The organism is Candidatus Clostridium helianthi (assembly GCF_045310795.1).
Taxonomy (GTDB): Bacteria; Bacillota; Clostridia; order Clostridiales; family Clostridiaceae; genus Clostridium; species Clostridium helianthi.
The window spans coordinates 1-44638 of sequence record NZ_JBJIAB010000044.1; the positions used below are offsets into that span (position 1 = coordinate 1).

General features: G+C 30.7%; 44 protein-coding genes and 2 pseudogenes. 38 read left to right on the top strand and 8 right to left on the bottom strand.

What is annotated here, in order from left to right; all coding sequences use genetic code 11:
* Positions 1-105: 105 nt before the first annotated feature.
* The 4 genes from ACJDTP_RS23250 (at position 106) to ACJDTP_RS23265 (ending at position 2312) form a co-directional block, all read left to right on the top strand.
* Positions 106-732, top strand: a complete 627-nt coding sequence (locus ACJDTP_RS23250; protein WP_406762615.1) for an ATP-binding protein — start codon at positions 106-108, stop codon at positions 730-732.
* 113 nt (positions 733-845) lie between these two features.
* Positions 846-1088: an AbrB/MazE/SpoVT family DNA-binding domain-containing protein gene (locus ACJDTP_RS23255; protein ID WP_406762597.1), complete on the top strand. Its 243-nt coding sequence runs from the start codon at positions 846-848 to the stop codon at positions 1086-1088.
* Between the two features lies 1 nt (position 1089).
* Positions 1090-1482, top strand: a complete 393-nt coding sequence (locus tag ACJDTP_RS23260) for a hypothetical protein (RefSeq protein ID WP_406762598.1) — start codon at positions 1090-1092, stop codon at positions 1480-1482.
* A gap of 74 nt (positions 1483-1556) precedes the next feature.
* The gene (locus tag ACJDTP_RS23265; RefSeq protein ID WP_406762599.1) at positions 1557-2312 is read left to right on the top strand and encodes a phage antirepressor KilAC domain-containing protein; all 756 of its coding nucleotides are present in this window, start codon (positions 1557-1559) and stop codon (positions 2310-2312) included.
* A gap of 81 nt (positions 2313-2393) precedes the next feature.
* Here the strand turns inward: ACJDTP_RS23265 and ACJDTP_RS23270 are convergent, their stop codons facing one another.
* The 3 genes from ACJDTP_RS23270 to ACJDTP_RS23280 form a co-directional block, all read right to left on the bottom strand.
* On the bottom strand, positions 2394-2612 hold the full coding sequence (locus tag ACJDTP_RS23270; RefSeq protein ID WP_009168791.1) for a DUF2922 domain-containing protein: 219 nt from the start codon (positions 2610-2612) through the stop codon (positions 2394-2396).
* 115 nt (positions 2613-2727) lie between these two features.
* A complete protein-coding gene (locus tag ACJDTP_RS23275; protein WP_009168792.1) occupies positions 2728-2952 on the bottom strand; it encodes a DUF1659 domain-containing protein in 225 nt (74 codons plus the stop codon).
* Positions 2953-3115: 163 nt separating this feature from the next.
* Complete coding sequence (locus tag ACJDTP_RS23280) at positions 3116-4453, bottom strand: aminotransferase-like domain-containing protein (RefSeq protein ID WP_077840203.1); 1338 nt, start codon at positions 4451-4453, stop codon at positions 3116-3118.
* Positions 4454-4987: 534 nt separating this feature from the next.
* On the opposite strand from ACJDTP_RS23280, the gene ACJDTP_RS23285 reads away from it, so the two are divergent.
* The 9 genes and pseudogenes from ACJDTP_RS23285 (at position 4988) to ACJDTP_RS23325 (ending at position 15080) form a co-directional block, all read left to right on the top strand.
* Positions 4988-5635: a bifunctional 2-keto-4-hydroxyglutarate aldolase/2-keto-3-deoxy-6-phosphogluconate aldolase gene (locus ACJDTP_RS23285; RefSeq protein ID WP_077840202.1), complete on the top strand. Its 648-nt coding sequence runs from the start codon at positions 4988-4990 to the stop codon at positions 5633-5635.
* Between the two features lie 88 nt (positions 5636-5723).
* On the top strand, positions 5724-6917 hold the full coding sequence (locus tag ACJDTP_RS23290; RefSeq protein WP_406762600.1) for a pyridoxal phosphate-dependent aminotransferase: 1194 nt from the start codon (positions 5724-5726) through the stop codon (positions 6915-6917).
* Positions 6918-7209: 292 nt separating this feature from the next.
* Positions 7210-8943 (top strand): ferredoxin hydrogenase, encoded by a 1734-nt coding sequence (locus tag ACJDTP_RS23295; protein WP_077840200.1) that lies wholly within the window; start codon positions 7210-7212, stop codon positions 8941-8943.
* Positions 8944-9073: 130 nt separating this feature from the next.
* Positions 9074-9232 (top strand): annotated as a pseudogene (locus ACJDTP_RS23300) (dihydrodipicolinate synthase family protein); the annotation flags it as partial.
* Between the two features lie 364 nt (positions 9233-9596).
* A complete protein-coding gene (gene tnpB / locus ACJDTP_RS23305) occupies positions 9597-9755 on the top strand; it encodes an IS66 family insertion sequence element accessory protein TnpB (protein ID WP_173715135.1) in 159 nt (52 codons plus the stop codon).
* 329 nt (positions 9756-10084) lie between these two features.
* Complete coding sequence (gene hpdB / locus ACJDTP_RS23310; protein WP_077840198.1) at positions 10085-12778, top strand: 4-hydroxyphenylacetate decarboxylase large subunit; 2694 nt, start codon at positions 10085-10087, stop codon at positions 12776-12778.
* 131 nt (positions 12779-12909) lie between these two features.
* On the top strand, positions 12910-13170 hold the full coding sequence (hpdC, locus tag ACJDTP_RS23315) for a 4-hydroxyphenylacetate decarboxylase small subunit (protein ID WP_039773513.1): 261 nt from the start codon (positions 12910-12912) through the stop codon (positions 13168-13170).
* Positions 13171-13179: 9 nt separating this feature from the next.
* Positions 13180-14118 carry a 4-hydroxyphenylacetate decarboxylase activase gene (gene hpdA / locus ACJDTP_RS23320; RefSeq protein ID WP_077840197.1) on the top strand — a complete coding sequence of 313 codons (939 nt, stop codon included), beginning with the start codon at positions 13180-13182 and terminating at the stop codon, positions 14116-14118.
* Between the two features lie 278 nt (positions 14119-14396).
* On the top strand, positions 14397-15080 hold the full coding sequence (locus tag ACJDTP_RS23325; protein WP_051144908.1) for a Crp/Fnr family transcriptional regulator: 684 nt from the start codon (positions 14397-14399) through the stop codon (positions 15078-15080).
* A 768-nt stretch (positions 15081-15848) separates the two neighbouring features.
* Here ACJDTP_RS23325 and ACJDTP_RS23330 read toward each other — a convergent pair.
* The gene (locus ACJDTP_RS23330) at positions 15849-16736 is read right to left on the bottom strand and encodes a LysR family transcriptional regulator (protein WP_039773517.1); all 888 of its coding nucleotides are present in this window, start codon (positions 16734-16736) and stop codon (positions 15849-15851) included.
* A gap of 123 nt (positions 16737-16859) precedes the next feature.
* Here ACJDTP_RS23330 and ACJDTP_RS23335 point away from each other — a divergent pair, with 123 nt between their 5' ends.
* The 11 genes from ACJDTP_RS23335 to ACJDTP_RS23385 all read left to right on the top strand — a co-directional run bounded on the left by ACJDTP_RS23335 (position 16860) and on the right by ACJDTP_RS23385 (position 25917).
* Positions 16860-17429 carry a non-oxidative hydroxyarylic acid decarboxylases subunit B gene (locus tag ACJDTP_RS23335; RefSeq protein ID WP_406762601.1) on the top strand — a complete coding sequence of 190 codons (570 nt, stop codon included), beginning with the start codon at positions 16860-16862 and terminating at the stop codon, positions 17427-17429.
* A gap of 98 nt (positions 17430-17527) precedes the next feature.
* A complete protein-coding gene (locus tag ACJDTP_RS23340; RefSeq protein ID WP_077840195.1) occupies positions 17528-18955 on the top strand; it encodes a non-oxidative hydroxyarylic acid decarboxylases subunit C in 1428 nt (475 codons plus the stop codon).
* Positions 18955-19182: a non-oxidative hydroxyarylic acid decarboxylases subunit D gene (locus ACJDTP_RS23345; RefSeq protein WP_039773722.1), complete on the top strand. Its 228-nt coding sequence runs from the start codon at positions 18955-18957 to the stop codon at positions 19180-19182. The genes ACJDTP_RS23340 and ACJDTP_RS23345 overlap by 1 nt, the downstream gene beginning before the upstream one ends.
* 248 nt (positions 19183-19430) lie before the next feature.
* A complete protein-coding gene (gene lpdD / locus ACJDTP_RS23350; protein ID WP_051144946.1) occupies positions 19431-19823 on the top strand; it encodes a prenylated flavin chaperone LpdD in 393 nt (130 codons plus the stop codon).
* 86 nt (positions 19824-19909) lie between these two features.
* Entirely contained in the window at positions 19910-20044 is a 135-nt protein-coding gene (locus ACJDTP_RS23355) for a 4Fe-4S binding protein (RefSeq protein WP_347401491.1), read from the top strand.
* A 28-nt stretch (positions 20045-20072) separates the two neighbouring features.
* A complete protein-coding gene (locus ACJDTP_RS23360; protein ID WP_084670604.1) occupies positions 20073-20612 on the top strand; it encodes a peptidase U32 family protein in 540 nt (179 codons plus the stop codon).
* A 224-nt stretch (positions 20613-20836) separates the two neighbouring features.
* Positions 20837-21934, top strand: a complete 1098-nt coding sequence (locus ACJDTP_RS23365; RefSeq protein WP_406762602.1) for an NAD(P)-dependent alcohol dehydrogenase — start codon at positions 20837-20839, stop codon at positions 21932-21934.
* Between the two features lie 64 nt (positions 21935-21998).
* A complete protein-coding gene (locus ACJDTP_RS23370; RefSeq protein WP_406762603.1) occupies positions 21999-22889 on the top strand; it encodes a sulfide/dihydroorotate dehydrogenase-like FAD/NAD-binding protein in 891 nt (296 codons plus the stop codon).
* Position 22890: 1 nt separating this feature from the next.
* Positions 22891-24291, top strand: a complete 1401-nt coding sequence (gene gltA, locus ACJDTP_RS23375; protein WP_406762604.1) for an NADPH-dependent glutamate synthase — start codon at positions 22891-22893, stop codon at positions 24289-24291.
* A complete protein-coding gene (locus ACJDTP_RS23380; RefSeq protein WP_241407590.1) occupies positions 24263-24484 on the top strand; it encodes a hypothetical protein in 222 nt (73 codons plus the stop codon). Before gltA ends, ACJDTP_RS23380 begins: the two co-directional genes overlap by 29 nt.
* Positions 24485-24990: 506 nt before the next feature.
* On the top strand, positions 24991-25917 hold the full coding sequence (locus ACJDTP_RS23385) for an AEC family transporter (RefSeq protein WP_406762605.1): 927 nt from the start codon (positions 24991-24993) through the stop codon (positions 25915-25917).
* Here the strand turns inward: ACJDTP_RS23385 and ACJDTP_RS23390 are convergent.
* Complete coding sequence (locus tag ACJDTP_RS23390) at positions 25898-26179, bottom strand: hypothetical protein (protein ID WP_039773710.1); 282 nt, start codon at positions 26177-26179, stop codon at positions 25898-25900. The genes ACJDTP_RS23385 and ACJDTP_RS23390 overlap by 20 nt on opposite strands.
* A gap of 175 nt (positions 26180-26354) precedes the next feature.
* Here ACJDTP_RS23390 and ACJDTP_RS23395 point away from each other — a divergent pair, with 175 nt between their 5' ends.
* The 3 genes from ACJDTP_RS23395 (at position 26355) to ACJDTP_RS23405 (ending at position 29170) form a co-directional block, all read left to right on the top strand.
* Complete coding sequence (locus ACJDTP_RS23395) at positions 26355-26765, top strand: MarR family winged helix-turn-helix transcriptional regulator (RefSeq protein WP_039773709.1); 411 nt, start codon at positions 26355-26357, stop codon at positions 26763-26765.
* Between the two features lie 51 nt (positions 26766-26816).
* Positions 26817-28718 (top strand): FUSC family protein, encoded by a 1902-nt coding sequence (locus tag ACJDTP_RS23400; RefSeq protein ID WP_039773708.1) that lies wholly within the window; start codon positions 26817-26819, stop codon positions 28716-28718.
* A gap of 155 nt (positions 28719-28873) precedes the next feature.
* The gene (locus ACJDTP_RS23405) at positions 28874-29170 is read left to right on the top strand and encodes a PRD domain-containing protein (protein ID WP_406762606.1); all 297 of its coding nucleotides are present in this window, start codon (positions 28874-28876) and stop codon (positions 29168-29170) included.
* On the opposite strand, the gene ACJDTP_RS23410 is transcribed toward ACJDTP_RS23405, so the two are convergent.
* Entirely contained in the window at positions 29088-29942 is an 855-nt protein-coding gene (locus ACJDTP_RS23410) for a LysR family transcriptional regulator (RefSeq protein WP_406762607.1), read from the bottom strand. The two genes, ACJDTP_RS23405 and ACJDTP_RS23410, sit on opposite strands and share 83 nt — an antisense overlap.
* 216 nt (positions 29943-30158) lie before the next feature.
* Between ACJDTP_RS23410 and ACJDTP_RS23415 the strand changes: the two genes are divergently transcribed.
* From ACJDTP_RS23415 to ACJDTP_RS23430, 4 genes are all read left to right on the top strand, one after another.
* The gene (locus ACJDTP_RS23415; RefSeq protein WP_406762608.1) at positions 30159-32105 is read left to right on the top strand and encodes an oxidoreductase; all 1947 of its coding nucleotides are present in this window, start codon (positions 30159-30161) and stop codon (positions 32103-32105) included.
* A gap of 229 nt (positions 32106-32334) precedes the next feature.
* Entirely contained in the window at positions 32335-33417 is a 1083-nt protein-coding gene (gene serC / locus ACJDTP_RS23420; RefSeq protein WP_077840691.1) for a 3-phosphoserine/phosphohydroxythreonine transaminase, read from the top strand.
* A 124-nt stretch (positions 33418-33541) separates the two neighbouring features.
* On the top strand, positions 33542-34342 hold the full coding sequence (locus ACJDTP_RS23425) for a multinuclear nonheme iron-dependent oxidase (protein WP_077840692.1): 801 nt from the start codon (positions 33542-33544) through the stop codon (positions 34340-34342).
* Positions 34343-34427: 85 nt separating this feature from the next.
* Entirely contained in the window at positions 34428-34589 is a 162-nt protein-coding gene (locus ACJDTP_RS23430; RefSeq protein ID WP_173715139.1) for an aminoacyl-tRNA hydrolase, read from the top strand.
* Between the two features lie 102 nt (positions 34590-34691).
* Here the strand turns inward: ACJDTP_RS23430 and ACJDTP_RS23435 are convergent, their stop codons facing one another.
* The gene (locus ACJDTP_RS23435; RefSeq protein ID WP_077840693.1) at positions 34692-35501 is read right to left on the bottom strand and encodes an ABC transporter permease; all 810 of its coding nucleotides are present in this window, start codon (positions 35499-35501) and stop codon (positions 34692-34694) included.
* A complete protein-coding gene (locus ACJDTP_RS23440) occupies positions 35488-36459 on the bottom strand; it encodes an ABC transporter ATP-binding protein (RefSeq protein WP_406762609.1) in 972 nt (323 codons plus the stop codon). The genes ACJDTP_RS23435 and ACJDTP_RS23440 overlap by 14 nt, the downstream gene beginning before the upstream one ends.
* Before the next feature lie 381 nt (positions 36460-36840).
* Between ACJDTP_RS23440 and hydE the strand changes: the two genes are divergently transcribed.
* The 7 genes and pseudogenes from hydE (at position 36841) to ACJDTP_RS23475 (ending at position 44238) form a co-directional block, all read left to right on the top strand.
* On the top strand, positions 36841-37872 hold the full coding sequence (hydE, locus tag ACJDTP_RS23445; protein ID WP_406762610.1) for a [FeFe] hydrogenase H-cluster radical SAM maturase HydE: 1032 nt from the start codon (positions 36841-36843) through the stop codon (positions 37870-37872).
* A gap of 62 nt (positions 37873-37934) precedes the next feature.
* Positions 37935-38822, top strand: coding sequence for a phosphatidylserine decarboxylase (locus ACJDTP_RS23450; RefSeq protein WP_406762611.1), 888 nt, complete (start codon positions 37935-37937; stop codon positions 38820-38822).
* Between the two features lie 142 nt (positions 38823-38964).
* Positions 38965-40635 (top strand): nitrite/sulfite reductase, encoded by a 1671-nt coding sequence (locus ACJDTP_RS23455; protein ID WP_406762612.1) that lies wholly within the window; start codon positions 38965-38967, stop codon positions 40633-40635.
* A gap of 39 nt (positions 40636-40674) precedes the next feature.
* Positions 40675-41325: a deoxyribose-phosphate aldolase gene (gene deoC, locus ACJDTP_RS23460; protein WP_406762613.1), complete on the top strand. Its 651-nt coding sequence runs from the start codon at positions 40675-40677 to the stop codon at positions 41323-41325.
* Positions 41326-41436: 111 nt separating this feature from the next.
* Positions 41437-42249: a carbon-nitrogen hydrolase family protein gene (locus tag ACJDTP_RS23465; RefSeq protein WP_406762614.1), complete on the top strand. Its 813-nt coding sequence runs from the start codon at positions 41437-41439 to the stop codon at positions 42247-42249.
* Between the two features lie 72 nt (positions 42250-42321).
* A pseudogene (locus tag ACJDTP_RS23470) lies at positions 42322-42963 on the top strand (YoaK family protein).
* 51 nt (positions 42964-43014) lie between these two features.
* Complete coding sequence (locus ACJDTP_RS23475; protein ID WP_039773724.1) at positions 43015-44238, top strand: peptidase U32 family protein; 1224 nt, start codon at positions 43015-43017, stop codon at positions 44236-44238.
* Positions 44239-44638: the final 400 nt, after the last annotated feature.

Here is a 44638-nt window from a genome sequence, read left to right on the forward strand (position 1 = left end):
AACCACGAAAGCTTACAGAAGCTGAAAGAAAGAGGATTGAAGCAAACCTCATATAGGTGTGACAAATGCTGCGATACTGGATGGATACTTATCAAGCAGGAACACATGCAGCCTCTTGCTGTAGCTTGTGAATGCAGGAAAATAGAAAAACTAAAGAATGAGTGGAAGTATTCAGGAATAAATGTTGAACAAAGTAAACTTACTTTTTCTAGCTTTGAGGTTTGGAATGAAGCGTCAAGTAGAATTAAGGATACTGCTGCAGCTTATTGTACTGCTTTTGATGAAATTAGAAACAATAGGCGAAATAGTATTTTATTATGTGGACAGGTTGGCAGCGGTAAAACGCACTGCAGCATTGCCGTTGCATTAAACTTTTTAAAACAAAGGATTAAAGTGGTGTACATGCCTTATCGTGATGTTATTACAAAGATAAAACAAAATATGATTGATGAAGAATATTATACTAGGACCATTTCAAAGTATCAATTATGCGAGGTCCTACTTATTGATGACCTCTTCAAGGGGAAAGTAACTGAGAGTGATGTAAATATTATTTTTGAAATCATTAATTATAGGTACCTTAACTTTCTGCCTATTATAGTCAGCAGCGAATTCTCTATTGATAGACTATTAGCTTTTGATGAGGGGGTTTCTTCAAGAATATATGAAATGTCAAAAGATTATGTAGTAGAAATTGAGAAGGATATTAGGAATAATTATAGGCTTAAGTAAATTTACAATGCACACTGCACAATTCACAATAAACAATTACAGAGTGAAAATTCGCATGAAAATGAATTTTTTGAGAATTAAACAAAGCTAAATTATGAAGGGAAGTTGTTTAAATGAAATCATCAGGGATAGTAAGAAATCTTGATAATTTGGGAAGGGTTGTAATACCAAAGGAAATAAGAAAAGTGTTAGGTATTAATGAAGGAGATCCCATGGAAATAGTTAAGGTTAATAATGATATAGTTTTAAGGAAATATAGTAAGGGGTGTATATTTTGTGGAAGTGATAAAGATGTAAGTGAATTTAATAATGTGCTTGTTTGTAGTGACTGCAGAAAGACTTTAGGCCAGAATTAGAATGAACAGAGCGAAAGATTTACCTAACCGCCTGGAATGCGCATACTGCAAGAGGAATTATAAGCATGGTGGAGAATGTCAGGGGAAAAGCACGAACAGAAATGAAGATGGATGTCTTTATTTTAGCATGGATGAAAAAGGTTGTATAAGAAATACGGATCAAAATATACCTTTCAATTTATATAGTGATATTCCACCAGTTGGTATGTGGAGGGATGGATGGACAATATATAATAAAGATACAAAAATCAGAATAAATAAGATATATGCTTTAAGCTGGAATGAAAGAAAAGGTTTGCTGTATGTTAAATGTAATTTTGATTATTTTATTAATGAGTTTAGTGAAGATTATAAAAAAGAAGCTAATAAGCCAAATCTAAAGATTATAAAATAAGTTAATATGGAATGAATATTTTATATTATTGAAGTATTAAAAAGATAAAATTCTTAGGAAAGGGGATAAGCAAAATGGGAGGTTTACTAATTTTCAAAAATGAAAGATTTGGAGAAATAAGATGGGTAAAAATTAATAATAAGGATTATGCAGTTGGAATTGATATAGCAAAAGCTTTAGGGTATAAAAATCCAAGAGATGCACTTTTAAGACATTGTAGGGGTGTCGTGAAACACGACATAGGGGTAGTTACTGGAAAGAGAAAAGATGGAACAGATGCTATCCAAAATTTAGAAATGAGTGTAATTCCTGAAGGAGATATATATCGCTTAGCCGCTAAATCTGAATTACCTGGAGCAGAAAGGTTTGAAGCATGGATTTTTGATGAGGTATTGCCTAGCATACGAAAAACTGGAATGTATGCTACAGATGAATTATTAGATAATCCAGATTTACTTATTGCTGCAGCTACTAAGTTAAAAGAAGAGAGAAAAGCAAGGTTGGAAGCCGAAAATAAAGTAAAGTTATTAGAGCCTAAAGGAGAATTTTATGATGGTGTTGCAGGCTCTAAAGATTCTATTGAAATGGGCCATGTTGCAAAGGTTCTTGGTATAAGAAAAATGGGAAGAAATAGGCTGTTCTCATTATTAAGAGAAAAGAAAGTCTTGGATAAAAATAATATTCCTTATCAACAGTTTGTAGACATGAAGTATTTTCGAGTATTAGAGCAAAAATATACAGTACCAAATGGAGAGACAAAGATAAATATCAAAACGATGGTATTTCAAAAAGTAATAGAGTTTATAAGGAAGAAAATTAATGAGTCATGAGTCAAATTTCTTAATGAGGAAAGTACAAAAAAATAGAAGCTTATCTATTATAAAGACAAGCTTCTATAATGTTACTTAAAACTAAGCTACATCAAATTTAGTAACTTGTCGTTGAGTAACTTGAGCACCAGATTTCTTAACTAAATCACCAGAATTAGTTTTGAAAACATTCTTAGCAATCACAGTATCCATAAGTGCGTTAACCTCATCTTTTGTAAGAGTAGGTTTAACTCCAGAAACACTTAAAGTACTTTTTTCGCCAGCCACAGTTAAAAAAGTCATAGATAAAGAATATTCCATTTAATTTACCTCCAATCTTAAGTAGAGAACTCGAATCTATGATTCGTTGTGAATCACTTAATCAGCGAACGAATGTGAGTCGAGTTTCCTACAATATTTTTTTAAGAATAAGATCCTAAGCATTTGCTAAGCTAGAAGATTCATTAATAAAGTAATCTCTAGTATTAGCTTCCATAACACCTTTAATTGCATCTGCAACAGCATATACATTATCAGGTGTAGCATCTGTTTTTATACCTGAGAAAGTTTTCTTTGTATAAATTGGGTCGCCTGCTTTGTCTAGAGCTTTTTGAACTTCAATGCTAAGGGAAACTGAGTCGATAGTTTTAGTTACAGCCATAGTTTTAACCTCCTTCATTTTGTTTTCATAAAGGATATATGGATAAATCTTAGTTATTACATAAATAGACGAAAATTATTTATGTAATAACAAGAATTTAACAAATAGTATTTATAATTAATGGTTTTTTACACAAACTTTTATTATTATTATTTCAGTAAGGTTAGTCCAGATATTTATTTAGAACTTCAAGAAGTATAGGAATATTTTTTACTATTTGTTTTTCGTTTACTTCACTAATGGTAAGTCTAAAATAATTATTACACTTATATTCTTTAAGGAAACATTCACTCGTATCAAATATTTTTATATTTTTATGTTGTAGTTCTGTTATCACTTTATCATATTTTAATGAACCATTTATGTAAAGGCATCCGAAATACCCGGAGTCTGGAATATTGTAGTTTATTCTTGGATGTCTATTTTCTAATAAAGTGCTTTTTAATGAATGTACACGATTAGCATATAAACTGACTAAGTGTTTCATATGGGCATCAAACATACCATTCTTTATGTATATTTCCAGTGCCCCTTGAGAGAGTATTGGACTGCTCATATCAGTCCACCTTTTATATTCTAAAAATTTATTAATCAATAATTCTGGCAAAATAAGGGCTGCAACTCTTAAGCCTGGCATAAGTACTTTTGAATAACTTTTCAGATATATAACTTTTGAAGAAGTGTCATATGAAAACATAGGGTCATTTTTTTTATTCATATCTAAATCTGCAGCAATATCATCTTCAACTATATATACATCATATTTAGCTGCTAATTTAATAATTTCCTGCTTTTCCTGTTTGCTATATGAAGTTCCAGTTGGGTTATGGAACCTTGGTATAGTATAAAAGAATTTTATATTACCGTATTTAAATAATTTCTCTAATTCATCTAAGTCTATTCCGTTAAAATCTCTATTAATACCGAGAACAGGTATGTTATTAAGCTCTAGATATTTTATCATTCCATAATATGTAGGCTGTTCAACAAGAATATTAGATTTACCATTTGGAAATGGCATAGTTGATAATATGTTCAATGCCTGTTGAGAGCTAGAAGTAATAATTATGTTATCTGACTTTGTGAATATTTGATAGCTTTGAATATGTTTTGATAATACTGTTATTAAAGATTTCAATCCTCTAGGATCAGAATAGGTAAAAAGTTTTTCTTTATATAAGTCGATCGATTTATTTAGACAATGCTGAAAATTTTTATAAGGAAAAGATTCCGCGTTTAAATTTACAGCTGAAAAATCAATAATAGGATGTTTGGATGAACTTTTATCATGAAAATCATTAATTATATAGTACCCACTTTTAGGAACAGAATAAATTATATGATCTTGTTCAAGTTTTGTATAAGCTTTCAAAACTGTGCCTGCACTACAATGAAACAGATTTTGAATAAATCTTATAGAAGGCAATTTCTTAGGATGATCTAATTTCTCAGTTTTTATACTGTTTTTAATATAGTCTATAATCTCTTCATATTTAAGCAAAATGAACCACTCCTTAAGAACTGTACTAGCACAGATTTGAATTTTATTTGTTGATATATAGATTACACTATAATACCATAATTGTATAGTAAATCTTAATTCAGCGTATTAAAAAAATAGCAAGTCAGTATATATTTTATTAAGAGAGAATCTTAGCTAAAAATTAGTTGAAATAATTAAGCTCAAATGCATAGTCTTAATCAGTGTCGTATTATACCCAAATGTCCACTCAGATTATTCTAGGTAATAAACAAGCTTTTTTGTTTAAATAAATATGTAGCATTGACTTGTTATTTTTTTTAGATGTTATGAAGGAGGGAGTAGTTATGGAAAGAAATAATAACAACTTAAAGCTAAATGAAATTTTAGTACGACTATTTCTAAAAAAGCTTGGATATGAGAAAGAAATTATTAATAAAGTATGTGAAGTTATTAGATTAAGTTAAGGTTTTAATTAAACAAACCATAAAGAACTCACTAAAAAGATTGAACTATAAAAATTTATAATAAGAAATAAAACACGAGGTGTAGAAAATGAAAAGAGAAGAAGTATTAAATAGAATAAAAGAGGCTGGAGTTATTGCTGTAATTAGAGGAGATTCAAAAGAGCAGGCAATTAAATGTATAGATGCTGCAGCAAAAGGTGGAATAAAAATAATGGAACTTACAATGACAGTTCCAAATCCAATGGAAATGCTTAAAGAGGCAGTAGAAAAATATAAAGGCACTGATGTAGTTGTTGGTTGCGGGACAGTTTTAGATACTGAAACAGCTAGAATCTGCATACTTGCTGGAGCTCAATTTATCGTTAGTCCAAGCCTTGATGTTGAGACATTAAAGCTATGTAATAAATATAAAGTTTTAGTTACTCCGGGAGTAATGACTGTTAGAGATGCAATCACTGCTTTAGAATATGGCGTTGATATAATTAAAGTATTCCCAGCTAATTTATATGGACCATCAGTAATTAAATCATTTAGAGGACCACTTCCACAAGGAGAATTTATGCCAACAGGTGGAGTTGCCGTTGAAAATATACATGAATGGGTAAATGCAGGAGCAGTTGTAGTTGGGACTGGAAGTAATTTAACAAAGGGTGCAGCAACTGGGGATTATGCAGCAGTTGAAAATGAAGCTAGAAGATTTGTTGAAGCATATAAAAAAGCAAAAGAAAACAGATAGAAAAAGTTTATAGATATAAAAGTTGGTAATTTTGATTATTCTTTCTTTATTAATGTAACTGTAAACTGATTAAGGGGGCGCTTACAAAATGATATTCTCAAAAAAAGCAGAACAAATTGAGCCATCGATTACCTTAGCTATTACATCAAAGGCAAAACAAATGAAAAAAGATGGTGAAGATATTATAATTTTAGGTGCAGGGGAACCAGATTTTAATACACCTGAAAATATTAGAAATGCAGCAATAGAAGCAATAAATGAAGGATTTACAAAATATACATCAGCTTCTGGTATAAATGAATTGAAAAGTGCAATAGCTAATAAATTCAAAAGAGATAACAATTTAAAGTACTCTAACTCTCAAATTATGATATCAACTGGGGCGAAGCAATGCATATGGAATGTTTTTGCAACTATTTTAAATTCAGGGGATGAGGTCATTGTACCTAAGGCGTATTGGGTTAGTTATCCTGAATTAATTAAACTTGCAGATGGGGTACCTGTATTTGCATTTGGAGATGAGGATAACAATTTCAAATATACTAAATCTGTATTAGAAAGCGTAGTAACTTCAAATACAAAAGCAATTCTTATAAATAATCCTAATAATCCAACAGGGGCAGTTTATACAAAAGATGAACTGACTATGATAGCTGATTTTGCAAATAAACATAATTTATTAATAATATCTGATGAGATATATGAAAAATTTAATTATGAAAGTGATAATTATACAAGCATAGCAAGCTTAAGCAATGATTCATATGATAGAACTATAATAATACATGGCATTTCAAAGACGTATGCTATGACTGGATGGAGAATCGGCTATGTTCTTGGAAATGAAAAATTAATTAAAATAATGTCAAGTATACAAAGTCATACTACATCTAATCCTAATTCAATAGCGCAGTATGCAGCAGTTGAAGCATTAAATGGTGATCAAGCTTCTGTAAAGGAAATGGTTAATGAATTTAAGAAAAGAAGAGATTACATAGTTGAAAAGATAAATAATACTGAGATGCTTTCCTGCAAAAAACCAGATGGAGCATTTTACATTATGATTAACATATCAAAAATGCTTGGAAAGGTAATAGATGGTAATAAAATTAATAATTCTATAGATTTTTCTAATGCACTTTTAAATAGAGAAAAGGTAGCAGTTATCCCAGGAGATGGATTTGGTGTAAGTAATTATGTAAGAATTTCTTATGCTACATCTATGAATAATGTTGAAGAAGGTATTAGAAGAATAATTAAATTCGTAGAAGATTATAAATGAAGCGCAATTAAATGAATAACAAGTCAATTTGCTAGGTTGTTTTCTAGCATGCTATGTCATAAATTACTATAATAGCCTAGCTATGATAAGATTCTCTGTCCTTGTATTACGAAAAAATCTATGCAATTTTGGACTTGTTGTTTATTTAATTGTGCCTAAATAGTATGAAATAGCGCAAAATATTTTAAAAACTTTACTAAGAACGCTTGAAATGAGGAACTTTCAATTTACAAATTATATTTGTAGTTTTATTGATAAATTGGAAGATAGAACATATGGAGGGCTTATTATAATGATAAACGTAACAATTAATGGGAAAAGCATTGATGTAAAGGATGAAAATACAACTGTATTAAAAGCAGCATTAGATAATGATATAGATATCCCCACTCTCTGCTATTTAAATGATTGTGGAAATGTAGGAAAATGTGGTGTATGTGCAGTAGAAATTGAAGGGAAAAAAGCTTTGTCACTTGCGTGCATTACAAAAGTTTCTGATGGAATGGTAATAAGAACAGATTCAGAAAAGGTACAAGAAAGAGTTAAGACAAGAGTAGCAACGCTACTTGATAAACATGAATTCAAATGTGGACCATGTAATAGAAGAGAAAATTGTGAATTCTTAAAATTAGTTATAAAAACTAAGGCAAAAGCTAATAGACCTTTTGTAATTAAAGATAAAAGAGAATATATTGATGATAGGAGCAAATCAATAGTTATTGATAGAAGTAAATGTGTATTATGTGGAAGATGTGTGTCCGCCTGTAAGAAAAAAACAGGTACTGGAATGATTCAAATTATAGGTAAAGGCTCAGATAGGAAAGTTTCTTCATTAGATGGTAAATGTTTTGATGATACTAATTGCTTATTATGTGGACAATGTGTAGCGGCATGTCCAGTAGCAGTTTTATCTGAAAAAACACATATGGATAGAGTTAAAGATGCATTAGGAGATCCTAATAAACATGTAATAGTTGCAATAGCACCATCAATTAGAGCCTCAATTGGAGAAATGTTTAAATTAGGCTATGGTGTAGATGTAACAGGAAAGTTATATACAGTATTAAGAATGCTTGGCTTTAAAAAAATATTTGATATTAATTTTGGAGCTGATATGACAATAATGGAGGAAGCAACTGAATTTGTTCAGAGAGTCAAAAGCAATGGACCATTTCCGATGTTTACATCATGCTGTCCATCTTGGGTTAGATTAGTTGAAAACTATTATCCTGAATTCTTGGATAATCTATCTACTGCAAAATCTCCTCAGCAAATTTTTGGGACTGCAAGCAAAACTTATTATCCACAAATCGAAGGATTAGATCCAAAAGATGTATTTACAGTAACAGTAATGCCATGTACCTCAAAAAAATATGAGGCAGATAGAAGCGAGATGATTATTAATGGGATTAAAAATATAGATGCTGTAATTACTACACGAGAATTAGCTAAAATGATTAAAGAGGCAAAGATTAATTTTATTGATTTAGAGGATAGCAAAGCAGATCCAGCAATGGGAGAGTATACTGGAGCAGGAGTTATATTTGGTACTACAGGTGGTGTTATGGAAGCAGCACTCAGAAGTGCTAAGGATTTTTTAGAGAATAAAGATTTGAATGATATAGATTATACCCAGGTTAGAGGATTTGACGGAATAAAAGAGGCCATAGTAGAAATTGATAAAGAGCAATATAATATTGCCGTAATTAATGGATCTTCAAATTTATTTAAATTTATGGAAAGTGGAAAAATAAATGAAAAACAATATCACTTTATAGAAGTTATGGCTTGTTCTGGCGGATGCATAAATGGAGGAGGACAACCATATATAAGTGCAAAGGAAAGAGAAAAAGTAGATATTAAAGCATTAAGAGCTTCTGTCTTATATAATCAGGACAAAAATTTGAAAAAAAGAAAATCTCATGAAAATACAGCATTATTAAAGATGTATGAAAATTATGAGGAAGCTCCAGGAGAAGGATGGGCACACAAATTATTACATATAAGATATAATAAGCAAAAATAATTATATAAGCTGCATTAAATATTTTATGTGGCTGACTTAATATGTGAATTTATAAATGTAATAGAAGTGTCGCTTTATTAAAGGATAATTTAGAGTTATATAAGTATTAACAATTTGGAGGCATGTTTTTATGAAGGAAATAATATTTACTGGTGCAGCAGTTGCAATAGTCACACCGTTTAATGAGAATTGAATTAATTTTGAAGAATTAGAAAGACTTATAGATTTCAACATAGATAATGGTACAGATGCAATTGTAATTGCTGGAACTACAGGTGAATCAGCAACTAATTTGTCAGTAGGCAGTTAAGAATAAAAAACACTTATATATGAAAAACAAAAGGCGCAGATTAGCGCCTTTTATATTAAAAATTATAATAGTTATTTGTAATCTAATCCATACAGACCACCAATCTTCTTTTTTAATAAAATCAGATAAATTATTTTTGGATAATAAAATTTTTTTAGTCATAAAATTATCTATATTTTTATTGTTGAAGGTGATATCGAATGCTAAATAATGCATCTGGCTTTGAAAAAATCTGCATTGCCTGCGGCTACAGCGATTTGAGAAGAGGCATTGACGGCTTTGCCAGTATATTGCAGTAAGAATTTAAACTCGATCCCTTCAATAGTGGAATTCTATTTTTATTTTGCGGCAGAAAACAGATTGTATTAAAGGTCTTTTATATAAGTGCCTTGAAACTGGAAAATTTCAATGGCCGCGTAATGAAGATGACGTTAAAGCCATTTCATTTCAGCAATATAAATGGTTAATGGAAGGACTTTCTATTAATCTGTGGATAACATAAACGTAAAAGAAATTAACGGATAAATAAATGTAAATCTCAATTGATAAAATTACTATGATGATTTTAACAATATGAAGAAGCGTTTATCTATACGCTAATTTTTTATGTTTACGTAATGTTATATGTATTATTTTATATAATCAGTTTTAGATAGTGTAATTTACACTATTTGATTGATAGCAACAAAGAATATAATATATGTAGATTTGAATGCAAATTAAGACTAAATAGGAAATAATAGATAGATAAGCATTCTGAATCTGATATTTGATAGATGATAAATACAATGTTTAACAAACAACATATTATGGAAGGAAGCGGAGATTTAAATGAATTCAAATGAAACCAAACTTGAAGAAGTATTAAAAATGCGTGGTATTAATATGAATGATGTTGTTGATACCAAGGAATATAAAATTCCAGAAGCAAAAGATAGTACCAAAAGACTTATGGAGATTTATTATAATTTGAAAGTTACAGCTGATATGGAGGCACCATACTGGTATAACAGAGCGTGGTCTGAAAATGAAGGGGATGTAACTATAGTAAGAAGAGCTAAAGCTATGGCAGCATGTCTTTCTCATATAACCCCAACAATTTTGCCATATGAAAAACTCGTAATGAATAAGACAAAAAATGTTAGAGGTGCTTTTCCATTTCCATGGGTTTGCGCTAGTTTTTTTAATGCTCAGGCAGAAGCTTTAATGAATGAGGTTGATGCACCCTCAGAAAGCGAAGCTGACTCAGTAAGTGTAGTTGGTTCAGGAGGTGGAAATGTTACAGAAAGCTATGGAGAAGTCATAAGTCTTGCTAAAAAATTTGGGATGAGAAAAGAAGAAATTCCTGTTTTAGTTAAGACATCTAAGCCTTGGGATGGAAAATCAATAGAAGACTTAAGTGCAAAATATGCAAAATATACTCCAGGTTATGATCAAGAACAACTTATTATGGATTCTGTAATCTGTATGTTTGATTCATGGGCGATTCCACAAGGCCGTGAGGTAATGAATTATTATATGCCTTTAGAATATGGTTTTGATAAAATCATAGAATTGTGTGATGAAAAGATAGAAGAACTTATGGGTGAAGCAGGTGATGACGGAATACTTGGAATGAGTAGAGGCTATTACTATATAGCTATGAAGGAAATCACTAAAGGATTAAGCGCATGGTGTGAAAATTACTCAAAGCAGGCTGAATATCTCTCATCAATTGAAACAGATTCAGCTTTAAAAGCTAATTATGATAAAATTGCAGAAGTTATGAGTAACATTGCTCATAAAAAGCCAGCAAATTTCTGGGAAGCAATTCAAATGACACTTTGTTGTCATTATGGTGTAGTTAATGAAGATCCACAATCAGGTACTTCAATGGGGAGATTAGGACAAATATTACAACCATATTATGAAAAAGATATTGAAGATGGAAGTATGACAGACGAAGATGTAATTGAGCTTTTAGAATTATATAGAATCAAGATTACATGTATTGAATGTTTTGCATCTGCAGGAGTGTCAGGAGGAGTTCTTTCTGGAAATACCTTTAACAATCTTTCTTTAGGTGGACAAAATTATAATGGGCTTTCTGCAGTTACTAAACTAGAATATTTAATAATTGAAGCTGGTATGAGAAATCAAACTCCACAACCAACTTTAAGCATATTATATGACGAAAAAACACCAGAAGATTTTCTTATGAAAGCAGCCTCATGTACAAAACTTGGACTTGGATACCCCGCATGGATGAATAATCAAGCAGGTATGAATTTCATGTTAAGAAATTATGGATCAGAAGGTATGGACATTGTTGATGCAAGAGCATGGTGCCTTGGAGGATGTCTTGAATCTGCACCTGGATGTTTTATGCCGCTTCATTATAATGGAAAAGTAACAATGATTCCAGGAGGAGCATCACCTTCATGTGCTACAGGTATTCACTTTGTAGCTTTACCAAAGATTTTAGAACTTGTATTAACTAATGGATTAGATAATAGAACAGATAAACAAGTGTACCCAGCTCATAATAGAAAAATAGATTCATATGAAACAATGATGGACCAATGGCAAAAGTATGTAGAACTTTCTACAGATGTTCTTAATAGAGTTAATAATATTCAAATGGATATTTGGAGAACAAAAAATATGCCAGTAGTAAATTCACTTCTTAAACCAGATTGCTTCACAAAAGGAATTGATATTGGTATGATGGGCTCAAGATATAATGCTAGTATAAACTTTGAATCTTGCGGAACAATAACTTTAATTAATTCATTAGCATCAATTAAAAAGAATATTTTTGATGGCAAAAAGTTTACAATTGAAGAAATGACTGATGCAATGGTGAATAACTTTGGATTTGAGACTGCATATGAAACAGGTGTATTTTCACCAGATACAAGAATAAGTACAGAAAATAGCACCAAGTATGATAAGATTTTTGCAGCATGTTTAAATGCACCTAAATATGGAAATGCAGATATGTATGTAGATAGTATTTTAAGAGATTATGAGTATTATATGTATGATATGACAAGAAAATTTAAATCATACTATGGAAAACCTGAATATTTATGTCAAATTTCAGTATCTACACATGGTCCTCAAGGTTTTATAACATTAGCTACTGCAGATGGAAGACTTGCGGGTACTACATATTCAGATGGATCTTTATCAGCAGCATCAGGAACAGATAAAAATGGTATTTATGCTATATTTGAATCAGCAACAGTTTATGATCATTCAATGCAGCAAAATTCACAAATGAATTTAAAACTTCATCCAACAGCAGTTAAAGGTCTAAATGGAACAAGAAAGTTACTTGAAATTGTACGAGCATACATGAGAAAAGGTGGTTTCCACGTTCAATTTAATGTAGTTGATTCTAAAACTTTAAGGAACGCACAGGCAAAACCTGATAATTATAGAGATTTAATGGTTCGTGTAGCTGGATTTACACAATATTGGTGTGAGATTGGTAAGCCAATTCAAGATGAAGTTATATATAGAACTGAATACGAAGTGTAGTATAGGCTAAAAACAAAGCACTTAGTATATAAACTAATATTTAAGTGTAGTATTTAGTAAATGATATGCTTATATAGTACAACATAGATGAATTTAATAAAATCAATATATAGACATGGAGGAAATATTTTATGCGACATTACGATTGTAAAAATTATATAAATCTAGATTGTGAAAAAGGAATGTGTGCACTGTGTAAAGCAATTGTCCCTATAGATGGAGAAAACAGCAATGCATGTCCTAAGTTTAAACCAGCTGATAAATGCAGTAATTGCAAAAACTTTTCAAAACCTGATAAGTATGGAATCGGAATATGTACTGGTCTAGAAAAAGAAAACTGGACATATTCATCAATGAATGCCTGTACATGTTCAGGCTATGAAGCAAGATAGGATGAGGTTATGGATAAAAAAGGTTTAATATTTGATATACAAAGTTTTTCAGTTCATGATGGACCAGGATGTAGAACAAATGTATTTTTTACTGGATGTCCACTAAAATGTAGATGGTGTGCTAATCCAGAAAGCTGGATTAAAGGAAAACATATTATGTTTGCTGGAAATATGTGCAAATGGGATAAAGGATGCAGAGCATGTGAACATGTATGCTCTAAGGAAGTTATTATGTTTAAGGAACATGAAAAGCCAAGTATTGAACTAAATGTATGTAAGGAATGTGAAAGTTTTGATTGCGTAAATATATGTCCTAATAATGTTTTTAAGCAATGTGTTAAAGACTATACAGTGGATGATATTGTTAAAATTTTAAGACGTGATTTTAATAACTGGGGACCTGATGGTGGTGTGACATTTACTGGTGGAGAGCCACTTTTGCATGATGAATTTCTAATAGAAGTTTTAAAAAAATGCAGAGAGTTGCAGATTCATACAGCAATTGAAACTAGTGCATATGCAAAAGAGGAAGTTTTTTTAAAAGTATTTGAATATATTGAATTTGCATTTATTGATGTAAAAAATATGAATAGAGAAAAACATAAAGAAGGAACAGGAGTTTATAACGATTTAATTCTATCAAATATTGCAACACTTAAGAAATCTAAATGGGGTGGAAGGGTGGTATTAAGGCAACCGACTATAGCAGGGTATAACGACAGTGATGAAAATGCATATGAATTAATTGAGTTCATGAATAAAAATTCACTATATGAAATTAATCTTTTAAAATTTCATAGATTAGGTGAAACTAAGTGGAATCAATTAGGAAAAGAATATGAATATCATGAAAATGGAGATGTAACACAGGAAAAACTAGAGTATTTGCAACAAATATACTTAAATAACAACATAGCCTGTTATGTAGGAGATAATACACCTTTTTAAAATATAAGAGAATTATGACTTCATTTCTGTAGAAAAATAGTGGAGAACTGAAAGAAAGGCTGGCAATTATTTATATGGAATTGCTATGCCTTTATAATTATAATAAGAAGAGTTATTAAAAATTGATGATTGATGATTAAATTAATATTGAAATTTATTATAATATAAAGTTGATATGCTCTTTATCCAATGTAAAGTCATTGGTATAATTTATATGAATTATTGATTGCATTTTAATTAAAGAAAAATATTTATATGTTAAAAGGGATGTTGTATATATGGAGTTAAATAATATTGAAAAAATTTATATATATGATTATATAAAAGAATATTTAAGCGAAATATCAATTATCAAAGTTAAAAAAGGAGAATACATAACTCATTCTAGTGCAAACATTGAAGAGATTTTTTTTATTTTAGATGGAAGGGTTAAAGTAGAATGTATAACGAGGTCTGGAAGAAGCATTTTGGTAGATGAAGTATCCAAAAATGATTTTGTCGGAAAAATCAGTTATATGTATGAGGAGAACTTGTTTTGTGATATAACTGCAAGAACAAATGTGACATTGTTAAAAATAGCAAAGGGAACATTCAAAAAATTAGAAAATAATCCAGATTTCTTAAAAATATTTTTATTTAAAACAAGTAAAAGGATATATTATATGTATAAGAAATTAATGATTAAAGATTTATTTAAATTTGAAGAAATCTTTGCATATCATATTCTCAAAAACTCTGAGAACGATGTATTTAAATTTAAAAGTATGTATAATCTTTGTGAAATTTTATCAGTAAGTAGAAAAAATTTATACAATGTAGTAAATTGTTTAATTCAAAAGAAATATATACAAAAAGAGAGTGATTCAATAATAATTATAAATAGATGCGCTATGGATAAATTAGCTGCGGGTGTAAAAGAAGTAAGTGAAATAAATGAGTCTGATTTTAAAATTAATATATAATTACAATAGATAAATTCGAAACTCATTGATAAAACTGAATAAAAATTGATTTAAAGTTGCAAGAACATTATTAATTGGCTTATGGGTTCATGTTATACAAATATAATAGTTGGATTAAAAAAAGGGCGCGCGAAATGAAGGAAAGGTAAGCATTTCAAACCAAATATACTAAATACTTTTCTACTGATAAGCCATTGGCCTTAGCCGTTTCAACAATATTGTAAATTACTGTGCTTGAGCTTATACCTTTTATAGTCTTTGAAGATATCCAGTTTTTTCTGCCAATTATAAAATAGAGTAGTTAAATAATAGTATTGAAGCTGGTTACGATTCGCATCCACTATAAAACCCACGAAAATTGGGATTTTTCGTGGGTATTTTTATGTTGAAAAGATTAACAGTTGACTTTTATGCTAGCTGTATTTTTTGAGAAAATACAGTGTGACAAATAATATATTTTACAGATAATTAGGTAAATAAAGATTTGTAAAGGTAAAAAATTAACAGATAGATAAATGTTAATTCCATTATTATTTTTATTGAATAAAAAGTAATCTATTAATTAATGGATATATGTTAATAGTTTCATTTAAGAAACTATACCACTTAAAAGTGCTTACTTGTGGAGTTAATAAATCATATTTATTATTATAGATAGAATATCCAATTGTGTCCCCAATAAGGAGGAAAGAAAATATTTTAGTCAAGATATCGAAAGAAGAGTGCTAGATGTAATATAACTTTCAAGAGAAATCAGATAAGTATAATTTATTTAGAAGATTGTGATTCAAAAGTTTTAATAAATTCTCTCAATGTTGAGGAAATATATCCTTCTCTTCTCCAAATTAAATTTGGAGTTGTAGTCCAAGGATCATCCTCAATGGTAATGATACGCATAAATTTACCTAACATATTATCAACCATTGATTTTGGTAAAATTGTTGCACCAAAATTGTTTAAGATCATCTTTAACAGTAAACCAGAGTCATGACATACGCATGAAACATTTAATTTTAGTTCTTTTCTCTCGAATTCGCTTGTGATTTTTTTATATAAACTGTTTGAATCTGGTGCATTGAGAAGAAGTAGAGGAACTCTAGAAATTTCTTCAAGAGAAATACATTCTTTTATCCATTCGAAAGCTTTAGAAGCAACAAAGACACACTTATCAGGTTGCAGTTCTTTGGTTATGTACCCCTCTGTATGAATAGGGAGTGCAGAAACTACTATGTCAATCGTATGATTTTTTAATAAGTCCATTAAATGAGATATATTTCCTTCATGAATTTCTGGAATAATAAAAGGATATTTTTCTCGGAACTTCTTCAAAACAGGAAGCATAATTTCTGAACAATAAATGGTTGTACCAATTGATAATTTTTTTGACATTTGTAAGTTGTATTCTTGTACTTCCGTAATAGCTTCATCCATAGTGTAAAGTATTCTCTTAGCATTCTTTAAAAAAATCCTGCCTTGTGGAGTAAGTGACATATTTTTTTTGTTTGTACGATTAAAAAGAGTAACTCCAAGTTCATTTTCCATTGCTTGCAGCTGTCTAGATAGTGGTGGTTGAGCCATAAATAAGCGCTCTGCAGCTTTTGTAATACTACCTTCTTCTGCAATTACAACAAAATATTTTAATTGACGAATATCCATAGTTAGTTAACTCCTTTCTATTATACCTTAAAGGTATTGAAACATACTTTATAGATATTTTCAATAGTTTTTTTAATAGCATATAATTAAGTATATGAAAATAAGAAAAAGAGGGTGATACTATTGAAAGTTATAGTAGCAATTACAGGAGCAACTGGAGCGATTTTTGGAATTCGAATTCTAGAAATATTAAAAGATATTAAGGAAGTAGAAACGCATCTTATATTATCAAGTTGGGGAAGAAAAACTTTGGAATCAGAAACAAATTATACAGTAGAAGAAGTAGAAGCGCTTGCCGATTTTACATATGAAACAATAGATCTGGGGGCAAGAATTTCAAGTGGATCGTTTCAGGTAGATGCTATGATTATTTCACCATGCAGTATGAAAACCCTTGCATCTATTCGTATGGGACTTGCAGATAATCTCATATCCCGGGCAGCGGATGTTATTCTAAAGGAAGGTCGAAAATTAATTCTTTTAACAAGAGAAACACCTTTGAGTAGTATTCATTTAGAAAATATGCTTGCATTATCTCGGATGGGAACAGTTATCTTGCCACCAATGCCCGCATTTTATAATCATCCCAAGACAATATATGACATAGTAGATCACATAGCATATAGAACAGTAGATCAGCTTGGAATTATCTTACCTAATTTAAAACGTTGGGATGGACTAAAGGAAAAATAGATTTAAATGTGACTTGAAGATATAAAAAGTAGTAAAACAGATATCGTTCTGTTTTAAATAAATACATATAATTTTATGGAAAATCAGGAGGTTTAAAAATGGCTTATAAAGATTTAAGAGGATTTCTAGAATTATTAGAAAAAGAAAAGCAATTAGTAAGAATAAAAGATGAGGTTATGCCTGAACCAGACCTTAGTGCAATTGGTCGCTGTGCACCAAATATGGAAAGTGCACCTGCAGTTCTTGTAGAAAACATTAAAGGATACAAAAATCCAGTTGTACTTAATGTACATGGATCATGGCAAAATCATGCATTAATGCTTAATATGCCTAAAGCTACTCCAGTTAAAGATCAATTCTTTAGATTAAAAGAACTTTGGGACAAGTATCCAATTAAACCAGTTTGGGTTGATAAAAAGGATGCTCCAGTAAAGGAAGTAGTGATAGAAGAAGATATTAACCTTTTTGATGTACTTCCATTATTCAGAATAAATGAATTTGATGCAGGATTTTATCTTTCAAAAGCATTAATAGTTAGTAGAGATCCTAACAAACCAGAAAATTATGAAGAGCAAAATTGTGGAACATACCGTATCCAAATAAAAGGTAAAGATAAAGTGGCTATTCAGCCATTACCATTCCATGATATAGCAGTTCACTTAAAAAATGCAGAAGAAAAAAATGAAAGACTTCCAATAGCAATTTGTCTTGGTAATGATCCAGTTTTAAGCTTCATGGCAAGTACACCAATAGCATATGTACAATCAGAATATGATTTTGCAGGAGCACTTAAAGGAGAACCTATAGAACTTACAAAAGCAGAAGAAAGTAATCTTGATATTCCAGCTCGTTCGGAAATTATATTGGAAGGATATATAGAACCAAGAGTTAGAGAAATTGAAGGACCATTTGGAGAATTTCCAGGAAGTTATTCGGGTTCACGTCTTCAACCAATTGTTAAAATAACAAAGATAACTCATAGAAAAAATCCTATATTCGAAAACTTATATCTTGGAATGCCTTGGACAGAAATTGACTACTTAATGGCACTTAATACAAGCATTCCTCTTTATGATCAAATTAAGAGAGATTTCCCAGAAGTAGAAGCGGTAAATGCTATGTATACACATGGAATGGCTGCAATTGTATCTACAAAATCTCGTTTTGGAGGTTATGGAAAGGCTGTTGCAATGAGACTTCTTTCAACACCTCATGGAATGTCATATACAAAGATTGTTATTATTGTAGATGAATTTGTAGATCCATTCAATCTTGAACAAGTTATGTGGGCTCTTACAACTAGAGTACGTCCAGATAAAGATGTATTTAAAATTCCATATGCTCCAGGTATGCCGTTAGATCCATCTTCAGAACCTGTAGGAATGCATACTAAATTAGTTATTGATGCAACAACACCAGTAGCACCTGATTTTGGAAGAGATACAGAACTTTTAGGAACTCCAATTGGTGTAGAAAAATGGTCAGAAATTCTTAGAGATTTAGTTAAAGAAGGAGGTAATAAATAATGAAATGTCCTAGATGTGATTCGGAATTAGTAAACGTAATGGTAAAATCACCAGTTGGTGATGCATGGAAAGTATATCTATGTGATACATGTAAATTTTCATGGAGAAGCACAGAAGGTGAAAATATAACTAACCCAGAACAATATGATAAAAGGTTCAAATTAAAGCCTGAAGAATTTGATGAATTAGATCAGATTCCACCTGTTCCAAAACTATTAAAAAAATAAAGAATGAATTATAAATTCAGCACTATTAAGTTATATGATAGTTATTTTTAATAAATATTTCTCATATAACTTCTATTTGGTTAAAATTCTATAGCGACTTTTTTTCAATAACCATGTGTAACATTATATCTATTAATTATACTCATTGGATTTCAATAAAGTGAAAAATATACTTTTGTGTATTTTATTGATTAATAAAACTGAAAAAGCGATGAGTTTTAACATAAATTAGAAGGGAGAATATTCAAGTGAAAGAAATTTCTTTGAATGTAGGAGAAGGAAAGTATCAAGTTTTTCTTCATGCATTATTTTGTGGTAAAGATGTTTCCATATGTATTTTTGGAGGTGATGTGCCTCATATTGGTGCAGTTGCAGTTGCAGTTCCAAGAAAAAGTCTAACAGGAGACGGTAGCAATTCAGCAAGTGCGAGTGTAATTTGCATAACAGGTCATAAAGAGGATGAAATGGCTAGAAATATTGCATTGAAATTTAGTTCTAAATTTATGTGTAATATTACAGTTTCTGCTGGAGTTCATATTGATGATGCGAAAAAGAAAGATATTGAAGTACTAGGTAGAAATATTAAAAAAATCATAAAGAGTTTTGAAGATAAAATAAGTGAATCATTAAATGAGCATTAGTATGCTTTTAGAAACTATTTACTTTACTAGAGAAAAATGATCAATTACATTTACTCAACAGTGTTTGTGACAGTAGATTCTGTAGAATATGCTATTCAAAATGTCCACAAAAATGTATAGATATATCTATAAAGCTAGTTGTGATTAAGCAAGAAAATTGCTTACACTGTGGAAATTGTATAGAAGTGTGTCAATTTGGTGCAGTTGAAAGAAGAAACTAAATGTAATAAGTTAAGATGTTGTTTATATATGAAACTTTTTCATAAGGAATATAAGTATTCTGATGAACAAATAGTTGCTTGTATGTTATATGGTGTTAAAAATAGTATCTTTAAAGAATATATTACTGAATTATATGAAATAGGTGTCGATGCTGTACTGATTGCTGATCCTGGAATTTTTAGCATAGCGCATCAAGTGGCACCAGACCTTGAAATACATTTAAGTACTCAAGCTAGTAATTTAAACTACAAAACTGCATCGTTTTGGCATAAAGCTGGAATTAAAAGAGTAGTAGCAGCTAGAGAAATGAGCCTTGAAGAGTTGAAGACAATGAGAAAAGAACTACCAGAGACTTGTGATATAGAAGCTTTTGTTCATGGGGCAATGTGCATGGGGATTTCAGGTAAGTGTTTATTATCAAATTATATGACTGGCAGGGATTCTAATAGAGGAACATGTACGCAGCCTTGTAGATATAAATATCATTTATATGAAGAAAAAGAACAAGGAGATTTTCATAAGGTTAACGATGGTGATGATTGTATTATATATAAGAATTCTTCATAAAGTAAAACAATATAAAGTGTATTGGTATAAACAAAAAGTTGGAACTTCTATAAATATCGCAAGGAATATTATTAGAAGTTGCTAAAATATTAAGTAGTAATTATATAAATTAGTCAGTAAAAACAAAAAGCTTAATAGCATAAACATTTTGTTGATTGTGTTGAAAATTGAAGAAATGATAAAATTTAAGTGAATAAATCTATATATGAAAAGAGGAGATAATTATGTTAATTAAAGCGGCAGTTATAAATGAAAAGGGAAACGAATTCATAATAGAAGATGTAGAATTAGCAGAACCTAAATATAATGAAGTGCTTGTAAAAATTGTTGCTACAGGAGTATGTCATACAGATTCAGTAGTAAGAGATCAATTAATTCCAACACCACTTCCAATAGTATTAGGCCATGAAGGTGCAGGAATTGTAGAAAAAGTAGGACCAGGAGTAAGTAATTTTGAAGTTGGTGACCATGTAGGAATATCATTTAGCTCATGTGGGTGTTGCACTAATTGTTTAGAAGGTCACGCATATATGTGTGAAGATTTTAACAAGTTAAATTTTGGTGGAATAATGAACGATGGAACTACACGTCTATCAAAAGATGGAAAAGAAATTGCTATGCTTTTTGGACAATCAACATTTGCAACTCATTCTGTTGTACATACTAGAAATATAACAAAAGTAGATAAAGATGTAGACTTAAGATTAATAGGGCCTTTAGGCTGTGGAATACAAACAGGAGCCGGAACAGTTCTTAATAGATTAAAGCCGGAATTTGGTTCATCAATTGTAGTATTTGGGTGTGGAGCAGTTGGATTTAGTGCTATTATGGCAGCTAAATTGACTGGTTGCAGCAAAATTATAGCTGTAGGTAGAAGTGTAGAAAAATTAGAATTAGCTAAAGAATTAGGTGCAACAGATGTGGTTAATAGTAAAGAAATTGCTGATGTTGTAGCGGAAATAAAGAAAATAACAAATGGTGGAGCTAATTATACTGTTGAGACAACTGCAGTTCCTGAAATTGTTAATCAAGCGCTTTATGCATTAAGAACATTAGGTACATGTGCTATAGTTGGAGCAACTGGAGATGTTACTATAAATGTACAAAATGCATTAATGGGTGAAGGAAAATCTATGATTGGAGTAATAGAAGGAGATTCAATACCACAAGTATTTATTCCTAAAATCATTCAATACTTTAAAGAAGGAAAATTTCCATTTGATAAGTTGATTAAGTTTTATAAATTTGAAGAAATTAATAAGGCATTTGAAGATTCTAAAAAGGGATTAGTAATCAAGCCGATTTTAGTTATGAATGACTAATAAATAAACAAAGAATTATGATATCTGATGTACTAATAAACATATGAGAAGAGGTAGCAAAAATATGTACAAAATAGTTAACAAAAAGGAGCTTACAAATAATATATTCTTAATGGATATAGAAGCTCCAAGAGTAGCAAAATCTGCAAAGCCAGGACAATTTATTATTATAAAGAATGATGAAAAAGGTGAAAGAATTCCTTTAACTATAGCAGATTATTGTGGAGAAAAAGGAACAGTAACTATAGTTTTTCAAACTGTGGGGAAAGGTACTAAAGAGCTAGCTACTTTTAATGAAGGGGATTATGTAGCAGACTTTGTTGGACCATTAGGTGTACCAAGTGAATTTATACATGAAGATATAGAAGAATTAAAGGGAAAGAATCTGATCTTTGTGGCAGGTGGAGTTGGTGCGGCACCAGTGTATCCACAAGTGAAATGGATGCATGAACAGGGAATAGCTGTAGATGTTATTTTAGGAAGCAGAAACAAAGAGTTATTAATATATGAAGAAGAATTAAAGAAAGTTTCAGGGAACCTTTATGTAACAACTGATGATGGTTCATATGGGTTTAAAGGAACAGGATCAGATATGCTTAAAGAACTAGTTAATAATCAAGGTAAAAAGTATGATCATGCAATTATTATTGGGCCAATGATAATGATGAAATTTACTTCTATGTTAACTAAGGAATTAAATATTCCAACTACAGTAAGCTTAAATCCAATAATGGTTGATGGTACAGGCATGTGTGGAGCTTGTAGAGTAACCGTTGGAGGAGAAGTTAAATTTGCCTGCGTTGATGGACCTGAATTTGATGGTCATTTAGTAAATTATGATGAATCAATGAGAAGACAAGCTATGTATAAGTCAGAAGAAGGAAAAGCACAATTAAAAGTAGAAGAAGGAAAGACTCATAGCCATGGTGGCTGCGGTTGCGGAGGAGATAAATAGCATGGATATGAATGAAAGATTAATAAGAATATCAGTAAGAGAACAAGAACCAAAGGTAAGAGCTACAAATTTTGAAGAAGTTTGTTTAGGATATAATGAAGAAGAAGCTGTAAAAGAAGCTTCAAGATGCCTAAATTGTAAAAATCCTAAATGTGTTGATGGATGTCCTGTATCAATCAACATTCCAGGCTTTATAGCACATGTTAAAGATGAAAAATTTGAAGAAGCAGCAAAAGAAATTGCTAAATACAGTGCACTTCCAGCAGTTTGTGGAAGAGTTTGTCCACAAGAAAAACAATGTGAGCAAAGATGTGTTTTAGGGATAAAAGGTGATGCTGTATCAATAGGTAAGCTTGAAAGATTTACAGCAGACTGGTCAGTTGAACATAAAGTTGATTTAAGTGCAACAGAGACTAAAAATGGAATCAAGGTTGCAGTTATAGGAAGTGGTCCTGCAGGATTAACTTGCGCTGGAGATTTAGCTAAAAAAGGATATGAAGTTACTATCTTTGAAGCACTTCATAAAGCTGGTGGAGTTTTAGAATATGGTATTCCAGAGTTCAGACTTCCAAAAGAAAAAGTAGTTAAAAACGAAGTTGAAAACATCAAAAAGCTTGGTGTAAAAATAGAAACGAATGTTATTATAGGTAGAACTATAACTATAGATGAATTATTTGAAAAAGAAGGCTTTAAAGCAGTATTTATAGGATCAGGAGCAGGTCTTCCAAGATTTATGGGAATTCCAGGAGAAAATGCAAATGGAGTATGTTCTGCTAATGAATTCTTAACAAGAGTAAACTTAATGAAAGCTGCTGTAGAAGGTTATGAAACTCCAGTAAGAGCAGGAAATAAAGTTGCTGTAGTTGGTGGAGGAAATGTTGCTATGGATGCAGCAAGAACTGCCTTAAGACTTGGAGCAGAAAGCCATATTGTATATAGAAGAGGAGAATCTGAACTTCCAGCAAGAGTAGAAGAAGTACATCATGCTAAAGAAGAAGGAGTAATCTTCGATGTATTAACTAATCCAACTGAAATCTTAGTAGATGAAAATGGGTGGGTTAAAGGTATGAAGTGCGTTAAAATGGAACTTGGGGAACCAGATGCATCTGGTAGAAGAAGTCCAGTTGAAGTTGAAGGATCAGAGTTTGTTATGGATGTAGATACTGTAATAATGTCTCTTGGAACATCACCAAATCCATTAATTTCTTCAACAACTGCAGGATTAGAAATTAATAAGAGAAGATGTATAGTAGCTGAAGAAGAAACTGGTCTTACTACTAAAGAAGCTGTTTATGCTGGTGGAGACGCAGTTACAGGGGCTGCTACAGTAATCTTAGCTATGGGAGCAGGTAAAAAGGCAGCTAAAGCTATAGATGAGTATTTACTTAGCTGTATTGTTTAATGTAATAATCCTAGTTGAGAAAAGTCGTATTAAAATAGGAACATTGATATGTGTTATCGGTATAGGTACAGTAATAGCTATGTTATCCACTGGACCATTTATACAATTATGCCTTCCATATGGAGAAAATTTTGTAAATTTAATTGTAAACCAAAGAGTAGAAGAAACAGAAGAAGATACTGCTATAGCATAATTAATTTATTTATTCTCACATTAAAATAAGTTAATTTAAGTATAGAACTTAAAGATATGTATGAAAGTAACGACTCAAAATGATTTTGAGTCGTTACTTTTTTGTATTGTGAATACCACCTGCTACGCGGGGTGGTTCTAAAGAGCTTTCAGCAGATATGATTAAAGTATACGACTATTGGTTATTGAATAACAGAAGAATAGAACCTTGCTTTATTATAGCATGAGTATAGGTTATATATATTTTAAGTAACTATAAACTATAAATTGAATATCGGAAACTATTATTTGATACTGGATTATTTGATATTTATGATAAAATATGTGTAAAGAAAGAATCAATTGTGTAGCAACGGAGCTAATCTTATAGGATTGACTCCTTTTTGTTTTGATTAAAATTAAGCTACGAAAATACTTTAATAAATTTATACGAATTTGGAGGTGGAGAGAAATATATAAATAGTATTTGATTAGAAAATTAAATCACAATGATTTAGGAGACTTTAAATGGATATTATACTTGTATTTAAACAAATGATAATTTTATCTATATTGATGATTGTTGGCTATATAGCTAATAAGAGAAATATTATGAATGAAGAAAGTGACAAATTATTTTCAAAATTAATTGTAAATATTACTTGTCCAGCTTTGATTATTTATTCAGTTGCATCTGGAGAAAGATTAGAAGATAAGAGTATGCTTATATATATTTTTGTAATAGCAATAATATATTATGTGTCTATACCAATTATATCTAAAATTTTAATGAAGATATTAAAAATAAAAAAAAGTGTGCAGGGATTATATGAAAGCATGCTTATATATTCTAATTTAGGATTTATGGGTATACCAGTTGTAAGCTCTATATTTGGAAATCGTGCTATATTGTATATATCAATAATTATGTCTGTATGTAACATCTCGCTTTTTACTTATGGCATATTTTTATTAACTAAGAATAATGGAAATACAGGTAAGCAAACTACTGATATTAAAAAATTCTTTAATGCAGGAACTATTTCAGCGATTATAGCAATTGGACTATATATAATGAATATTTCTTTACCTGAAATTATATTAGAACCTCTTAAATTGGCAGGTGATATAACAACGCCTTTAGCCATGCTTGTGATTGGCTCAACACTTGTGAAATTTTCTTTTAAAGAAATTATAAAAGAAAAATGGATTAGTATATTTGCAATTATAAGACTTTTTGTATTAGCAATAATTGTATGGTGCATAGGTCATATCTTTATTAATGACAAGCTTCTATTAGGAGTTTTAGTAATTATTTCTGGAATGCCAGTTGCATCTAATATAGTGATGATGTGCAGTGAATATGGAGGCAATCAAGAATTTATTACAAAGGGCGTATTTATTTCAACATTATTTTCTGTTGTCACAATACCTATTATTGCAGTATTACTTTAATATTATATTCAATTTCTGAATAAGTTAAAGCCTGAGGTTTAGTATCACCAATTTTCTTCACTGGAGCGTGGAATATTCTATCAAAGGACAAACTTAAGAATCCAGGTGTAGAATAGTGGCCAGCAGTATCAATTAGGAATTTTCCAGGTATAATTTGTTCTAAATCAACATATGCACTACCTCCGACATCATGAGGTAGTGTATTACTTATAACTGCACCATTTGGACCTAGTATTTTTGCAAATCCATATCTAAGCTGCATGAAACTCTTTTGATATTCTGTTTCTCATAAAATATCACGCATTTCTTCAGCCCAAATATTGAATTAGATGTTTTAGAAGGAACGGATATGTCCAAAATTTGATTATTATCTATTTTGATGATATACTTACCTAAGTAATTATTACTTAGGTAAGTATATGTGAGGTGAAATAAAATTGAATTTATACGGACATAAAGTAAATCAGCTGGCTCGGAATTTCACAAAGAAATTAAATGAGAGAATTTCTCCTCTTGGTTTATATTCTTCACAGTGGGCGATTACTTTATACTTATATGAAAAAAAGCAATGTACACAAATAGAATTATGTAAATATCTTGATGTAGAAGCTCCTACAATTACTAGGACATTAACTAGGATGGAAGAAATGGGACTGGTAATCAGAAATGATGGAAAGGATAAGCGTGAAAGAGTTATAAAACTAACAGAAAAAGCTTATGAGATGTTTCCTAAATGGCGTGAAGCTGCTCAAGATTTAGAAATAGAGGCTATAAATAATATTGATAAAGATGAACTAGAAATTTTTAATAGTATTTTAGAAAAAATGATGAAGAACTTAGAACAATAGTAGGAATACGAGTTTTGCAAAGAAATACAGATCAATAAAAAAGGAGAACACATGGATACGACTATAATAAAACAAGCATTTAAAATTAATAAAACCCCATTTCCTTGGCAAAAAGCAATAAATGCTGCAATCTGTGCAGGATTTCCAGTAATTATCGGCATCTTAGTAAATCAACTGCATTTAGGATTATTAGCAGGGATAGGGAGTTTTTCTTATCTATATGTTTCACATCAACCATATGCTCAGCGTGCAAAAAAAATATTTTTTACTGCTATTGGTATCAGCCTTTCAGTTGCACTTGGTACGTTATCCGCGCCATATCCAGTACTCATTATTTCAATAGTGGGTTTGATTGGAGCAATTGTAACTTTTATATTTGGCATACTTAAAATACAAGGTCCATCTGCAATTTTTTTTGTATTAAGTTTTATAATGGTAACAGGAATGCCTGTTAATCCATCAGAAGTTTTTATACGGACTTCTGTAGTGCTTATGGGGGGGATCTTTTCATGGATAGTTAGTATGGCAGGATATTTTTCTAATCCACATGGTCCTGAAATAAAAACTCTTAAGAAACTTTATTTAGCTTTAGCAGAATTTAGTGAAGCTATTGGTGATGAAAAGATTAATGATATAAGAAATCGTACTGTTAATTCTTTAAGAGAAGCTGAGGAAATTCTTTTGACAGGTTATATTCCGTGGAAAAATTCATTCTTATTTAATCGTTTATCGCTTTTAAATGAAGAAGCTAATAAATTGTTTTTAGAAATGCTTGAGCTGCATACTAATAAAAACACTAAAGTGCCAAAAGAACTTAGTGACATGATAAGAAAATTATCCATGGCAATTGAATTAAAAGATGGAGAAACAATTAAAATAGATCCACCATCTCAAAAACTGGATGATGGCTATAATAATTTTTTAGAAATAATTTATGATGCTGAGGCCATTATAAATGTTCCGTTAACATATATTGGAAAAGGGGTCAAAATTTCAAAACCTTCTCTTATGATGAAATTTACTAGAGCCTGCAATAAAGATTCAATAGTATTTATTAATGCAGTTAGATATGGAATTGTTCTTTCAATATCAGCTATAATAGCTTTTAGTTTTCCATTTAGCAGACCATACTGGATTCCCCTGTCATGTGCTGCTGTCATGTCAGGCTCAACTGTCATGGCAACATTTCATAGGGCAATTCAGCGTTCTTGCGGTACAATTATTGGATTAATGATAGCTATTATTATTTTAAAATTCCACCCAGAAGGTTTCATGATAGTTATAATTAATATGCTTTTAACAGCGATAACAGAACTTTTTATTGTGAAAAATTATGCTGTAGCAGCAGTGTTTATAACGCCAAATGCATTACTTATAGCAGAAGCATCAACTCAAATACATAATGTTACTTATTTTGCGACAGCACGTATTACTGATATATTGATTGGATCTGCAATTGGATTAATTGGGACATACATTATTGGACGTCGTTCAGCATCTAGCCGATTACCAGATTTAATAGTGAAATTAATACGTAGTCAGGCTAGAGTATTAGTTCGATTGGCAACTAACAATAAAGAAAATAATAGTGACAGTACAAAATGGATAAAAGAAAAAATGGGAATAAACCTTATGAATTTTAAAACTGCATATAATACAGCATTAGGTGAGATTCCTCATAATGAGGAAATACTTGAAATGATGTGGCCAGCATTTTTCTCCTTAGAACATATTAGCTACTTGCTTAATCAATGCTGCATGACGAAGGGATATTTAAGTTTGGCTGATGAAGATTTAGCACAACTGCTGCTTGTATTAGAAACAATGGCAACATCTATTGAGCAGAAAAAAGCAATAAAACCTAAAAGAGTTTCTATTATAGAGGAAATACATCAAATTTGTGAAGAAATTAATGTAATTCAAGAAGCACTTACTATGAAGAGTGCATGGTAAAAAATTAATGTTTAATTTTGTTATCTATTAGATATTATAAAAGATTCTAGAAATATGTTAGATATACTATTATTAAGCTTCCAGAAGAAGAAGCTGCCAATATTGCTTTTCATATAATAAATGCTCAATCACAAAGTAATGACTCAAGAGATAGTATGAAATATGCTAAAATGATTGGTGGAATTGTTAACTTAGTAAGATATTCAATTGGCAGTGGTTTAAAGATGGAAGGGATTCACTATCAGCGCTTCATTACACATGTTAAATTTTTTACAGAAAGGTTTTTTAATAATGAAATGCTGAAGGACGAGAATGATGCCATGTTTGAACTAATAGCAACATTATATCCAAAAGCAATGGAGATTGCTTTTAAAATAAAGGATTATATAAAAAAGGTCTATGATGGAGATATTCCAAAAGACGAATTAACTTATTTAGCTGTTCATCTATAAAAGGTATTGAATAAACATTTGGATAATTTATATCGCTTACAACAAAATCAACACTAATACCAATACCCTTATTAAGACGACTGAGCTTATGTGTAATTAAAATTTCAGCGGTAGTAAAAGCAATATTTGGCTCAAAGACAGCTTGTCTACATTTCTCAACAAAGTTATGATATAACTTAAAGTTTTTATCCACAATAATAATTTTCTCATTTTTCAAATCTTTAAAACTTATTTCACTCTTTTTGGAAAGATAGTTTTTTTCATTTATAAGCGCACAAAGATTATGTGTTTGAACAATTTTGGAATTGAACTTTGATTCATCAACAGGACCAACTGTAAGGGCAACATCTAAATCTCCATTTAAAATAGCTTTTTCACAATCAAAGTCACGATATTCTGCTGTAGTTAACTGAATATTTGGATTGTTTTGTTTAAAATTATCAATAAGATCAGTAGAAAGTGCATTGAGAACTCCAAAGGAAAAACCTACAGATAATTTTTGGCGATTAAGACTAGTCATTTTATTTATGTCATTTAGAATTAGGTCAAATTCGTTTATAAGATGTATAGAGTGTTCTTTTAGATATTTTCCGTATTCTGTGAGTTTAAGCCCACTAACTGTACGATAGAATAAAGGAGCATTTATACACTCTTCTAGACTTTTTATCGCTTTACTTAATCCTTGCTGAGTGATATAGAGATTTTTAGCAGCTTTTGAAAAGCTTTCATCTTCGCATATTTGTAAAAAATACTTTAATTGCTTTATATCCAAACTAGTCACACTCCATTCAAAAAGGAAACAAATATATTTATTATTATAACATGTTTTGATAATTTTTTCACATATTATTTCTACTTGAACTTTAAGTTGTAGAGGTACAAAATAGAGCTGTTTTAAAAATAGTTGTTTTAATTATACAATTATATCAGAACATGATTGATAAATAATTGTCAATTATGAATACATTTACAGAAGGAGAGTTTATTTATGGAAAATTATAAGCACGTATTTCAACCATTAAACATAGGGAAAATGACAATTAAAAATCGTATGCAATATACACCATTAGTTGCATGTGTATCTACTGCAGATGGTGAAGTTAATCAAGAAATGATTGATTGGATAGGATATCAAGCTCGTACTGGTGTAGGTTATATTACAATTGGTGATACTCAAATCGATTTAGAACGTGCACGTTGCTTTTATGGTGAGTTAAACGTTACACATGACAAATATATGACAGGTCTTTCATTACTTACTGAAGAAGCTCATCGCTATGGATGTAAACTTTCTATAGAATTATCACATGCTGGCCGTGGTGCTGTTGCTAGTATGAATACTAAACCAGCTTTTGCACCTTCATATTTGCCAGAAAAAAATTGCCAGCCTGACATTAAAGTTATGGACAGAAAAGATATGGATTGGGTTAGAAATCGTTGGGTAGAATGTGCAGTACGTTGTAAAAATGCTGGTTTTGATATGGTTATGATCCATAGTGCTCATAATAATTTGCTCGGACAATTCTTATCACCAGTAAGCAATGTTCGTACTGATGAATATGGAGGATCCTTTGAAAACCGTATGAAATACCCATTAGAAGTAATAAAGGCAATTCGTGATGCTGTAGGGCCAGATTATCCTCTTGAAATTCGTATGAGTGCAAATGAAATGACTCCTGGTGGTCTTGAGTTTGAAGAAACTTTAATCTATGCACAAGAAGTTCAAAAATATGTAAACTGTATTGATGTTTCAAGAGGAAACGTATTTAATGAAACAGGTGTTATGTGGCTATGTCCTTCATACTTACAACCACATATGATTAATGTAGAATATTCAAGAAGAATAAAAGAAGTAGTTTCCATACCAGTATCAGTTGTAGGTAATATATATACTATTGAGGAAGCAGAACAAATTCTTGCTGAAGGCAAAGCTGATATTGTTGGTATGTGTCGTTCTTTCATGGCTGGTCCTAATATGATTGAAAATGCAGTAAGAGGTCAAGAATATAAGACTCGTCCATGTATAAGATGTATGGATGGATGTGGGGCTATATACCATGGTATGCCATTAAGATGTTCAGTTAATCCAAAGATTGGACGTGAGCATCGTTATAGAAATATTCCTAAGGCAGAGGTCAAAAAGAACGTATATGTTATAGGCAGTGGTCCTGCTGGAATGCAGGCAGCTCTAACATTAACTGAACGTGGACATAATGTAACAATAATTGAAAAAGGGAACAAACTTGGAGGATTACTTCATGATGCTAGTGTTCTACCATTCAAACAAGAATTACGTAATTATAAAAACTGGATTGTTCGCCAAACAGAAGAATGTGGCGCAAATATTAGATTAAATACAGAAGCAACTAAAGAAATGATTATTAAAGAAAAACCAGATGCTGTTATAGTAGCAACAGGAGCTACATTCTTTAAACCTAATATTCAGGGTATAAATAATGACAATGTTAAAGATGTTTGTGATGTTGATAATGGACAAGCTCAAGTAGGACAAAAGGTTGTTGTCTGTGGTGGTGGTTTAACTGGTGTTGAATCAGCATTAGCTTTAGCTAGACAAGGAAAAGATGTTACTGTAGTAGATATGATTCCTGAAGAAGATTTTTGTAAGAGTATGTTCTATATTATTCGTTACTCTGTGCTTGATGAAGTTAAAAAAGCTGGTGTCAAGTTTGTTGGAAACAGCAAAATTAAGGAATTTAATGATAAAGGTGTTCTTATAGAAGATAAGGAAGGGAATATAAGCACTCTTGAAGCTGATACTTCAGTTATTGCTCTTGGACTTAAGGCAGATAATTCATTATATAAAGAAATTGCAGCTGAAATGCCATTAGATACATTTATCGCTGGTGACTGCGATACTCCAAAGAATATAATGAATGCAACATTCTCAGCATTTAATATAGCAGTAGAAATTTAAGTGAAAACCAATAATAATTAATTTATTGATAGGCAAAAGGCGCAGAAATTCTGCGTCTTTTATAGATTAGAATTAATTTCTATACTAGTACAGATGATGATTTTATTTCTTGATATTTACATTGTAGTAATATAAATTATTAATTATAAATGAAGCATATTTTATAGAAACATATCTTCATTGAAATAGCCAGTTAGCTGGCTTGTTTTACTAAAGGGGGGGCTTTTAAATGTCAAGAGTTTATAATTTTTCAGCAGGGCCAGCTGTTCTGCCAGAAGAGGTTCTAAAAGAAGCAGCGGAGGAAATGCTAGATTATAATGGTACAGGAATGTCAGTTATGGAAATGAGTCATCGTTCTAAGGCTTTTGAGGGGATTATTACAGAAGCTGAAAAAACACTAAGAGAGCTAATGAGTATACCAGATAAGTATAAAGTATTATTTCTTCAAGGTGGAGGATCACAACAATTTGCAATGATTCCAATGAATTTAATGAAAAACAAGGTTGCAGATTATATTAAAACAGGGCAATGGTCTAAAAAAGCAATAGCAGAAGCTGAGATATATGGAAAAGTTAACGTTATAGCTTCTTCAGAAGATAAGAATTACACATATATACCAGATTTAAAGAATTTAAAGATTTCTGATGATGCAGATTATGTTTATATATGCCATAATGAAACAGTGCATGGAATTAAATATAATGATATTCCTCAAACAGGAGATAAGATATTAGTAGCTGATATGTCATCAGATTTTTTATCAGAGCCTGTAGATGTATCAAAATATGGATTAATATATGCAGGAGCTCAAAAAAATGTAGGGCCTGCTGGAGTTGTAATTGTGATAATTCGTGAAGATTTAATTACAGATGATGTATTGCCAGGTACTCCAACCATGTTAAAATATAGGATTCATTCAGATAATGATTCATTATATAATACACCACCAGCATATGGAATATATATATGTGGAAAAGTATTTAAATGGCTTAAAAATAAGGGTGGACTCGAAGCAATGAAGAAGATTAATGAAGAAAAAGCTTCTATATTATATGATTACCTTGATTCAAGTACAATGTTTAAAGGAACAGTTGTGAAGAAAGATCGTTCTTTAATGAATGCACCTTTTATAACTGGAAGAAATGAATTAGATGCTAAATTTATAAAGGAAGCTAAAGCAGCAGGATTTGAAAATATAAAAGGACACAGAACTGTTGGTGGTATGAGAGCAAGTATATATAATGCTATGCCAATAGAAGGGGTTAAAGCATTAGTTGAATTCATGAAGAAATTTGAAGAAGAAAACAAATAAAAACATGTTGTTAACATTTGTTTTTATAATAAACTAATTTAATTTATTAAAGGATAATTTAGAGATAAATATTATAGTAAAATAAATAAGCATGTTAAGATTTAATGGGAGAGAGATGTAAAATATGTATATTGGATGTAGTTGGTCAAAGGCTTTGAAATTTCTTATTGAAAAAGACAGTGTTAATATAGATTATATTAAGTCTGGTGTATATGGGACTTTTAATGAACAGTTTTCAAATATGCGTTCAATGCGACCAATTCTACTTCATGGTCTAGGATATTTTGAGCGCACGGGAATGAAAAATATAGAAATTATAGATTTTAATTTTGCAAATAATCTCATAAGAAAGTGCAATTCTCCACATTATGGCATTCATCTTGCAATAAAAAATTCAGATATGTATCCTGGCATGACTGATGAAAATATATATGAACATATGTCGAAACAGATTCAGATTTTTAAAAACAACTTAACAGTACCATTATTACTTGAAAATATTCATGATTTGCCGAAAGAACGTGTATTGCCGATTGATCATTATCCTTATATTATGCCAGAACAAATTAGTCGATTGCTTACAGATAATGATGTATCATTTTTACTTGATCTTACCCATGCAAAGATTACTGCGCAACATCATGGTTGGAATATTCATGATTATATTCGAGAGTTACCACTTAATCGTGTTGTAGAAATTCATGTAAATGGTTCTGGCTATGATAAAGATGGTTTTATATCCGATACACATCAAACCATGGAAAATGAAGATTACAAATTGTTAGAATGGGTTTTAAATTATACAAATCCCAATATAGTTACATTGGAATACAATGGTGTAGAATCAGAGGATGATGATACAATTATTTATTCTTTAGAAAAACAACTGAATGAAATTCAATATATATGCAATTCAATAAAATAATTTGATATTTGACAATGGCTGTCTATTCTGAAATATGTTTAGCAGCTATTTTTTATAATTTTTTTAATGCGTGGAGGTAGTTATTATGAATATTAAAGAATTAATTAGATTCTTAAAAGTATGTGAAATGAGGAGTATTTCTAAAGCATCAAAAGATATTTTTATTTCACACAAGGTTTGGGTAGAACAAAAAGATAATGTTATAACATACGAAGAAATTAATTTATCAGTAGATAATGAAGAATAAAAAAACAAAAGGCGCAGTTTTGCGCCTTTTATATATGAAAATTGATTTTTCACCATTCAAATATTATAACTTTTACTAGTGAAATACATTAAATAATATACATTACTTCGCACCGGTTGCCATTTTTGTAAATCTATTTCCGCCCCAATATCCCATAATAAAAATACTTATTATCAAGCCAACAATACTGTATATCATAGGCATATGAGTAATATTTGGTGTAAGAATTGATCTTAAGGCTTCATTTGCATACACAAGAGGATTCACAAGTACAATTTTCTGAATTATTGGTGTTGCGGAAAGGTCTCCCCAAGAAAAGAAGATAGTACCTAAAAACACAACAGGCATTAAAAATCCAGGAAACATGGCAGCAATTTGCATAGGTTTAATAATGGTACCAACTAAAAGACCCAAACATGCTGATGCAATTGAAATTAAAATCAATATAGGAATAAGCATAAGAATCTGTTTTGGTGTGACAACAATATCAAGAGCATTTCCCATAAAAATGAGAGATATAGGTAAAACAATTACACCACCTATAAAAGATTCAATAATACCTACTACCATTTTTGCTAAAGCGATTATATTAACATGCACAGGAGCTAGCAATCGGTCTTCTATTTCACGTAAGTTATTAAAATCCATAGTGAATGGAATAGCTGTACCATGAATGCCTGTAATAAGCATACTCATTCCTATCATTCCAGAAAACATTCTATTTGGAAAGTTTTCTGGAAGTAATCCTATTCTCGGAAGGACATATCCATAGGTTAATATCAAAATAAATGGTAGCATTGCTACTCGGAAAACAAATTCCCATTTATCTCTCAGTTGAATGATAAGGTCACGCTTAACCATGGCGTTAAAAGCTGTAAATGTTATATCTTTTTCTTTATTATTTGTTTTCATGATTTATGATCTCCTTTCCTGTTAAATGAATGAAAACATCATCTAATGTGCTGGAACTCAAGCTGATATTTTGTAAGGTTGTATTTTGCTGTTTGGTCCAGTTGATTAAGTAGTTGAAATCTGGTTGTGCATCATTCATATAAAGTAAAAGCAATCCATTTTGAATGGCAGCTTTTTTTACACCTGGTAATGTTTTTGCCGTTTCCACATAACTTGCATTCAAGTCAGATAATTTCATAGATACAATGTTGTTGGAAGGAATCATTTCCTTAAGTTCAGCTGAAGTACCAAGTGCTTTCAGTTCTCCTTGATCTACAATAGCGATACGCTGGCAAAGTTGTTCTGGTTCCTCCATGTAGTGGGTAGTAAGAAATATTGTTGTGCCAGCAGTCTTGTTAAGGGCAGTCATTTGTTCCCACAAAATAGCTCTATAGATAGGGTCTAGTCCTGTTGTTGGTTCGTCTAAAAAAAGTATTTCGGGAATATGGATCATTGACCTAGCAATTTTTAGTCTTTGTGCCATACCGCCGGAATAGCTTCTAACATAATCATGCTGTCTGTCTGCAAGACCGAATTTTTCAAGATATTCATCTGCTTTTTTATTTGCTGTTTTTGTTTCCATTCCAAAGTATTTTGCATGGTAGATGAGATTTTCTCTTGCTGTTAATCCTCTCTCCAAATTGTTGTGCTGCGCAACAACACCAATCTTTCTTCGTGCTTCAACTGGATTTTTAATTAAAGATTTTCCATCGAGTATTATTTCTCCAGCAGTAGCGGTTCTTTGCGTAGTTAACATACTTATTGTTGTGCTTTTACCTGCACCATTTGGACCTAAAAAGCCAAATACCTCGCCGCGTTTCACATCAAAGCTGATATCTTTTACAGCCTCAAATTTATGCCCATTTTTCACATGAAAAGTCTTTTTTAAATTTTTAACTTCTAAAATGTTATTGTTCATATTTTCACTCCTATCTCAATTAAACATTTTATTTATTATCAGTTTAGTTTCTTAAAGAATAGATTTGGGGATAAATACTCACCCTGGGTGGGGGTGTTTATATTTTATGTCACAACTTAATCTATTTCAACATAAAAAAGTCTCTTCTGTGCTAGTACAAAAGAGAGTTTTGTGTATATATTTTAAAATTATAATAGTTATTTGTAACGAGATATACCTTCAAATAATAAAATTAATGAATAATACTTCGGAACATTTACAACAAGTGGTATCTTTTATACTAGTACAGATGATTATTTTATTTCTTGATATTTAAATATTCCTATTATAAAGTGTTAATTATAAAATGGAGTATAGTTTATTGTTTTAGGAGTGATATCTATGAATATAAAGCTGATTGAAAAAGCTGAGAAAAGTCATAATTTAAGTAAGAAAGAATTAGTAAATATACTTAAGGATAGTAGTATTGATGAAGCACTTTTTGAAGCTGCCAATAGGGTAAGAAAGAAATATGTAGGGGATGAAGTTCATTTAAGAGGTATTATTGAATTTTCAAATATATGCAGACGTGATTGCTTATATTGCGGATTAAGAAAGTCTAATGGAAATATTAAAAGATACAGATTAATGCCTGATGAAATAATTGACTTAGCTAAGAAGGCTGTTGGATACGGATATAAGAGCATTGTTTTGCAGTCAGGAGAAGATTTGTATTATACAGTAGATATCCTTACAAATATAATATCAAATATAAAGAGAATGGGAGTAGCAGTTACTTTAAGTTTGGGCGAGAAAACATTGGAAGAATATAAAGCTTACAAGGAAGCAGGAGCAGATAGATATTTAATTAGAATAGAAACTACTGATAAGGAGTTGTATGAATATTTAGACCCAGGAATGAGTCATGATGAAAGGAAAAGATGCCTTAGAGATTTAAAAGAATTAGGATATGAAGTTGGTACTGGTAATTTGAATGGCCTGCCTAATCAAACTATAGAATCTATAGCTGATGATATACTATTCTTTAAAGAAATAGATGCAGACATGATTGGTTTAGGTCCATTTATTCCAAATGAAAATACACCTTTAAGTAATTTTAAAGCAGATAATTTTACATTGAGTATAAAGGTAATGGCTTTAGTTAGGCTTTTGCTACCAAATGTAAATATACCTGCTACAACTGCAATGGAAAGTTTAAATAGAAATGGCAGAATAATTGCACTTTCAAGTGGAGCCAATGTTGTTATGCCGAATATTACAGAAGGAGAATATAGAAAATTATATGCAATTTATCCTGGAAAGATATGTATAAATGAAACGCCAAATCAATGTTGGAACTGTATTACTGGGAAAATAAGTTCTATAGGAAGAACTGTTTCAAAAGAACTTGGTTCCAGATTAAAAATGATTTGATTATGCATTTTGACATGGTATTTTCGTTCATGTGACTTAAGAAAGTTTGGGAGTGATTGGATATGATTGAGTACTATAATAGAAAAGACAAGAAATATGAAATTGAAAAAATTGCAGGGGATAAGTATCTCAAATGGATGTATTCTTCACCTGTTGGAATGAGCTTGCTGGAAATAATAATTAAAAAGAAGTTTTTTTCAAAAGCTTATGGATATTTTTGTGATAGTAAGCTAAGCAGCAAGAAAATTACTTCATTTGTTAATGAGTTTAATATAGATACTTCAATGTTTGAAAAGAAAATAAATGAGTTTAAATCTTTTAATGATTTTTTTTCAAGGAAGTTAAAGAAAGAAGCTAGGCTAATAGATTCGGCTTGTGAGTCACTAATATCACCAGGAGATGGGAAGATAACAGCTTATGAGAATATTAACTTAGATAAAATCGTTCACATTAAAGGTGGTGTATATAAACTTAATGAACTCATTGATAATGAAGTTATTTCTAAAGAATTTTCAGAAGGAAGTTGTTTGATTTTAAGACTTTGTCCTACAGATTATCATAGATATCATTTTATAGATAATGGAATGTGTAGAGAAAGTTTTAGAATAAAAGGAAATTATTATTCTGTAAATCCAATAGCATTAAGTAAAGTGTCTGAAATTTATTGCAGAAATGAGAGACAGTGGAGTGTTTTCGATACTGAAAATTTTGGGCGAGTTCTATATATTGAGGTTGGTGCAACTTGTGTTGGATCAATAATACAAACTTATAAACCTAAAGTGCCTGTAAATAGAGGTGATGAAAAAGGATATTTCAAATTTGGAGGATCTACAATAGTGATAATGTTCCAAAAAGATAAAGTGAAAATTGATAAAGAAATAGTAGATCAAACTCAGAGAGGATTTGAAACTCAAGTTTTTATGGGAGAAAAAATTGGCTGTAAAATGTAGTGAATAGATTTTGGTTTTAAAATCTGTACTAGCACAGATAGATATTTTATTTGTTGATATATAATTCGCACTATACTAATATGAATACAAGGATAATAACTTGTAGTAAAAGCAATATCTAAAAAATTGGGGAGTGATTTACATGTCTAATACAAATAAAACTGTAATTGAAGCTGCAGTTAAAGCTGCACCAGTGCTAACAATCACTGAAGAAATTTTAAAAAGTATAGATGAATTTAAAGAGAATTTACGATTATACAATGAAGGTAAAATAGAAAATCTTAAATCATTTAGCTCTATTATGGGAATATATAAAGAAAGGCTGACAGAGACGTATATGATTAGACCAAGAATTCCAGGTGGATGTATAACAATAGATCAATTAAGGGCAATAAGCAAAATTGCAAAGAAATATGGAGAAAATCAAATTCGTTTTACAACAAGACAGGATGTGCAGTTTCATTCTGTAAAAATAGATGATTTAAATAATGTTTTAGAAGAGTTAATAAAAGCCGACTTAACTACAAAAGCTGCTGGAGGAGATGGTATAAGAAATGTTGCATGCTCTCCTCTTTCAGGTGTAGCAGTAGATGAAGTCTTTGATGTTACGCCATATATGAAGGCAGTTGCAAATTATATGATGGAAGATCCTAAAAATCTTAAATTACCTAGAAAATATAAGATAGCCTTTTCAAATAGTGTAAAAGATACTGTTAATGCGACTATTACAGACATAGGATTTATAGCAAAAATAGTTGATGGAAAAAGAGGCTTTGAGGTATACGGCGCTGGAGGACTTGGTGGCGGACCAAGAGTAGGTATAAAGCTTGAAGATTTTATTGATCATAATGAGGCATTGTATTATGTACAAGCTATGAAGCAAATCTTTGAAAGAGAAGGAGATAGGACAAATAGGCACAAAGCTAGATTGAGATTTGTGCTACAAAGATTAGGTGAAGAAGCTTTTAGAGAAATGTTTAAGATTGAGCTTGAAAAAGTTAGAGCGGAAAAAGATTTAACTCTTAATATAGAAAATAATGTAAAAAACTTAGAGGTTACAAATACCTATAATAAAACACAATTGGATAAAGAGTATAAAAATAGAATGATAGTCCAAAAACAATATGGATATTATTCAGTATATATTCATGAGCAAAGTGGAAATATGGCTACTAAAAATTTAGATAGTATATTAGATTTTTTAGAAACCTTGGATTACAAAGTATCTATAAGATTAACAATGACACAAGGATTTTTTGTTAGAGATTTAAAAGAAGCTGATGCAGAAAGATTAATTGATCTTACATCAGATTTTTCTTCTAGATTTAATATAGATAACTCAGTGGTTTGCGCCGGACCTAAAATCTGTAAGTTTGGAATAAATAATTCTCAAGGATTGCTTAAGGCGATAATTGAAACCTTCAAACATGAGTCTTTTGAAATAAAAAATGCACTTCCACAATTACTTATTTCAGGATGTCAAAATTCATGTGCACAACCTCAGAAAGGTATTATTGGCCTTATTGGAAAGAAGAAACGAACTGAGGATGGCTTAATACCAGTATATGCTATATTATTTAATGGGAAAGTCGGACCTGGTGTAGCAAAGTTTGGAGAAGTATATGGAGAAATAGCTGCTAAGAAAATACCTGATTTATTTGGTGATTTAGCTTTTCTAAAAGTTCATTCAGGTTATGAAGAGTTTGAGCAATTCATTGAAAATAAAGAGGTTGAGATAAGAAAATTAGTAGATAAATATTCTACACTAGAAAGTATTAGTGAAAGACCAGACTTATATGCTGATTTTGAATAACTAGTTTAGAACAAAATAAAAAACAAGGAGAAGTAGATTATGAATTTAGCTAAATACATAGACCATACAATATTAAAACCAGAGGCAACAACTGAGGAAGTTAAAAAATTCTGTAGAGAAGCTAAGGAATTTGGTTTTGCTTCAGTTTGTGTAAATGCGTGCAATGCTGCAATTGTAAGTAAAGAACTTAAAGGATCAGGTGTCAGCACATGTGTAGTTATTGGATTCCCACTTGGAGCTACCACTAAAGAAGTTAAAGCTTTTGAAACAAAGCAGGCAATAGAAAATGGTGCAAATGAAGTAGATACAGTTATAAATGTAGGCGCTTTGAAAGAAAAGAATTATGAGTTAGTTAAAGAAGACATAAAAGCTGTTGTAGATGCAGCTAATAAAAAAGCAGTAGTTAAAGTAATTATGGAAGCATGTCTTTTAACAGATGAAGAAAAAATTAAAATATGTGAAATATCTAAAGAAGCAGGAGCTGATTTTGTTAAAACCTCAACAGGATTCTCTACTGGCGGAGCAGTTAAGGAAGATGTTGCACTTATGAGAAAGGTTGTAGGACCAGATATGGGAGTTAAGGCTTCTGGTGGAGTAAAGGATTTAAAATCTGCTATGGATATGATAAATGCAGGCGCTAATAGAATTGGTGCAAGTGCAAGTGTTAGTATTCTCGAAGATAATAAATAGATTCTCATTCTAAAAAAATAATAAGATAATATGTTTAACAATAAATATTCTAATATTCTTAAGAATATTAGGATATTTATTAGCATTTAAGCTAAAATGGAGGTGATATTTATGAAGATTGCTTTGGCACAAATGGAGATTAGTGAAAATCCGGATAAAAACTTAGAGAAAACATTAAACTTAATTGAGATTGCGGCACAAAATGGAGCACAACTTATATGTTTTCCAGAATTACAGCTAAACCCATTCTTTCCACAGTACGAGGGGCTAGATGCTTCTAATTATGCTATTTCTATTACAGATGAGAAAATTAAGAAAATCCAAGAAAAATCTAGAGAATTTAAAATAATCTCAATTCCTAATGTATACTTAAAAGAAAATGGAAAGTGTTTTGATGCATCATTAGTTATTAATAGTGATGGAACAATATTAGGTACTTCAAAAATGGTTCATATAGCTCAATGTCATCAATTTTATGAACAGGATTATTATCATCCATCTGATACTGGATTTAAAGTTTATGATACGCCAATGGGGAAAATTGGAATTATAGTCTGCTTTGACAGGCATTTACCAGAGAGTTTTAGAGTATGTGCTTTAGAAGGAGCTGATATTATAATAATACCTACTGCTAATGTAAAAAGTGAGCCTTTAGAAATGTTTGAATGGGAAGTGAGAATTCCTTCAATGCAAAATAGCGTTTTTACAGCTATGTGCAATAGAGCCGGTAAAGAGGATGATATGGATTTTGCAGGACAATCCATAGTAGTAGACCCAAATGGGGATATAGTAATCAAGGCAGATGATAGGGAACAGTTAATTTATGCTGACATTGATATAAATGAATCAGCTAAATCTAGAAATGAGAAACCATATATGAGCTTAAGAAGAGCAGAAGTTTACTCGGAAATTTGTAATTCATAGGAGGTTGCAATGGTTGGAAAGCAAAATTAGTAACATAATAAGTAAAAAAGAAGTCTACATTCTAACCATAAAATTCATGAATCTGTTAGATTAGGTATACTTCTTGCAATCGTTGGTGGTTTTTTAGACGCCTATACATTTGTTGGGCAAGATGGAGTTTTTGCTAATGCACAAACGGGAAATATTGTACTACTTGGAACATGTGCTGCTAATGGTCAATTTAAAGAGGCAATATTACATATTCCACCTATATTGGCTTGTATAACTGGAGTAATTACAGTTGAATCAATAAAAAAATATTCGGCAAAGTTATTTTTAACAGACTAGACACAAATAGTTTTGATTATTGAAATTTTAACTATTATTATTATTGGGTTTATACCAAATAATATTTCTAATATTGTTGTGACAGTTATAATTTCCTTTGTTGCATCTATACAAGTATCTTCATTCCGTAAGCTTGTTGATTCTCCATATGCTACGACTATGTCAACAGGCAATTTGCGTTCAGCTTCTCAAACAGCCTATATTGCTGTTACACAAAAAGATATAAACGAAGCTATTAAAGCAATACGCTACTTCATAATAATTTTTTCATTTATATTTGGAGCTTTTGGTGGCGGGATATTAACACTAAAATTTGGTGAAAATGCTATATGGTATGCAGCAATTGTGTTAGTTTTAGCTCTAATAATACTTAAAATAGAAGAATAGAAATGTACTAGTACAGATAGTAGTTTCATAAGAGATAAGGAGAAAACAAATATGAATAAGCCAGAACTTTTAGCACCAGCAGGAAATTTGGAGAAACTTAAGACAGCTATAAATTTTGGAGCTGATGCAGTATATCTTGGTGGAAGTAAATTAAACTTAAGAGCATCAGCAGATAATTTTACAATAGAAGAATTAAAAGAAGGACTTGAATATGCACATTCAAGAGGAAGAAAGGTTCATGTTACATTAAACATAATTCCACATAATGATGATTTAGTTGGCATTGAAGAATATATAGCTGAACTATATGAAATAGGTGTGGATGCAGTACTTATTGCTGATCCGGGTATTTTTAGCATAGCTAGGGCTGTTGCACCAGATCTTGAAATACATTTAAGTACTCAGGCCAGCAATTTAAATTATAAATCAGCTTTATTTTGGCATAAGGCTGGAGTTAAAAGAATTGTAGCAGCAAGAGAGATGAGCCTTGAAGAGTTAAAGACAATGAGAAAAGAACTACCAGAAACCTGTGATATAGAAGCTTTTGTTCATGGAGCAATGTGTATGGGGATTTCAGGTAAATGTTTATTATCAAATTACATAACAGGCAGAGATTCTAACAGAGGAACATGTACACAGCCTTGCAGATTTAAATATCATCTTTATGAAGAAAAAGAACAAGGGAATTATGACAAAGTTAATGAAAGTGATAATGGAATGTACTTTATGAATTCAAAGGACTTATGCATGATAGAGCATGTCCCAGAACTTATTGAAGCTGGTATAAATTCTCTTAAAATCGAAGGTAGAATGAAGAGCGCATATTATGTAGCATCTGTAGTAAAGGCGTATAGGCAGGCTATTGATAAATATATTGAAGATCCTAAGAATTATAAATATGATCCAAGATGGATGAAAGAACTGGAAAAGCCTAGTCACAGGCCATATACAACTGGTTTTTATTTTGATGAAGAAGTAAGACAAAATTATGAAACCTCAGCATATATACATAATTATGATATGGTAGGGATAGTTAAGGACTATAATAGAGAGATGCATATTGCAACCATTCAGCAAAGAAATAAAGTTTATAATGGAGATTTTGTGGAAGTGTTAGCTATATTAGGAGAGAATAAACTTATAAAGCTCGAAGATATGAGAAAAGAAAATGGGGAAATCATAGAAAGTGCGAATCGTCCACAAATGATTTTTACAGTAAAATGTAATAACGAATTAAAAACTGGAGATATACTTGTTAAAAGTAAGGAAGTATAATTTCAAATATTATGCAAGTAAAAATTATATAATTGTAAATAACATGTGGCTCGAAATTGTAGACTAATCTGTTAATATATTTATAACCAATACTTAAGCTATAAAAGGTATTAATTTATGGATTAGTGCATCGGTTATGGTGATTCTGTCTATATTCAGGAATATAAAGAAAACTAATGGTATATTTAAAATTTTTTAAATATTAATCATATGAAAATTTCTAAAAGATACTTGGCTACAGAGGAGAAATAAGATTCTATTTAAATTTAAATAAATATATTTTAACGAATATATAAGTTCTAATTAATAAAATTCATAATTTAACCTGAATTATTCATAGATATAGTTAATAACATAAGAAAGTTAGTTTTTCATGCTATTAGCTATTTCTTTTCTTAAT

Excerpts from the sequence above, each read along its gene's own strand:
- ACJDTP_RS23250 (WP_406762615.1), top strand. The coding sequence starts at position 106 with ATGCAGCCTCTTGCTGTAGCTTGTGAATGCAGGAAAATAGAAAAACTA.
- ACJDTP_RS23255 (WP_406762597.1), top strand. The coding sequence starts at position 846 with ATGAAATCATCAGGGATAGTAAGAAATCTTGATAATTTGGGAAGGGTT.
- ACJDTP_RS23260 (WP_406762598.1), top strand. The coding sequence starts at position 1,090 with ATGAACAGAGCGAAAGATTTACCTAACCGCCTGGAATGCGCATACTGC.
- ACJDTP_RS23265 (WP_406762599.1), top strand. The coding sequence starts at position 1,557 with ATGGGAGGTTTACTAATTTTCAAAAATGAAAGATTTGGAGAAATAAGA.
- ACJDTP_RS23270 (WP_009168791.1), bottom strand. The coding sequence starts at position 2,612 with ATGGAATATTCTTTATCTATGACTTTTTTAACTGTGGCTGGCGAAAAA.
- ACJDTP_RS23275 (WP_009168792.1), bottom strand. The coding sequence starts at position 2,952 with ATGGCTGTAACTAAAACTATCGACTCAGTTTCCCTTAGCATTGAAGTT.
- ACJDTP_RS23285 (WP_077840202.1), top strand. The coding sequence starts at position 4,988 with ATGAAAAGAGAAGAAGTATTAAATAGAATAAAAGAGGCTGGAGTTATT.
- ACJDTP_RS23290 (WP_406762600.1), top strand. The coding sequence starts at position 5,724 with ATGATATTCTCAAAAAAAGCAGAACAAATTGAGCCATCGATTACCTTA.
- ACJDTP_RS23295 (WP_077840200.1), top strand. The coding sequence starts at position 7,210 with ATGATAAACGTAACAATTAATGGGAAAAGCATTGATGTAAAGGATGAA.
- hpdB (WP_077840198.1), top strand. The coding sequence starts at position 10,085 with ATGAATTCAAATGAAACCAAACTTGAAGAAGTATTAAAAATGCGTGGT.
- hpdC (WP_039773513.1), top strand. The coding sequence starts at position 12,910 with ATGCGACATTACGATTGTAAAAATTATATAAATCTAGATTGTGAAAAA.
- hpdA (WP_077840197.1), top strand. The coding sequence starts at position 13,180 with ATGGATAAAAAAGGTTTAATATTTGATATACAAAGTTTTTCAGTTCAT.
- ACJDTP_RS23325 (WP_051144908.1), top strand. The coding sequence starts at position 14,397 with ATGGAGTTAAATAATATTGAAAAAATTTATATATATGATTATATAAAA.
- ACJDTP_RS23330 (WP_039773517.1), bottom strand. The coding sequence starts at position 16,736 with ATGGATATTCGTCAATTAAAATATTTTGTTGTAATTGCAGAAGAAGGT.
- ACJDTP_RS23340 (WP_077840195.1), top strand. The coding sequence starts at position 17,528 with ATGGCTTATAAAGATTTAAGAGGATTTCTAGAATTATTAGAAAAAGAA.
- ACJDTP_RS23345 (WP_039773722.1), top strand. The coding sequence starts at position 18,955 with ATGAAATGTCCTAGATGTGATTCGGAATTAGTAAACGTAATGGTAAAA.
- ACJDTP_RS23360 (WP_084670604.1), top strand. The coding sequence starts at position 20,073 with ATGAAACTTTTTCATAAGGAATATAAGTATTCTGATGAACAAATAGTT.
- ACJDTP_RS23365 (WP_406762602.1), top strand. The coding sequence starts at position 20,837 with ATGTTAATTAAAGCGGCAGTTATAAATGAAAAGGGAAACGAATTCATA.
- ACJDTP_RS23370 (WP_406762603.1), top strand. The coding sequence starts at position 21,999 with ATGTACAAAATAGTTAACAAAAAGGAGCTTACAAATAATATATTCTTA.
- gltA (WP_406762604.1), top strand. The coding sequence starts at position 22,891 with ATGGATATGAATGAAAGATTAATAAGAATATCAGTAAGAGAACAAGAA.
- ACJDTP_RS23380 (WP_241407590.1), top strand. The coding sequence starts at position 24,263 with ATGAGTATTTACTTAGCTGTATTGTTTAATGTAATAATCCTAGTTGAG.
- ACJDTP_RS23385 (WP_406762605.1), top strand. The coding sequence starts at position 24,991 with ATGGATATTATACTTGTATTTAAACAAATGATAATTTTATCTATATTG.
- ACJDTP_RS23390 (WP_039773710.1), bottom strand. The coding sequence starts at position 26,179 with ATGCAGCTTAGATATGGATTTGCAAAAATACTAGGTCCAAATGGTGCA.
- ACJDTP_RS23400 (WP_039773708.1), top strand. The coding sequence starts at position 26,817 with ATGGATACGACTATAATAAAACAAGCATTTAAAATTAATAAAACCCCA.
- ACJDTP_RS23405 (WP_406762606.1), top strand. The coding sequence starts at position 28,874 with ATGAAATATGCTAAAATGATTGGTGGAATTGTTAACTTAGTAAGATAT.
- ACJDTP_RS23415 (WP_406762608.1), top strand. The coding sequence starts at position 30,159 with ATGGAAAATTATAAGCACGTATTTCAACCATTAAACATAGGGAAAATG.
- serC (WP_077840691.1), top strand. The coding sequence starts at position 32,335 with ATGTCAAGAGTTTATAATTTTTCAGCAGGGCCAGCTGTTCTGCCAGAA.
- ACJDTP_RS23425 (WP_077840692.1), top strand. The coding sequence starts at position 33,542 with ATGTATATTGGATGTAGTTGGTCAAAGGCTTTGAAATTTCTTATTGAA.
- ACJDTP_RS23430 (WP_173715139.1), top strand. The coding sequence starts at position 34,428 with ATGAATATTAAAGAATTAATTAGATTCTTAAAAGTATGTGAAATGAGG.
- ACJDTP_RS23435 (WP_077840693.1), bottom strand. The coding sequence starts at position 35,501 with ATGAAAACAAATAATAAAGAAAAAGATATAACATTTACAGCTTTTAAC.
- ACJDTP_RS23440 (WP_406762609.1), bottom strand. The coding sequence starts at position 36,459 with ATGAACAATAACATTTTAGAAGTTAAAAATTTAAAAAAGACTTTTCAT.
- hydE (WP_406762610.1), top strand. The coding sequence starts at position 36,841 with ATGAATATAAAGCTGATTGAAAAAGCTGAGAAAAGTCATAATTTAAGT.
- ACJDTP_RS23450 (WP_406762611.1), top strand. The coding sequence starts at position 37,935 with ATGATTGAGTACTATAATAGAAAAGACAAGAAATATGAAATTGAAAAA.
- ACJDTP_RS23455 (WP_406762612.1), top strand. The coding sequence starts at position 38,965 with ATGTCTAATACAAATAAAACTGTAATTGAAGCTGCAGTTAAAGCTGCA.
- deoC (WP_406762613.1), top strand. The coding sequence starts at position 40,675 with ATGAATTTAGCTAAATACATAGACCATACAATATTAAAACCAGAGGCA.
- ACJDTP_RS23465 (WP_406762614.1), top strand. The coding sequence starts at position 41,437 with ATGAAGATTGCTTTGGCACAAATGGAGATTAGTGAAAATCCGGATAAA.
- ACJDTP_RS23475 (WP_039773724.1), top strand. The coding sequence starts at position 43,015 with ATGAATAAGCCAGAACTTTTAGCACCAGCAGGAAATTTGGAGAAACTT.